Genomic DNA, 57,671 nt, shown 5'->3' with positions numbered 1-57,671 from the left:
GTATGGGAAATAGGGTATATCGTGACGTTCCATCAATAAAAGAAGTATGGAATTGTGCGAGTGAAATAGCAGGGTTCGATGTAAGGACGGTTTGTTTAAAAGGGCCCATGAATAAATTGGTACAAACCTGTTATCAGCAAGTGGCGTTAACAACTATCAATATTGCTTCTCTTTATTTACTGCGTGAGCATTGTTGTGTGAATGAGGCGGGTTATTCAGGGCACAGCGCTGGAGAATATTCAGCGTTATTTGCGGCGAACGTACTGGAACTTGAATCTGTCTTTAAGTTAATTAGTTATCGCGCATCTATCATGCAACAGCTCGCTAAGAATAACAAAGGGGTAATGTATGTTGTTAAAAATTGCTCTTATCAGACGTTATCAACATTGATCGACCAGCAAGATCTCGCCACAAAGGTGAATATTTGCTGTGATAACAGTGAACTTCACCAAGTTATTGGGGGGGAGTATGCAAGTGTACGTAAGGTTGTTAATCAATTAGCTAATATGAAAATAGAAACGAATAAATTAGCCGTTAATGGTGCTTGGCACACTGAATTGATGAGCGAAGGGAAAAATTTACTTGCTCACTTTTTACAGACAATCCCTTTTTCAATCCCAGATAAACCCCTAGTGATGAATGTTTCTGCTGAGATTGTTAGCGATATTGAGACAATTAAACAGAATTTAGTTAATCAACTCACAGAAACCGTAAGATGGACAGCAACTATGGCGCTATGGTGTCATTTAGGCTATCACAATTTTATTGAACTTGGTGATAGCAAGTCATTGTATTATTTAGCGAAAAATTCACATACGCTAAAAGATAAAAATATATTGCATGTTAATGATTATATTTAATTATCTTATATAGGAGCAATTATGTTGCCTAATTATCATTATTATATGCAAGCGCATCATCATACTATGCTAACACCTATTTATATCGCCTCGATAGTATTAAGTTTATGCTTTATTAATAATTATAATGAGTTAAGTTTTTGGTTATTATTTATGGGTAACTTTGCTATTTTTATTGTCATCTTACTCAGTGCAGTGATGAATGAGCGAATATATTGGCGATACTGTCTCTTTTCTGAAAAGTTTTATTTAAAAAATAATAATAAAAGCGATATAAAAAGGACGATAATATCACGTTATTTTACTGTTTTTTCGTTAAGCTATATAATTGGGGTTATAATAATATTTCTTGTTACCTCTTATTTAATCGAGATTGTTTTTGATAGCCAAATATATATTATTATTTTTCTTGGTTTTTTCTTGTCACCATTAATGATATGGTTTTTTATGTATTTTTTGATCAAGTTTTATGTCAGTTGTTCAATTCATTATTTGAATAACTTTTCTTTATATAGCCGTGAGAAGAAAAAATTTAACATATCCTATCTTATTGTTAATGAGGTTTTTTTAAGTTTACTTGTTAATTTTCCTATTGTTTTTCCGCTCCAGAACAGTGCTACTTTCTCGTTAGAGCAAGGTTATCTTAATATTGAGTTTATTGTTGCATTAATCATTCTTTTATATAGTGTTCTGTTTGTTATGCTTTTTTTATCGAAGGCGAGTAAAATTAATTACCTAATGGGGATGATTATCTGTTATAGCTTTGAAGAAGATTTTGCTGAGGTAAAAAAAAGAGGCCTGTTTTGCCGTGTATTATGGTTTCTGATTTTGATCCCTTTAGGTACATTGTTACTCTGTTTATTATTCTATTTGCTGAATATAAAAGAGAATTTCTTTTTAATTTATTCGGTGAGTTTATCTTTAGTTATTTATCTTTATTTTATTGAGCGGAGAAATAAACTCTATCAGGAATTTATATTAGCATTTGATATGATCTTACGTTTAAAAGCACTAAAAAATTTTAAGGAGTAAGACATTGTGATGGTTATTATTTAATCCCCTAATCAATATTATTAGGGGATGAATAAGTTAAATAATTTTTTCACTCAGTGAAGGCTTTTTATTAGGGATAACATATTGCCAAAAAGAGCGTTTTTCTTTTTGGGTGGTAAATAATTTCCCCACTCGGTTGGCAATTAACTCTAATGAAAAACAGAGCACAAAGTAAATAAAGGCAACAAATAAAAAAACTTCCATCGGGTACACCATGCTGCGATTATTAACTTGTGTTGCTAAGAATGAGAGTTCACCGACACCTACAACATAAGCGAGGGAAGTATCTTTAATTAAGGCTATCCATTGATTGATAAAAGAGGGCACCATCATACGTAATGCTTGTGGTAACACGATATACCAAAGCGTCTGCCAGCGATTAAATCCTAATGATAAACCTGCTTGCCATTGCCCTTTGCCAATAGCGAGAATACCGGCTTTAACACCATGAGCGATATAAGAGGAGGTAATAAGTGCTAGAGCACAGATCACAGTGGTTATCTCAGGAATTTCCATTCCTAATACCACGGGTAATAGAAAATAGAGCCAAAAAATCAGCATAATGACCGGAATAGCACGGAAAAAACCTAAAAAAGCGGCAAATAAGTTAACCCATACCCCTTTAAGCATGGCGAGAGCGATCCCCCCAAGCGTCCCTAATATAATAGATACAATACCGGCGATCACACTAATAAATATAGTTAAAGCCGCACCTTCTAATGGCCCATCAGGATACGCGCCAAAAAGTAGATACTGCCAATTATCAGCAATAACAGTAAAGTCCATATCAATATCCTTGCGCTAATTTTCGTTGCTGATGCCATTGCCCCCAAGCTTCCATTAATGCAATGGCAGCGATATACAGTATGGTGGCGACGCCGAACGCTTCAAAAGTACGCAATGATTCAGTTTCAACTTGCCTTGAAGCATAAGAAAGCTCTGCGACACCTATGGCCATAGTGAGAGAGGAGTTTTTGATAATATTCATATATTGACCCAACAATGGCGGAAGGGCGATACGAAAAGCTTGCGGTAAAATGACATAACGCATGGATTGCCAGTGGGTTAATCCTAACGCTAAAGCTGCATATTTTTGGCCTTGTCTGACTCCCTGTATTCCTGCTCTTAGCTCTTGGGCAATAAAAGGTACAGAGTAAAAGGTAAGCCCAATAATACCGGCTAAAAATTCAAAAGAGGGCCAAGAGAGCGTTAAGCCAAATAAAGAAAGTTCATGTGGGGTGTTAAGCCATATCATGGCCGTTTGTGGCAATAGTTCACCAGAAGCAAAATACCAAAAGAAGAGCTGAACCAATAATGGGGTATTACGAAAGAGTGAAGTATAAATGGCCGCACACCAACGTAATGGCGCGATATGGCTATCATAGGCAGCACTGAGAAGAAAACCTAGTAATGTGGCAATAATGATAGTCCAGAAAGAGATAAGCAAGGTGATTAAAAAACCTTGCCACAGCCAACTTAAGTAGTGAGGCTCAAGAAGATAGTGAGAAAGAAACTGCGCAAACATAATTATTACCTATTGCAGACGCCAAACCCCGCAGTAGCGGGGTTGGTGTTTTATCAATAAATCATCGCGATGAATTAAATCGTTATTTGCTCTACCATTAGGATTGAGGCGCTTGCTCAGAAAGTGGGGCAAACTTAAAGTCACCACGAGGTTGAGCGGACTTAGTATCTGGGCCAAACCAACGATTATAAATTTCGTCTGCTTTGCCTTCTTTCTCTAATCTTAATAGCGTGTTATTAATCTCGTTAATTAAACGCTGTTCACCTTTAGCTGCGGCAACGGCTTGATATTCTCGTGTAATACTAAAGGGCGATATTTCAAAATCAGCTTTGATTTTCTCAGGTAAATTAGCTAATAACCCTACTAATTTAGCATCATCTTGGGTTATCGCTTGTACATTGCCATTGCGTAATGCGGCAAACGCAAGAGGGGTATCGTCATAGGAGATGACTTTAGTTTCAGGATAGCGTTCACGTAAGGTAATTTCCTGTACGGTGCCTTTGTCAGCCCCAATGCGTAATGACGCAATTTGCTCAGGGCTGGTTAATACGCCTTTGCGCGCGATAAATTTCTGTCCAGTAGCAAAATAAGGTACAGAGAAATCGACTTGTTTTGCTCGCTCTTCGGTAATGGTGAAGTTGGCGGCAATTAAATCGACTTTTTTGGCGCTAAGTAGTGGAATACGGTTAGCTGGGTTAGTTGGACGTAATTCCAATTTTACCCCGAGATCTTTGGCAATTTCATTCGCAATATCTGCATCATAACCTGCCAATTTTTTGGTTTGTGGATCGATAAAACCAAACGGTGGGTTACTATCAAAAATAGCAATGCGTACCACACCTGCCTGTTTTATATCGTCTAATTTATCGGCTTTTGCCAGACCAGAAAAAAGCACTGAGCCAGCAATTAATGCCGTTGCCAAAACACGTAATTTCATTATTCACCCCAAAAAAAGTATTCTCATTGTTATGTTGGCTATCACGCTATCAAGTTGTTCTAAGTTCATAAAATAATAAAAAATGATATGGATATGCTTTTATAGAATAAGTTAAGGAGAGATAGTGACTTTATAAACATAAATAAAAAAACAGAGGCAAATAATGCCTCTGTTTCAGAGCGTAAAGAGAGTGAATAAATTATTTAATTAGCAGAATGACTATCATCATTTTTTGTCAGCATTCTTTCTACTTGGTCACCCCCTAAATGACGGAAGTCATGACCCTTAACGTAGTAGAAGATAAACTCACAGATATTTTGGCAACGATCGCCAATACGTTCGATAGAACGAGCACAGAATAATGCCGTCAGTACGCTCGGGATAGTGCGAGGATCTTCCATCATATAAGTCATTAATTGACGAACAATACCTTCATATTCGTTATCAATTTTTGCATCTTCACGATAGACTCGAATAGCTTCTTCTAAGTCCATACGAGCGAAAGCATCAAGAACATCATGGAGCATTTGTATCGCATGTTGGCCTAAGGACTCTAAACTTACTAGCAGTGGTTGATGTTGATGTGAAAATTTCTCAAGGGCCGTTTTACAGATTTTTTCTGCCACATCACCAATACGCTCTAATTCGGCGATAGTTTTAGAAATCGCCATAATAAGGCGTAAATCACTGGCGGTGGGCTGACGTTTGGCAATGATACGCATACAGGCATCATCAATGGCAACCTCCATCATATTGACTTTTTGATCACCTTCAATCACTTCATTGGCTAATGCTTGGTCTTGGTTATGCATTGCGGTAATGGCTTTTTTTAATTGCTCTTCAACTAAGCCACCCATGACCATCAGTTCTGTACGGATATGCTCTAACTCAGCGTTAAATTGACCAGAAATATGTTTATTGTGGTTTAAATTATCCATGATTTGCCTCGTTATCAGCCATAACGCCCAGTGATGTAATCTTCAGTTTGCTTCTTCGCTGGACGAGTAAATAATGTATCCGTATCACTGAACTCGATTAATTCACCCAAATACATAAATGCAGTGTAATCAGAACAACGTGCAGCTTGCTGCATATTGTGGGTGACGATCACCACGGTATATTCGGATTTTAGTTCACTGATAAGCTCTTCAATACGACCTGTAGAGATAGGATCGAGTGCAGAGCATGGCTCATCCAGTAATAATACTTCAGGACGGATAGCAATACCGCGTGCGATACATAAACGTTGCTGCTGTCCCCCAGAAAGACTATAGCCACTTTGATGTAATTTATCTTTGGTTTCATTCCATAATGCGGCTTTGGTCAGCGCCCACTGAACGCGTTCGTCCATTTCAGCGCGAGACAGTTTTTCAAATAAGCGTACACCAAAAGCGATATTGTCATAAATCGACATTGGAAATGGTGTAGGTTTTTGGAATACCATGCCTACTTTTGCGCGTAATAGCGCAATATCTTGCTTATCTGTCAGAATATTGTTGCCATCTAACAAGATTTCACCTTCAGCACGCTGTTCGCCATAAAGCTCATACATTTTATTAAAAGTACGCAGTAAAGTGGATTTACCACAGCCAGAAGGGCCGATAAATGCCGTTACTTTATTTTTGGCAATATCTAATGAGATATTTTTCAGCGCATGGAACTTACCATAGTAGAAGTTCAAGTCACGAACTTGGATTTTGTTTCCAGCGTTATCATTAGCCATAGTCATTCAACGTTCTCTCTTGCTTAACTTTCTGCGTTAGCCATGCTTATTTTTAGCAAACAGCACGCGCGCGATAATATTGATAAATAGAACACAGAGGGTGATCAGTAATACGCCAGCCCAAGCAAGCTCTTGCCATTGTGAGAAAGGGCTCATGGCGAATTTAAAGATAGTCACAGGTAAGTTGGCTATCGGTTCGTTTAGATCTGTGCTCCAGAATTGGTTAGATAGTGAAGTAAATAGCAGTGGTGCTGTTTCACCCGCAATACGCGCAATCGCTAATAATACGCCCGTGATAATACCTGATACGGAGGCTTTTAACGTGATTTTAGCGATCATCTTCCACTTGGGCGTCCCTAATGCATAAGCTGCTTCCCGTAAGCTATCAGGGACTAACTTCAACATATTTTCCGTGGTGCGAATAACAATAGGTATTTGTAATAACGCTAATGCCACAATACCCGCCCAACCAGAAAAGTGCTGCATTTGTGCCACCACAATGGTATACACAAACAGTCCAACAACAATCGATGGGGCTGATAATAAAATATCGTTGATAAAGCGTATGACTTCCGCTAACCATGAACGACGTCCATACTCAGCAAGGTAGATACCCGCTAAGATCCCCAAAGGAGTACCAATGACCGTCGCCCATAAAATAAGTAGACCACTACCCACAATGGCGTTAGCTAATCCGCCACCATCGGTGTTAGGGGGTGGCGTCATTTCTGTGAATAAGGCCCAAGACATGCCATCAAAGCCTTTGGTTACTGTAGAAAACAAGATCCACATTAACCAGAACAGACCAAATGCCATGGTAGAGACAGATAAAAACAGTGCGATACGGTTTTTTTGACGACGCCAAAGTTGGCGTTTATGGCGTATATGCAGTTCTTTTTCTGTTTGAACTTGTAATGAAGAAGAGGATGTTTTAGCCATCTTAACGTGCTCCTTCATTCTTAGATAAACGTAGTGTCATAAACTTAGAAATCGCAAGGACGATAAAGGTAATGACAAATAAAATCAGACCTAATTCCATTAATGCAGCGGTATGAAGACCTGTTTCTGCTTCGGCAAATTCGTTGGCTAATGCAGAGGTAATACTATTGCCCGGCATAAAGAGTGATGCAGAGTCTAACTGGTAGGTGTTACCAATAATAAAGGTCACAGCCATAGTTTCCCCGAGCGCACGACCTAATCCAAGCATCACACCACCTATCACACCGTTTCGGGTATAAGGTAAAACGATATTCCAAATCACTTCCCATGTGGTACAGCCGATACCGTAAGCGGATTCTTTCATCATCACCGGGGTCTGTTCAAATACATCACGCATTACAGACGCGATATAAGGGATGATCATAATTGCGAGGATAACCCCTGCTGCTAATATACCGATACCAAACGCAGGACCAGAGAATAACTCACCGACAATAGGGACTGATGAGAGCACATTGCCAACAGGCTCTTGGAAGTATGTGGCAAAGAGCGGCGCAAAGATAAAGAGTCCCCACATACCATAAACGATACTTGGAATAGCGGCTAATAACTCAATAGCGATACCTAATGGGCGCTTTAGCCAATTGGGTGCCAGTTCTGTTAAAAAGAGTGCAATACCAAAACTCACCGGAACCGCAATGATCAGGGCAATAATTGAGGTAACGACAGTACCGTAAATTGGTACTAAAGCACCGAATTCCTGTGCGGGTGGATCCCACTCTTTCGTCCACAAGAATGACAGACCAAATTGTTGAATACTTGGCCATGAGGCGAAAATCAGTGAAACAATGATACCTGCTAAAAGCAAAAGTGTAATTAACGCAGCTAGTCGAACTAGTGCGCTAAAAATAACGTCCCCTCGTTTACTCGGGGCCTTTATTACCGTTGTATGCTCGGCCATAAAGCCTCTTTAATTTATTACCCCCTGTGTTGCAGGGGGTGAACGTTAATCTATTTTTTAATGGTAACCCTTTGGTTAGTAAATTGGTTTACCATTACTGTCTTTGATGCTTGTTTTCCAAGCGGCACGAATTTGTTCTACCACTTCTTTTGGCAATACGGCGTAATCAAGATTTTTCGCTTCATCATTGCCTTTTTCATATGCCCAGTTAAAGAAATTCAGTACTTCTTTTCCTTTAGCCGCATCTTTTTGCGTTTGATGCACTAAAATGAAGGTAGTAGAAGTAATTGGCCAGGCATTTTCGCCTTTTTGATTCGTTAGGTCTTGTGCAAAGCTCTTACTCCAATCAATTTTTCTCGCTGCTGCGCTAAAACTATCGGCAGTAGGAGGAATAACTTCGCCATCTGCAGTGACTAATTGAGTATATGCAAGATTGTTTTGTTTTGCGTAAGCGTATTCAACATAACCAATTGAGCCTGGTAGACGTTGAACAAAGGCTGCGATGCCATCATTTCCCTTACCACCTAAGCCTGTAGGCCATTTAACGGTAGAGCCTGCGCCTACTTCATCTTTCCATGCGCTATTTACTTTAGATAAGTAGCTAGTAAAAACGAATGATGTGCCTGAACCATCAGCACGACGAACAACAGCAATGTTTTGGTCAGGTAGATTGAGTTTTGGATTTAGTTTAGCTATAGCAGGATCATTCCATTTTTGGATCTTGCCTAAGTAGATATTCCCGATAGTCTCACCGTCTAAGACAAGCTCACCGGATTTAATACCTGAGATATTGACTGCCATCACCACACCACCGATGACAGTTGGAAATTGGAATAAACCGTCAGCCTTGAGTTTTTCATCAGCTAATGGTGCATCAGAAGCACCAAAATCGACAGTATTAGCAATGATCTGTTTTACACCACCAGAAGAGCCTATGCCTTGGTAGTTAACTTTGTTGCCAGTTTCTTTTTGATAGCTATCTGCCCATTTTGCATAAACTGGAGCAGGGAACGTTGCGCCAGCACCAGTCAGTGAGGTCGTTGCCTGTGCAGAAAGAGCCGTCATTGAAAGTGCAGCGGCAATGACACTGGTCAGGGTGGTACGCATCAGTTTCATAATCCCTCCTGTGGGATAGGTAGAATAACTTTTCGACATCTATCAACTTCGGTTACGGTACGCACAGACAATAGGTCAGTTAGATGACAATTAAATGTCTTAATTGTGACAGTTTTATGACAAAGCAGAAAAAGAGTGAAAATAATGCATAAAAATAGGTGAGAAAAAATAAGAAGGGCGTTAACGTTAAAAAGTGAGGATATTAATCATCTTCGTCTTCTTGCACTTTTAACGGAAAGTTGGCACGGATCAGTAACCCGCCTTTCGTGCTATCGCCGAGTTCGACAAAGCCACCATGGGCATCCATGATCCGACGAATAATAGATAGACCTAAACCCGCACCGGTTGAACTTCGTGCTTGTTCCCCTTGAACAAAGGGTTGGAATAAACGTTGTCTATCTTCTTTGGCAATGCCTGGACCATCGTCTTCAACTTGAAACCAAGCATATTCTTCATTTTGATTACTTGTGATGCTTATCCAACCATGTCCGTAGCGTGTGGCATTAACAATCATATTGGTAAGCGCCCGTTTGACGGCAATTGGGTTTGCTGTGATATTGATAGGATAAGGGTATAAATGCTCTTCGCTGACTTTACCTGAGTTAGATTCAGCGCAGATCACTTCTCGCAATAGACCATTCATATCACATAATTCTAAAGACATCTCTTTGCCTGTGCGCATATAGTCTAAAAATTGACCGATAATGGCATCGCAATCTTCAATATCTTTATTGATAGAATCAGCAAGATAACTATCTTCAGGACTCATCATTTCTGTAGCAAGACGAATACGCGTTAACGGAGTGCGTAAATCATGGCTTACCCCGGCCATCACCAGTGTTCTATCATTATCTAATGAACGAATATCTGATGACATTTGATTAAATGCTCGAATAATTGAACGCATTTCAGCAGTGCCTGATTCAGGTATTGGTGGAGGGATCACCCCTTTACCAATGCGTCGTGCTGCATATTCAACTTCATGCAATGGACGATTTTGAAAACGGTTATATAACCAGAAAAATGCCACTACGATGATGATAAAAATAATGGCTTGCCGATAAACGGGTAATAAGAAATTTTGCCCTAATTCGGTAAGTGGTACGCGTATCCATAGCGTGGGTGAGAGTTGGGTATTAATCCATAAAATAGGATACTCTAGGGGGTTTTCTAGCCAAATCGTCGTATCACTATTGAGATAATCCGTCATCTGCTGGCTAAGTTCTAAATCTTCTCTTGCCCATTCTAAACCAGCTTTTAAAGCGGCGTCTTTATCAAAGAATGAGATACCTAACTCGTTGTAAATTTTATTACGTAGAGCGGGAGAAATTTTAAGTGGGGTGCCATCGACTAAGATCAGTTCTTCCGGTACTAGCGTACGAATTTCATACGCTAATACCTTATTAAATTGCTGGAGGCTTGGCCCGACAATAAGTTGCTGTACAACAACATAACTGGCTATCAAGCTAAAAAAAAGTAATGAGATAACCAGAAATAGAGAGCGAGTGAGCTTATTGTGGGGTGAAAGCCTCAGCCTTCTCATTATGATACGCTCGTTCCATCAGGTACAAAGACATAACCCAGTCCCCAAACCGTTTGAATATAGCGAGGATGGGTGGGATCTTCTTCAATCATGCGACGTAAACGAGAAATTTGCACATCAATAGAACGCTCCATCGCACTATATTCACGACCTCGCGCCAGACTCATTAATTTATCACGTGATAATGGCTCTCGGGGATGTGAAACAAGGACTTTTAATACGGCAAATTCACCACTGGTCAAAGGCATATGTTGATCTTCGTGGAACATTTCCCGCGTACCGAGGTTAAGCTTAAATTTACCAAATGAGACAATCGCATTATCTTGTGAAGGTGCTCCCGGTAGTTCGTTGGCTTGGCGACGAAGCACCGCACGAATACGGGCTAATAGCTCTCTTGGGTTAAATGGTTTTGAGATATAATCATCAGCACCAATTTCAAGTCCGACAATTCTGTCAACTTCTTCCCCTTTGGCAGTCACCATAATAATAGGGATAGGATTGTTTTGGCTTCTCAAGCGACGACAAATAGATAAGCCATCTTCGCCAGGAAGCATTAAGTCGAGGACAATAAGATGGATAGATTCGCGAGTAAGTAAACGATCCATTTGATCGGAGTTTGCCGCGGTGCGGATTTGAAAACCCTGCTCTGTCAAATAGCGCTCTAATAGTGAACGTAGACGTAAATCATCATCCACAATCAGCACTTTATAACTGTCTTGCATCTTTAAGCTCCCGAAGTGCAAATGCTTTTATTAGCGAATTCTATCATTGATAAGAATATTAAACCAAAAACAAAGAATAAATATTAATGATTTATAGGCAAAACTTGTTCTGACTTTGTATCTTAGAATATCACACTATTTATTTATCTTATTCCGAATAATATTTGATAGATAATACGCAGTAATTAACGATGCCACCTGGCGTTTGCACGCTAACTTCATCATCCACTTTTTTACCGATCAGCGCTCTCGCGACAGGGGAATCAATAGAAATCCACTGTTTTGCTGGGTCAAATTCATCAGGGCCGACTAGTCTAAATGTCTTAATGTTCTCATCATCGTCTTCAAGGGTTACCCAAGCGCCAAAATACACTTTTCCTTCTTGACGAGGATCTGGGTCAACAATTTTTAATTCATCAAGACGTTTGGATAAAAAACGAACTCGTCGGTCTATTTCACGTAATCTTTTTTTACCATAGATATATTCAGCATTTTCCGAACGGTCACCTTGAGCCGCTGCTTCAGAGACCGATTGAGTGACGCGAGGACGCTCTTCTTTCCAAAGATATTTTAGCTCTTTATCCAAGGCATGCCAGCCATCACGAGTAATATAGTTACTTTTTGCCATTACCAATAAATACGATCATCAACATTGAATTTCATACAGATACTATAGCGCGAATCACAGAATAATCTGTTATTTTCCTCATAAATGTCATGCTTGGCCTATAATAAGCGGAATTTTTTTCTTATTGCGCGTGTATAATAGCCATCTTTTTTAACCACTCCTCTCGGTAGGTAAATATATTATGAATGAATCATTAAGCCGAATTATTGCACAAGAGCTATCAGTAAAGCCCCAGCAAGTACTTTCGGCCATTACGTTACTGGATGAAGGGAATACGGTGCCTTTTGTGGCCCGTTACCGAAAAGAGGTAACTGGTGGGTTAGATGATACTCAGCTTCGTCAATTGGAAACCCGCCTGAGTTACTTACGGGAACTCAATGATCGTCGCCAAACTATTTTAAAATCAATTGAAGAGCAGGGGAAACTCACAGAAGAATTACGCTCTTCGATTAATGAGACGCAAAGTAAAACAGAACTTGAAGATCTCTACCTTCCTTATAAACCGAAACGTCGTACTCGTGGGCAAATTGCAATTGAAAATGGCTTAGAGCCATTAGCTGATTTGTTATGGAATGAACCACAACATACTCCTGAAGACGCAGCAAGTGCATATATCAACCCTGAAAAAGGAATAGATGATAGTAAAGCAGCCTTAGATGGGGCTCGCTATATCTTAATGGAACGTTTTGCAGAAGATGCTGGATTATTAGCTAAAGTTCGCCAATATTTATGGAAAAATGCGCATCTTGTTAGCAAAGTTGTTGACGGAAAAGAAGCAGAAGGCGCTAAATTTAGCGATTATTTTGATACTCATGAGCCGATTGCTCATGTACCTTCTCACCGTGCATTAGCGATGTTTCGTGGTCGTAATGAAGGTATTTTGCAGTTATCACTTAATCCTGATCCACAATTCGAAGAAGCCCCCAAAGAGAGCTATGGCGAACAGTTGATTACGGAGCATTTAGGTTTACGTCTTAATAATCAACCTGCGGACAGTTGGCGTAAAGCCGTTGTCAGTTGGACTTGGCGTATAAAAGTGTTAATGCATCTTGAAACTGAGTTAATGGGTCAGTTACGTGAGAAAGCGGAAGATGAAGCCATTAATGTGTTTGCACGTAACCTAAAAGATCTCTTAATGGCCGCACCTGCAGGTATGCGAGCTACGATGGGGCTAGATCCTGGTTTACGTACTGGGGTTAAAGTCGCGGTGGTGGATAGTACCGGTAAGCTGATTGCGACAGATACTATTTATCCTCATACCGGACAAGCGGATAAAGCCGCTGCTAGTGTAGCGGCATTATGTATTAAGCATAATGTAGAATTAGTGGCGATTGGTAACGGTACTGCATCACGTGAAACAGAGCGCTTTTTTGCTGATACAGTAAAACGCTACCCAGAAGTTAAAGCACAAAAAGTGATCGTGAGCGAAGCCGGGGCATCGGTTTATTCGGCATCAGAGCTGGCAGCGAAAGAATTTCCGGATCTGGATGTTTCTCTTCGTGGCGCTGTTTCTATCGCTCGTCGCTTACAAGATCCATTGGCGGAATTGGTAAAAATTGACCCTAAATCTATCGGGGTGGGTCAATATCAGCATGATGTGAGCCAAACATTATTGGCAAAAAAATTAGATACTGTTGTTGAAGACTGTGTAAATGGTGTCGGTGTTGATTTAAATACAGCCTCTGTACCGCTATTGACGCGAGTGGCGGGGCTTAGCCAATCTATTGCTCAAAATATTATTGCTTGGCGTGATGAAAATGGCCGTTTTGTGGATAGAAAACAGTTACTCAAAGTGGCGCGCTTAGGGCCTAAAGCGTTTGAGCAGTGTGCGGGATTTTTACGTATTCGTGATGGTAAAAATCCACTTGATGCCTCAACGGTTCACCCTGAAGCCTATCCTATTGTTGAAAATATCTTGCAATCAATACATCAAAAAATTGATCAAGTCATGGGCAATAGTGCATTACTTTCACAAATCAATGCCAGAGAATTTGTCACCGAGCAGTTCGGTTTACCTACCATTAATGACATCTTAAAGGAGCTTGCTAAACCGGGGCGTGATCCTCGACCTGAGTTTAAAACAGCCACCTTTGCCGAAGGTGTTGAAACAATGAATGATTTAGTCAGTGGTATGATATTGGAAGGTACTGTAACTAATGTGACTAATTTTGGTGCCTTTGTAGATATTGGGGTACACCAAGATGGATTAGTGCATATTTCATCACTGTCGGATAGATTTGTTGAAGATCCCCATACTGTGGTAAAAACCGGCGATATTGTGAAGGTAAAAGTCCTTGAAGTCGATTTACCGCGTAAACGTATTGCGTTAACCATGCGTTTAGATGAAGTGGCTGCTGATAGTGATCATAAACGCCAGTCAGTGACTAAGGATAATGCTTCTAAACATAGTCGCGGGCAAAAACCGACCAGAAACCGCCAATCAAATACGGGTAACAATGCAGGTAATAGTGCGATGAGTGATGCATTGGCCGCAGCATTTGGTAAAAAACGCTAATATCTTATAGGCAGCCATCAATCTCAACGTGAAGTAATAAATTGTATTACTTCACGTTTCATAACTATTCACTCAATCTATGGTTTGATGAATAAAAAGCCAAAAGTAATCAGCAATTAAATTATTTTGTTAATATAAAATATACTTTTAGTCTTTTGTCTGAGTCTGCTTTTATCTAACTTAAGGTATATTGCTAATATAATAGATAGAATATGACGTATTTTATCTTTATATTCATTTGTTGTTTCTTTTATCAACATTTTTCTATTTTCCCTATGGGTGATTAATTTTATATTAAAAATAAGTTGATCCCATTATTAACCTTACTACTGTTATGGTTTAATGGCGGGTAAAATAGAAACGTAAATTAAAATTTATCTTATTTTATTGTTCGTCATAGGATTTGCACAACAAAAATCAATGACGATAGGTTTATTTCACCGATATTGGATGATGAAAATGACATTTAATAAATTATCATTAGGGGTAGTTTTACTTTCTGCTTCATTACTAGCAGGTTGTGCCTCAGAATCTTCTCGCTCTTTAGAGGTTGCTAAAGTGGCTACCTATAATACGACTTACTCAGGACCTAAGAGTGCCATTGCTATTGGTAAGTTTGATAACCGTTCTAATTACATGAATGGTATTTTTTCTGATGGTGTGGATAGATTGGGTAATCAATCTAAAACGATTTTAATTACACATTTACAACAAACAGGCCGTTTTAATGTTTTAGATCGCGCTAACTTAACGGAGTTAACACAAGAAGCGAAGATTAAAGGCCAAAGTCAGCAATTAAAAGGCGCAACTTACGTTATTACTGGTGATGTGACAGAGTTTGGTCGCAAAGAAGTAGGTGATCGCCAACTATTTGGTATCTTAGGACGTGGAAAAACCCAAGTTGCTTATGCCAAAGTGAACTTAAATGTTGTGAATGTGAATACCTCTGAAGTGGTGTTCTCTACGCAAGGTGCGGGGGAATACGAGCTTTCTAATCGTGAGATTGTTGGTTTTGGTGGCACAGCAAGTTATGACTCAACACTTAATGGTAAAGTGCTTGATTTAGCCATTCGTGAAGCGGTGAATAATTTAGTTGTAGGGATTGAAAGCCATGCTTGGCAGCCTGAGCAGTAACCCCAATTTTATAAGGATATAAAAATGTCAAAATCATTGCTGGGGTTGCTATTTGCCTCGTTGTTATTGGTTGGGTGCCAAGCGCCAAAGCCTCTTTATAACTGGGATAGTTATCAAACGGTGGTATATCAATATTATCAACAAAGTGAAAGTGATCCTCATGCGCAAATCGATGCATTGAAAAAAAGCATCGAGGTTGCCCGAGCAAAATCATTAGGCGTTCCACCGGGGTTACATGCACATTTGGGCATGTTATATGTGACCACTGGCGCATTAGACTTAGCCATGAGTGAGTTTGATCAGGAGAAAACTCTTTATCCTGAATCAGCAAAGTTTATGGATTTTCTGATGAAAAATAAGGGAGCACAAAAATGAATCGCATTTTAACGTTAGTTTTTGTGGCATTTGCTTTTGTGTTATCAGGATGTGCAGAGCCAGTCAAAACAGACTATACCGCCTTTAAAGCAAGTAAACCAAAAAGCATTTTAGTGCTGTTACCTAAAAATCAGACTCCAGAAGTAGAAGCTGCCCATAGCTTTTTATCTCAAGTGACTTATCCTTTGGCGGAAGCTGGCTATTATGTTTTTCCTGTCGCGGTTGTTGAAGAGACCTTTAAACAAAATGGTTTGTCAACGGGAAGCGATATCCAAGCGGTGAGTCCTAGTAAGTTACGTGAGATTTTTGGTGCGGATTCTGTGCTCTATTTGGATGTCACCCAATATGGTACTTCTTATCAAGTGATCGCCAGTGAGACGCGTGTCAGTGCCAGTGCTAAATTGGTTGATTTACGTAATGGTGCCTTACTGTGGAGTGGACATGCCAGTGCATCGAGTGCAGAAGGGGATACAGCATCGAATGGTTTGGTGGGCATGTTAGTTTCTGCAGTAGTGACTCAAATTGTTGATACTATTGCAGATAAAAGTCACGAAATTGCAGGAGTAGCAAGTGTGCGTTTACTCTCTGCTGGACATGCCAATGGGATCTTATATGGTCCTCGCTCTCCCCACTATGAAAAAGAGGGACAATAACAGTTTGTTATAGTGATTACTCTTTTAAAAGACGCGGTTTATATTGTAAATATAAGCCGCGTTTTTATTTATCTATTATAAATAATAATTATTCTTATTTATATTGGGTGATTTTATCTGCATTTTATATAAACAGCGTGCGACTACTGATTTGAGAGTGAAACATTAAGGGGGGGAAATGATATATCGCAGAGAACTAACCATCCTTGGTTGATTGTCCATTTCCTTCCGTGGCGCATAATCCTTAATTCGGAATATATAAAGAGACGATTAAATAAGAGAAATATCAGAATGAATGCGAAAAGGTAATGGGGAGTGCTATCTTTCCTTGTAATATAGCGACCTTTATTCTTTTACTGAGCCTCAAATTTAAATCAAAACACGACTTAATTGGATATTAATCAATGTTTAAATATAGAGTATGTAATATTATAAATTAGGTAAAGGGCTAATTATCATTATAATTATAACTATCGAATTATGAGAGAATAAAAATATAATAAAATTAATAAAACGATATATTTATTTATTTTAAAGTGTATTTTGAGTAATATATTTTTTTTAATGTGTTATAAAAATAATCGAAAAAAGATGTGTCATTAAAATGTGCTACTAACATATTGAATAAACTTAAATTATTCATAAATAAATTTTAACAGTAATACTATTTCCGTTTAATGTGATCTATATCATATTTTTTACTTGAGTGATTATTTACAGATAGAGTGAAAAGATCAAAAACAGGATCTTTTTTTCTCTCGTGTTCAGTTAAGCATTTATTGGTTACACTATTATTTCTGGTGGTCATAATGTCTGTTGGCTGGTATGGCACATCGGCGGTTCACTTTTGGAAGGTAGAAGCATGTCAGAACAAACAATTATTTGGGATCTTGACCTGATCCATAAGTATAACTATTCAGGTCCGCGCTACACATCATACCCAACGGCATTGGAATTTAATCAGCAATATAGTGATGCGGATTTCGAACAAGCAACAAAGCGTTATCCCGAACGACCTCTGTCACTGTATATTCACATTCCTTTCTGCCATAAGTTATGTTATTTCTGCGGTTGTAATAAAATTATCACGCGCCATAAACATAAAGCTGATGAATATCTTGATGTTTTAGAAAAAGAAATTATTAATCGCGCTCGCTATTTTAAAAATAGAAAAGTGACCCAAATGCATTGGGGGGGCGGTACTCCCACTTTTCTTGATAAACAGCAAATTAGTCGCTTAGTCGCCTTATTAAGACAACATTTTCATTTTGTGGAAAATGCTGAGCTCTCTATTGAAATTGATCCCCGTGAGATTGAGTTAGATGTTATTGATCATTTACACAATGAGGGATTTAACCGCCTAAGTATGGGGGTGCAAGATTTTAATAAAGAGGTGCAACAAAAAGTTAATCGTGAACAAGATGAAGCATTTATCTTTTCATTAGTAGCAAGAGCGCGTGAAGTGGGCTTTCATTCTACCAGTATTGATTTGATCTATGGGCTACCTAAACAGACTAAAGAAAGTTTTGCTTTTACGTTAAAAAAAGTGATTGAATTGTCCCCTGATCGCTTAAGTGTGTTCAATTATGCACATTTACCTAATTTATTTGCCGCACAACGTAAAATTAAAGATGAAGATTTACCACTTGCAGAAGAAAAGTTAGAGATCTTGCAAGAGACTATCACCACACTCACCACAAATGGTTATCAGTTTATTGGTATGGATCACTTTGCTAAGCCTGATGATGAATTAGCGGTTGCACAACGCCAAGGTATTCTACATCGTAATTTCCAAGGATATACCACTCATGAAGAGTGTGACTTATTGGGAATGGGCGTTTCAGCTATCAGTATGCTGGGTGATCACTATGCGCAGAACGAAAAAGTGCTAAAAGAGTATTATGCTCGCGTAAATAGCGAAGGGCATGCGTTGTGGCGTGGACTCTCTCTAACTCATGATGATTGTATTCGTCGCGATGTTATTAAGACCTTGATTTGTAATTTCCATCTTAACTTTACTGAGATTGAAAATCTATATCAGCTTGATTTCCAAGATTATTTTAAAGAAGACTTAGCATTGCTTGCACCAATGGCAGAAGATGGATTGGTGGAGATCAGCGCAGAAAAAATTCAGGTCACTCCAAGAGGACGTTTATTGATCCGTAATATTTGTATGTGTTTTGATACTTATTTACGTAATCAAATGCGCCAACGCCAATTCTCTCGAGTGATTTAGTGGGCAAAAATAAAAGGGAGGGGAGTGACTTAAAACTCCTCTATACCTAACTCTTTTAATTTACGTGTCAGCGTATTTCTTCCCCATCCTAATAAACGTGCAGCATCTTGTTTATGGCCTTTTGTATAGGAAAGCGCACTGAGTAGTAAGGTGCGCTCAAATTGCGGTAGAGCATCATTAAGAATATTTTCTTTGCCTTCACTGAATACCTCATCCGCCCATAATGAAAGATGTTGTGACCAATGTTGAGAGGAGACTCGAGGTATCGATTTGCTCTTCTCATCTGATTGGCGGATCTCTTGAGGTAAATCTTGCGGCATAATCTCTTGGCTAGCGGTCATAACCGTTAACCAACGACATACGTTTTCTAATTGTCTGACGTTACCTGACCAGTGGTATTCCATCATGCAATGTAAACTTTGCTGGTGGAGCACTTTGGTTTCAACACCAAGCTCTCGAGCGGTTTTTTGGAGAAAATAACGCGCTAAGCTTGGAATATCTTCTGTTCTATCACGCAGTGGAGGTAATTGAATACGTATTACATTGAGTCGATGGTAGAGATCTTCACGAAAATCACCTTCCATTACACGTTTTTCTAAGTCTTGATGAGTCGCGGCAATAATACGTACATCGACTTTTACAGGGGCATAACCGCCAACACGATAAAATTGACCTTCAGCCAAGACGCGTAATAAGCGGGTTTGAATATCCAGTGGCATATCGCCAATTTCATCAAGAAAGAGGGAACCGCCATTTGCTTGTTCAAAACGACCTTGGCGTACTTGAGATGCACCAGTAAATGCCCCTTTTTCATGACCAAAAAGTTCTGATTCAATTAAGTCTTTGGGAATAGCCGCCATATTGAGTGCAATAAAAGGGGCTTGTGCTCTCGGACTATGGCGATGAAGAGCATGTGCAACTAATTCTTTACCAGTACCCGACTCGCCATTGATAAGCACACTAATTGATGAGCGAGAAAGGCGACCAATAATGCGATAAACCTCTTGCATCGCAGGGGCTTCGCCAATCATGTCAGAGACAGATTGAAGGTTATTTTCTGTTGTATTAGGTTGTTTTTGCTCTCGATAGTGCGTAATAGCACGATGAATGAGTGCAAGTGTATCATCAATATCAAAAGGCTTGGGGAGATAATCAAATGCCCCTTGCTGATAAGCATTTACCGCGGCATCAAGATCAGAATGCGCTGTCATGATAATAACCGGCAACGTAGGGTGTTGCTCTTTAACGCTTTTTAATAGAGATAAACCATCAATATCAGGCATACGAATATCTGATAATAATACATCGGGAAGTTCACTATTGAGTGCACTGAGGACGTCATTAGCGTGTTCGAAGGTTTTACATGTAAGGCCTTCTCGTGTAATAGCTCGCTCAAGCACCCAGCGAATAGAGCTATCATCATCGACAACCCATATATTTCCTTTTTGCATTGGTTATCTCCTATTTTATTGGCAAGTAAATAGAAAACTCGGTATTTCCCGGCCAACTGGTAAACTCAATTTTACCGGCGTGTTGGTCGACTAAGCTACGTGCAATGGATAAACCAAGGCCATTTCCGCCTTCTCTGCCACTGACCATCGGGTAAAAAAGCGTGTCTTGTAGATGAGGAGGAATACCCGCGCCAGTATCAATCACATCAATGCGAGCCACTAGTCGATGACGTTCACCCTGCAGTGTGACTTGGAACGCTGTTCGGGTTCGCAAAATAATAGTTCCCCCAGTTTTCTCCACTGCCTGTAATGCATTGCGGGTAATATTTAACAATACCTGCTCAATCTGATCCGGATAGTGTGAAAGCTCAGGTAGACTAGGATCGTAATCTTTGAGTAAGGTGACATTTTCAGGGCATTCTAATGTGATAAGTTGTGCAACACGCTCTACAACATGATGAATACTCTGAAAGGTTTTGGTGCCGGGATGTTGTGGGCCGAGTAACCTATCCACAAGCGCTCTTAGGCGATCGGCTTGTTCAATAATGACTTGGGTATACTCAGTCAGCGCAGGATCAGGTAATGATTTTGCTAATAATTGAGCCGCCCCTCGTAATCCACCGAGTGGATTTTTAATTTCATGTGCCAGTCCCCTAACCAATTCCCTAGCCGCCATTTGTTGTGCTTGTTGTATCTGCTCTTGGCTTAACCGGCGTTGACTATCCATAGGCGCCAGCTCCAACAAAATGTGTTGCTCGGAAATAGGCTGGGCACTGAGCGACATAGTGTGTGATTGGTTATTAATAACCAAAATCACTTCGTTATCAGTGAAGCTTTGCCCATTTGCTAATGTTTCACGCATTAACTGTTCATCAAAAGAGGAATAACTAAACAGTGCGCTAAAAGGGGTTTCAAATAATTTGCGACGACTTTGAGCCAGTAATTGCAATGCAGCATGGTTTGCATAGCAAATAATAAACTCTTGGTTGATAACCAATACTGAGTGGATTAATGAATCCAAAATAAGTGTGTTATCAGGTAAATCCGCCGTTTCCATATTGAATACTCCCATTGCACCATTTTAGTGCATCTTACCTTTTTTTTCATAAATGAACAGATGCGTAATTTATTAACAGATGCCTCATTAGAGAGAAAAGAGCCCATCCGAAGATGGGCAAAATAGCTTCACGGCAACAAAAAAATCATAAGCAAAGTAAGTACTTTAACTATTGTGCGTTACGCACTGTAATACATTTCAAATTCAAGTGGATGTGGTGCCATACGAACACGCTGCACATCAGTACGTAATAGCTCAAGATAAGCGTCTAAAGCATCATCAGTGAATACACCGCCACGGGTTAAGAATTCACGGTCATTATCAAGGGCATTGAGCGCCTCTTCTAATGAACCTGCCACTGTTGGGATCTCTTTAGCTTCTTCTGGGGGTAAGTCATAGAGGTTTTTATCCATGGCATCACCTGGGTGAATTTTATTGATAATACCATCAAGACCTGCCATTAATTGAGCTGCAAATGCAAGGTAAGGGTTAGCTAAAGGATCTGGGAAACGCACTTCGATACGGCGTGCTTTCATGCTAGCGACTACCGGAATACGAATGGATGCTGAGCGGTTACGGGCAGAATAAGCCAGCATAACAGGGGCTTCAAATCCCGGCACTAAGCGTTTATATGAGTTAGTGGTTGGGTTAGTAAATGCGTTTAATGCACGAGCATGTTTGATAATACCACCGATGTAATACAGCGCCATTTCAGATAATCCGCCATATTTATCACCAGCAAATAAATTGACACCATTTTTAGACAGTGACATGTGGCAGTGCATACCTGAGCCATTATCACCCACTAAAGGTTTTGGCATAAAGGTCGCGGTTTTACCAAATACGTTAGCGACGTTTTGTACTACGTATTTATAAATTTGAGTTTCATCTGCTTTTTTGGTCATGGTATTAAAGCGGGTTGCCACTTCATTTTGACCTGCAGTTGCGACTTCGTGGTGGTGTGCTTCAACCACTAAGCCCATCTCTTCCATGATATTACACATGGTCGAGCGAATATCTTGTGAGGAATCAACCGGAGGGAGAGGGAAGTAACCTCCTTTTACCATTGGGCGATGACCTTTGTTACCTTCTTCATATTGTGTATTGGTATTCCATGCTGCTTCAATATCATTGATGGCATAAGAAGCACCAGAGATATCATTTTTAAAACGAATATCATCAAAAAGGAAGAATTCAGGTTCAGGGCCAAATAGGACGGTGTCAGCGATACCACTTGATTTTAAGTAGTCTTCTGCACGTTTTGAGATAGAGCGCGGGTCACGATCGTAACCTTGCATAGTGCCTGGCTCTAAAACATCACAACGAATAATTAATGTTGGATCTTGGAAAAATGGGTCAAGCATCGCTGTTGTAGCATCAGGCATTAGCACCATATCTGATTCATTAATGCCTTTCCAACCACCAATAGAGGAGCCGTCGAACATTTTTCCTTCTTCAAAGAAATCATCGTTAACTTGATGCGCCGGAATAGTAATATGTTGTTCTTTACCGCGGGTATCAGTGAAACGTAAGTCAATATATCTAACTTTATGTTCTTCAATCATGGATAACACATGTTCAAGGGACATAGTAACTCTCCTGGCGAATGGTTTTATTAAGTGCAGTGGCCTTACACATTTTTCGGTGAATTTTTTGCTCACCTAAACTCTATTGCGAAAAGCATGCCAACTTATCTAAAAAGGGATATATACTGTATTGATGAAGTTTAGTGTAGAATATCCCCCGTGATTTTTTAATTATTGCACAAATTTGGTGCAAATTAAGTCTGAATAGTTGCACAATTTTGGTGCAATCGGTTCAAGACGACTTATTTCTGAGGCGTGAAAAGGATCACAATTCAATTAATTGCATATTGTTAAGCAATCATTATTGTGATCTTGTTTAGTCTCTCGTCTAAAGCGTGTACAATAACACGCTTATTTCTACAATGCCTGAGGCAAATTTTGTGATCGAAAACTTGCGTAATATCGCCATCATCGCCCACGTTGACCATGGTAAAACTACTATTGTCGATAAATTACTACAGCAATCTGGCACGTTCGGTGAACGTGAAACCGTTGCTGAGCGCGTGATGGACTCTAATGATCTCGAAAGAGAGCGCGGAATTACTATTCTTGCGAAAAATACAGCGATTAAATGGAATGACTATCGTATTAATATCGTAGATACCCCAGGACACGCCGACTTCGGTGGTGAGGTAGAACGCGTTATGTCTATGGTAGACAGCGTTCTATTGCTGGTTGACGCGATGGATGGCCCAATGCCACAAACTCGCTTTGTGACACAAAAAGCGTTTGCTAACAACTTAAAACCTATCGTTGTTATCAACAAAGTTGACCGTCCAGGTGCACGCCCTGATTGGGTTGTTGATCAGGTCTTTGATCTGTTTGTTAACTTAGGTGCGACTGACGAACAACTGGATTTCCCAATTATCTATGCATCAGCATTAAATGGTATTGCGGGAACAGATTATAATGACATGGCTGATGATATGACTCCATTATATGAAGCTATCGTCAAATATGTAGAGCCGCCAAAAGTCGATCTGGAGGGGACCTTCCAGATGCAGATTTCTCAGTTAGATTATAATAACTATCTGGGTGTTATCGGTATTGGCCGTATTAAGCGCGGTAAAGTAAAACCTAATCAACAAGTGACTATCATCGATAGCGAAGGTAATACCCGCAACGGTAAAGTAGGTAAAGTATTAGGTCATTTAGGCTTAGAGCGTATCGATGTTGACGTTGCAGAAGCTGGCGACATCATTGCGATTACAGGTTTAGGTGAATTAAATATTTCTGATACGATTTGCGAAGTAGGTGCTGTGGAAGCATTACCTGCATTAGCCGTTGATGAGCCTACTGTTAGCATGTATTTCTGTGTTAATACATCACCATTCTGTGGTCGTGAAGGTAAGTTTGTTACTTCTCGTCAGATCTTAGATCGTCTGAAAAAAGAGTTAGTTCATAACGTAGCACTGCGTGTTGAAGAGACTGAAGATCCAGATGCATTCCGTGTATCAGGTCGTGGTGAATTACACCTATCAGTACTGATTGAAAATATGCGCCGTGAAGGTTACGAATTAGCCGTATCTCGTCCGAAAGTTATCTTCCGCGAGATTGATGGTCGTAAACAAGAGCCTTTCGAACAAGTCACTATCGATATTGAAGAGCAGCACCAAGGTGATGTGATGCAAGCGATGGGTGAGCGTAAAGGTGAAATGCGCGACATGCAACCAGATGGTAAAGGACGTGTACGTTTAGACTACATTATCCCTAGCCGTGGTTTAATTGGCTTCCGTACTGAGTTTATGACGATGACATCAGGTACTGGTTTACTGTACGCAACATTCAGTCATTATGACGATGTGCGCCCAGGTGAAATCGGTCGTCGTAATAATGGTGTGATGATCTCTAATGGTCAGGGTAAAGCTGTTGCTTACGCGCTGTATAGCTTACAAGATCGTGGTAAGTTATTTGTTACTCATGGTGCAGAAGTTTATGAAGGCCAAGTTATTGGTATTCATACTCGCTCTAATGACTTAACAGTAAACTGCTTAACAGGTAAAAAACTGACAAATATGCGTGCTTCTGGTACGGATGAAGCGACAACGCTGACGCCACATATCAAGCAAACATTAGAACAAGCATTAGAGTTTATTGATGATGATGAATTAGTGGAAGTGACTCCACAATCTATTCGTTTACGTAAACGTCATCTTTCAGAAAACGATCGTCGTCGTGCTTATCGTAGCAAAGACTAATTTGTTATTCTGATAATATAATTCTTAGGGCGCGTTAAGCGCCCTGAGTTTATAAAACCCCCGTCACTTCTGTGAAGTGATCCCAGCTCTACCCTTGCGGTATCGAAAAATTACAGTGCGTACCTGATAAGAGCACCAATCAACGGACTAGAGATTTTTCGATTGCACCATCGAAAGAAGCCCAACCTAACCAGAAGTATCCAACTTAGCTAGTTGCACGAGCTAAGGCACAATAACCGATCATGGAGAAAAGCAAAGACAAGAAGATGTTGTCGCTTCGCTCTGTTTTGATTAGTACCACATTGAGGCATTAGGTTTTTATGCTAAATGCTATAAGTCTTTCATGTGACGTTTTATCGCCTCTTCACTTTCAGTAAGCCAGGCATCTCGTGGTTCTTGGTCTTCTTGCTCCTTTTTCCATAGTTCTATTTGCGCCGGACTAAACCGATTTTTCCTTTTGACCATTTGGTTGAGCCTTTTTCATTTGTGCATCTCAGTCTCGGGTTTTACTTTTTTCGCTTTCATCCGATATCTCATAATCTCATAAATCATTGGCTACTTTTAAAAACGTTAACCGTATTTTTAGGTTTAAAAAAAAGATGTTAAAAATGCCATTGAATAGCACAGAAACCGTTCTAAACTGTTAGGATGGTTTTTGGTTCGAGTCTTAAAATTGCTTTGAAGAACTTTGATGGGGATGAACGGGTGGTTTTCGCTAACTAATTCGCCCGTTTAACATAATGGGTCTTATCTGAAACTAAAATGTAATAACAAAAGATGTGTGATAATGACAAAAAGATCAGATATTGATGGAGGCAGAGTTATCTACACCAAATAAATTGGATGGATAGATAAAGGTCATGCAAAAGGTGAAGATGCATCCACTTTAATGGGTGTTCTAACTGCAGGAGACTATGTTAGTGACGTAGACCCAATGACATATTTAACAGTATTAAGTAAAGAAGAGGCTTATCGTCGCTGGGATTCTTATGGCTCTATTGGTAAATATAAAAATAAGCTTTTCAAACCGTTAATTTTTCCTGATCTTACTATTTATCTAAATAATTCAATACATTACTTCGTTTCATTACCATGCTATTTGGATCGCGTAAAACCGATAGAAGATATTAGAAATAATAGTATTTTAATTCATGTAAAAGATACAACAGGAATAAACATTGGAGCTGAAAGTGAATGGATTAAAATTGAATAAATTTTTTGTTTTTCCAATATTATTGGTTTTATCTTTAATGACGACCATCATTTTACTGATGTTTCCTGGTGACAGAGAATATACCAAGCTAAATTTTGTTTATTATTACTTATACACTTTTGATGAGGTCAAAAAAATAGATTTTATATCAGATGAATATATCATTATCTATAGACCCATCGATGGAAATTCAAATGAGTCCAATGATGTTATTTTTTTTAATATAAAACCTGAAAAGAACATAGCTCTTATTGATAATCTATCTAAAAATGGATTCACCTCTACATATGATGATTTCTATAAAGAAGAGCTATGGGTTAAAGATAATATACATATAAAAATATCTATTGATGAAAAATCAAGAACCACATCACTTTTTGTTGAGAAATCTTAAATGTTTTGACTAATACTATCACCTGACATTCCTGCACAAATGTGATCCCAAGATATACCCTCATATCTAATAGTAATATCTTCATATGGTTGTGCATTAGCATGGATAAGTGAGTTCGGATAATACGCTGATATACCTATAATGCTAGCTTATTAAGAGTATTAGAAGGACTAGATTTAGAGTTATCAATTAAGGCTAAAAATTCTAATATAAACCCTATGATTGCAAGTACTGTGATAGCGAATAAAAGCGAAATTGATTTGAAAGATGATGGGGATGATCTCGACTTTTGGTTTAAAACAGAGGAATAAGGTATGAATAAACAAATCGAGAAAGTGGAAGGCCTTAATATTCAGCTACATGACATTTTAAATGCTTGATGAGCATAAAGAGAAATTAGTATTACATTGGGCACAGTTGCATGATGATTTTAAAATCATAGGAAAATAAATGGGGAGAGAGTACCTTATCATCACATGGCAATTCCTTTATAGATAAGGATGCTTCTCGTCTTATTTTTCGTCTCTTCCCCTTCTGGTTTTATGTTTTTCAAAAAATTAGGTGTGAATATGGTATTTTTTATCGTTTAAGCCTATTCACTCAAGCAATTTATGATTAAAGTAAAACGAGTTTTCTATTATGGAGAGAATTTATGCTTTATATCTTTGATATGGGTAATGTGATTATCGATATTGATTTCAATCGTGTTTTTGCCGTGTGGAGTAAACTCAGTGGGGTTCCATTAGCCAGTATAAAAGATAATTTTACGACTGGGGAAACCTTTAAATTACACGAACGAGGCAATATTACGGATATAGAATTTGCAGAAGCTGTCTGTGCTGAGCTTGGTATTGGACTGAGTTTTGAACAGTTTGCGGAAGGATGGCAGGCTATTTTTATCGCTGTTCGCCCAGAAGTCATAGATATAATGAATAAGCTAAGAGAGCAAGGTCATCGTGTGGTGGTATTGTCAAATACTAATCGATTACATCAAGATTATTGGCCTCAGCACTATCCTGAAATCGCCGCTTCAGCGGACTTTCTCTATTTATCCCAAGATATCGGTATGAGAAAGCCAGATCCTGAAGTGTATAAATATGTGCTACAGTCCGAAGGCGTTGAAGCACAAGATGCTGTCTTCTTTGACGATTTACAAACCAATGTCGATGCAGCCATTGCGTTAGGTATTCAAGGTGTTCATGTCGTAGATAAAAATACGGTTGTTGAATACTTTAAAGATCATGATTTTACTCTCCCAGTAACAGAATAACGTTGTAATAGGATAACAATTAATTGAATTTGTTATCCTTTTTTTATAAACACATATTCGGTGTTAATCAGGAATACAGTATGATTGCGTTAATCCAAAGAGTGACACAAGCGAAAGTCGATATTGCCGGTGTGACTGTTGGCGCCATTAATCACGGCTTACTCGTGCTATTAGGAGTAGAAAAAGACGATAACCAACAGAAAGCAAAAAGATTATGTGAAAAAGTGTGTGGTTATCGTATTTTCAGTGATGAAAATGACAAAATGAATCTGAATGTACAACAAGCAGGTGGTAGCCTATTAGTCGTATCGCAATTTACACTCGCTGCCGAAACCCAAAAAGGGATGAGACCGGGTTTTTCTAACGGAGCGCCTCCTGAAATGGCTGAAAATTTATATCACTATTTTGTTGAGCAGTGTAAGCAACAAGGTTTAGAAACCCAAACAGGGCAATTTGCTGCTGATATGCAGGTCACCCTGACTAATGATGGCCCAGTGACATTCTGGTTGCAGGTCTAGTTGAATTATAATAGGAGCTTACTATGTATCATTTACGAACCCCTAAGACGCAAGCAGAATTAGCAGCTTATTATACTTTTCGTTGGGAAATGCTTCGTAAACCGTTACATCAGCCCGAAGGCTCCGAAAAAGATGGTTATGATACCTTAGCGCATCACCAGATGGTGGTTGATGACAGTGGGCAACCCGTTGCTATTGGTCGTCTCTATATAAATGCCGATAATGAAGGTGCAATCCGCTTTATGGCGGTACGTGAGGATGCTCAAGGTAAAGGATTAGGCTCTTTAGTTGCCATGGCGTTAGAGTCTTTAGCTCGCCAAGAAGGGGTAAAGCGTATTGTTTGTAGCGCCAGAGAAGAGTCTGTTCGTTTCTTTGAAAAATTAGGTTATGAGAATTGTGGTTTAGTCACAGGCCCTCAAACTACCCCGATCAAACATTACTTTATGAAAAAAAGTATTGAATCATTAGATGATATTCTCCATCGTCCTGATTGGTGCGCGGAGTTGCAAAAACAGTGGCATCAGCATATCCCCCTAAGTGAAAAAATGGGGTTACGTATTACGCAATATACGGGCACCCGTTTTTATACCACGATCCCTGAATCCGGTAATCAAAACCCACACCATACTATTTTTGCCGGTAGCCAGTTTTCTTTAGCAACACTGACCGGTTGGGGGCTGATTTGGTTGTTAATGCAAGAGCATAAACTGCAAGGCGATATTGTGCTGGTGGATGCGCATATTCGTTATCGAAAACCAGTCTCAGGTCGGCCGTCAGCCGTTGCTGATATGGAAAATTTAAGTGGTGATTTAGGACGATTAGCGAAAGGAAGCAAAGCACGTATTAAGTTAGATGTTGATATTTGTGGTGATGAAGGTACGGGAGCGGTTTTTAGCGGCACTTACATTGTGTTACCCTCACAAAATAAACAGTACTAAATAATAAATCTCTATTTAATTGAAAATTAAGTTATTTATTGTTTTTATCTCTCTTTTTTTCTACCTTTTTCTTATCATGGAAATGAGGAGTGAGAAATCTCTGCTTTAGTGTCTACCTAATAGTGTTTCTATCGTCACTTAATTGAGGTATATTCCGCAGTTTACGGAGGGAAGCATGGACACCAATTTATCTACTCGTCTTAATAAATATATCAGTGAAAGCGGTATCTGTTCACGTCGTGAAGCCGACCGTTATATCGAGCAAGGTCTGGTTCTTATCAATGGTAAGCGCGCAGGCATTGGCGATCGCGTAACGGCGGGCGATGAAGTGAAAGTGAATGGACGATTAATTGAAGCGCAAGATAATTCTGAGCTGGTGTTGATCGCACTGAATAAACCTGTAGGTATCGTCAGTACCACAGATGAAGGTGAGAAAGATAATATTGTTGATTATGTTAACCATAGCACCCGTATTTTCCCAATTGGTCGTTTAGATAAAGATTCTCAGGGACTGATTTTTTTGACTAACCATGGTGATCTGGTCAATAAAATCTTACGGGCGGGTAACTCCCATGAAAAAGAGTATTTGGTCACGGTTGATAAACCCATTACTGATGAATTTATTCGCGGTATGGGGGCGGGTGTTCCTATTCTGGGACAAAAAACCAAGAAATGTAAGGTGAAAAAAGAAGCCGCAATGGTATTTCGTATCACCTTAGTACAAGGTCTAAACCGTCAAATTCGTCGTATGTGTGAATATTTTGGTTATGAAGTCACCAAGCTTGAACGTATCCGTATTATGAATGTTAGTTTGGCGGGATTACCTGTCGGGGAATGGCGTGACTTAACGGATGATGAGCTGATAAAGCTATTTGATGCTATTGAAGCATCAAGCTCTGAAGCCCCTAAACAGAAGCAAAATAAACCTAAGAAACAGATAAGTAGTAATGCGAAAGCGTTAGGGATCCATATTCCGAAAACAAAAGCCAAAGAGACGGAAAATAATACGCGTAAACGCTTTGCACAACCAGGACGTAAAAAGAAAAAACGTTAGTTTGTTTCTTTTATAATTCTGAGTTAAATAAGCGCCTATAGCGGGAGAAATTAGCGCTTATCCCGCTTTATTCCTCACTGTAATCAATCACTCTAAATCCAGTTCATCGAGTTTCTTTTGGCGACGTTCAAGTACAATGGCGGCTAATTCTGCATCCATAATACGCCCCATTAGCGTGTCATAATCCTGTTTTGATAGGCAATAAAATAACGGAGTTTGGTTATTATCACACACTTCGACACTACTACTATTTTCAAGTGCGGTTAAGGGTGCTTGCTGAAATTCATCAAGAGTGATTATTGGCAGGGAAAAATTGTCATCAGACATGAAAACTCCGCAATAAGAAAATAGAAAGAGTCTGCATTGTAACGCTTTTTGCAGCAGGCGCAATCTATGCGCCTGCTAAACCATCAACATCAAAAGGATAAATTATTTATTATTTCGCCGTCTTGCATCCTGTCATCGATAGGCGTTTGGTCATCTTTTTTACCTATTAATGTACCATTTAAGGTCGGTATAACAGCGTCAGCGGCTAAGTTGCCTTTAAGCTTTAAGGTAAATTGTCCTGTTTCATCGGTAGGTTGCGATAATTTCCAACCCATATTATTAGGCAAAGAGAGGGGCACATTCAGCCCATTGACGATAAGAGAAAATAGTCTTTGGTTATTGTTTTGTTCTAATGCAGCAGAGCCACGCACGATGCCTTTATCTACGAAAGCAGAAAACTGTGGAATAATGGCAGTATCTTGTTGTGTCATTAATGTTAGGTCAGGGCGGCGAAGCTCTACGCCATTTAATGTACCACTATCAGCACTTAACGTCGCGGTGCCTTGCCATAATCCCCATTGCCCATCTTTGGCGATGATTAAATTTTTCAGTTGGCCTGTTAGGCCGGTAAATTGAAAAGAAAAGAGGGGATTAATATCAATGAGGATAGATTGGTTTAATGATAACTGCTTAATATTGATACTCTTCACATCTTGCTCAATAGGTTTAGCAAAGAAGGAGAGCCATTGCTCAGGTAGGGTATATAAAATACCTGAGAGTGTTGCATCTTCAATATTTAAAGTCTTTGTCTCGCTGTTCCATTGTCCTGCTAGTTTTATTAGCCCTTTTTCATAGCGTAAGCTTAAATTATCTATGTTAAATAAATTATCTTGCTGATTTAACTTAGCGATCACATCAGTGACATGTTGATTTTTATACACAATATCATCGGTGTTTAGCTCACCGGATGTCAGTGATAGGCTATTATTCCACGCAATTTGAGAAAACTGCCCAGCCAATCCACTTATTGCCCACTGTTTCCCTTCGGCAGTAAAATCAACAATGTTCAATTGCTTGATAGTCATTACTGGAGATTGACTTAATGATTGTTGTAACTCTTCTAAGGTTTTTGTGGATTGCCAACGCAGTCCGGTTAAGTAAACATCATTAAGTTGCCATTGGTTATCTTGATATTGGCCTGATAAAGAGAGTGAGCCATTAAGGAACTGGGTGGCTAATTTTTCAATCAAAATACGATTTGGTTGATATTCGCCAGCAACAATAAAATTATTAAAGCTATTTTTTCCTATCATGCCATCAGCAATGGAAAACTGAAAATGCCCCGCACCAATAGGATCGGTCGATGTAGGTTTCCAAGGTGTGATACCTCCCGTTATTTTGTTAGCGCTAAAGGTGAATGTTGTGCTAGATGTTGGCATGCTATCTAACTGCATATTTTTAAACTGGAGAATATCTGCACTAACAGGAAGGGGAGCTATTTTATTAGCTAAAATAATTTTACCATTCTCTAAAGTAATTTTTTGCAGATGGGACGGCATAGTAAAAAATTGCCAGTTAAATCTAAGTTGTGCTGATTGGGCTAATACGGCGGTTTTATCTTGTTTGGGGTTAATGGACAGATCATAAACAACAATTTGTTCTGGTTGAGTTAAATCATGTTCAATACCGGAAAAGCGAATGTCATAATCACTATACTGTGTTAACCATTCACTGGTTTTTTGCGCACCCCATTGTGTTTGAAGAAAGGCATAAATCACAATAATAAATAAAATAACGATAAGTATCAGAGATACCAAACTTTTTATCAGCCAGCGCATAACCTTTCTCCTGTTTTATACTCCATCAAAACATCATACAGTTATGCCTGAAAATTGACTTTTGCTCAAGTATTCATCAATAAAAGAGTAGTTATGGCATTCTCTTTTATCTAGCCGATATTCTTGCCTAAAAGTAAATAATAATTTTGTTGCCTTAAGTAATAATTAAATCATGTTATTAATCAATTTATTAAATGCGCTATTCCGATTAAAGAGTGAAATAGCGCCGGATTGTGTTTCAGCTATTATTTTTCGGGTGGAAAAATCAGGTTTAAAATAATAGCGGTTAGACCGCCTGCAGCAATACCGGATGACAGTAATGTTTTTAGCCAATCAGGTGCAAACTGTAATATTTGAGGTTGCTGTGATACCCCAAGTCCTACGGCCAAAGAGATGGCGAGGATCATAATAGCACGACGATTTAGTGCCTCTTTAGAGACGATACGCACCCCAGATGCAGCGATAGTACCAAACATAACAAGCGTTGCCCCCCTAGTACAGGTTCAGGAATTCGTTGTACAAATTCTGCCACAGAGGGAAATAACCCTAAAATAATCAACATGGCTGCTACGACATAGCCCACATAGCGACTTGCCACACCTGTTAATTGAATAACGCCGTTATTTTGCCCAAAACAGGAGTTTGGAAAGGTATTAAAAAACGCAGAAACCATAGAGTTCAATCCATTTGCTAATACGCCCCCTTTAATGCGCTTCATATAAAGTGGCCCACTGACGGGTTGTTCTGAAACATCTGAGGTGGCAGTAATATCACCAATGGTTTCTAATGAGGTGATCATAAACACCAGCATTAGTGGGATAAGCAAATGCCAATCAAATGAGAGGCCATAATAGAAAGGTTCTGGTACGGTGATAATCGGTGTTTCTTGTTGTTCAGGCGGTGTAGGTAGCATATCTAGCCACCATGCCAAAATATAACCGACAGCCATAGCAATCACTAAAGAAGCGACACGTAAATAAGGGTTTCTTTGGCGGTTAAGTAAAATAATAACCACTAATACCGAACCCGCTAATAAAAGGTTTTTAGGTGAGCCAAAGGTGTTACTTTCAATAGCGGCGTAACCACCACCAATAGAAGTAAGCCCAACTTGAATTAAAGAAAGGCCGATAATCATCACCACAATTCCTGATACCAATGGTGTGATAATCCGGCGAGCTAAATGTAAAAAACGCGATAATAGCACTTCGGTAAGTGAAGCAACCATTAAAGTGCCAAATAGAGCCGCCATCATTGTTGGAATATCCGCGCCACCATTTTTTAATGCCAATCCCCCCATAATCAGAGGAGCCACAAAATTAAAACTGGTGCCTTGAATTGATAATAAACCTGAACCTACGGGACCCCAAGCTCGAATTTGGATCAGTGATGCAATACCTGAGGCGAATAATGACATACTGATAATGCGTTGAGTGTCATGTGCAGGTAACCCTAATGCTTGGCAAATTAAGATAGCAGGGGTTATTACGGCGACAAACATGGCTAATAGATGCTGACAAGCCGCAAATAGTGTTTGTGGTAATGGGGGCTTTTCTTCTAAAGCGAATAGAAGCTCACTCGTTTTTTGGGGCGAAATCTGACTACTTTGTGACAAATTACGATTTTCTGAAGTAACCATGATGTGAATTTCTTATCTGGCAAAAAGCGTATTTTAATGATCTGCGCCACAAAAGCAATCGTTTGCGTAAAATTGATGTTATCAAAATGCATAAGAGGCGCTCACATTTTTATATGTTTTAACTTGTGTTTATCGTCGTTTTTTTTTCTAATCGGGGTATACCTGCTTTTGGCGTTGTTCATGGATGAACTTAGCGTCGTAGTTTTTTTATACAAAATTAACAAATAAGACGGGGTACATAAATGTATCATCTCGATGTTTATGGCACGCTAGTCGCGGCCACTTTGGTTCTTTTACTCGGACGTAAGTTAGTGAAATCTGTTCCTTTTTTAGAACGGTATACGATCCCAGAACCCGTTGCAGGTGGGTTACTTGTTGCAGCTCTTTTACTTGCATTAAAATCATTTATGGACTGGGAAATTAGCTTTGATCTCTCCTTAAAAGATCCACTGATGCTCGCTTTTTTTGCAACAATTGGTTTAAACGCGAACCTTGCCAGCTTAAAAGCGGGAGGAAAAGCGCTATTTATTTTTGTGTTTGTGGTCGTTGGATTACTTTTAGTTCAAAACACAGTAGGTATTGCATTAGCAGAAATGCTAGGCCTTGATCCTCTTATGGGATTATTAGCCGGTTCTATCACCTTATCAGGTGGTCATGGAACGGGTGCCGCTTGGGGGAAAACATTCGTTGAAAGCTACGGCTTTATGAGTGCCTCTGAAGTGGCTATGGCTTGTGCAACCTTTGGTTTAGTGTTAGGTGGATTAATTGGTGGTCCTGTTGCGCGTTATTTAATTCGTAACATTCCAACCCCTGGCGCAGGCAGTGATGATCATGAAATGCCTACAGCCTTTGAGAAACCCGCTACGGGGAGAATGATCACTTCAATGGTGTTATTGGAAACCATTGCGATGATTTCTATCTGTTTAATGGCAGGGACTTTCTTATCTCAGTTACTAGAAGGTACGGCTTTCTCATTACCTACCTTTGTGTGTGTACTGTTCATTGGCGTTATTTTAAGTAATAGCCTATCAATGCTCGGTTTTTATCGTGTATTTGATAGAGCCGTTTCTGTTTTAGGTAACGTTAGCTTATCGTTATTTTTAGCGATGGCGCTGATGAGCTTAAAATTATGGGAGCTGGCATCACTGGCAATACCTATGCTGGTTATTCTCGGTGTTCAAGCGGCAGTAATGGCATTGTATGCAATTTTTGTCACTTTTCGTGTTATGGGTAAAAATTATGATGCGGCAATTTTGGCTGCGGGTCACTGTGGTTTCGGTTTAGGCGCTACGCCAACGGCTATCGCTAATATGCAAGCTGTGACAGATCGTTTTGGTCCTTCTCATCTTGCATTCTTAGTTGTTCCGATGGTCGGTGCATTCTTTATTGATATAGTAAATGCGATAGTGATCAAATTGTATCTGATGCTACCATTCTTTACGCCTATAGCAGGGTGATGACAGTGTTCATCTAGTTCGAATGAGAACGGCACAGATAAGTCTGTGCCGTTTTCTTTTATTACAGTGTTAAGCCCTCAAGTGCGCTCTAAGCCATTTAAAGTGTGTCGTTTAAGCTTGGCTATATTGGGTCTTTGCAGGTAGCCAGCGTTCGATTAACGCTTGCGAATGCTTAGGGTAATGTTGATGTAAATAACGAGCAATACGTTGTACTTCAGGAATAAGCGCCTGATCGCGTAATAAGTCTGCGACTTTAAATTGAGCATTGCCCGTCTGCTTAGTTCCTAATAGTTCACCTGGTCCTCTTATCTCGAGATCTTTTTGTGCAATAACAAAGCCATCATTACTGTCTCTGAGCACTTGTAAACGTAAACGAGCAGTTTGAGTTAACGGCGTTTTATATAATAAGACACAATGGGAAGCCACAGCACCTCGACCAACACGCCCTCGTAGCTGATGTAATTGTGCAAGACCTAATCGTTCAGGGTTATCAATGATCATTAAACTGGCATTAGGTACATCTACCCCGACTTCTATCACGGTCGTTGCGACCAAAAGCTGTAGTTTGTTTTCTTTAAAGTCGGCCATCACCGCCTGTTTTTCTGCCGGCTTCATTCGACCATGAACCAATCCAATCTTGATTTCCGGTAAGGCAATCGTCAGCTCATCATAAATAACTTGTGCTGCTTGTGCTTCAAGGACTTCGGAGTCTTCAATTAACGTACAAACCCAATAGGCTTGGCGATTTTCTTCGCTACAAGCCACCCTGATACGTTCAATGATGTCATTTCGCCGAGTGTCAGGGATAGCCACTGTCGTTACTGGGGTTCTACCAGGAGGTAGCTCATCGATAATGGAGGTATCCATATCCGCGTAAGCGGTCATCGCCAGTGTTCGAGGAATGGGGGTTGCGGTCATCACCAATTGGTGTGGATGAAAGCCTTGCTCTTCGCCTTTTTTCCATAATGCAAGGCGTTGATGTACTCCAAAGCGATGTTGCTCATCGATAATGACTAATGCGAGAGAGTGAAACTTAACTTGCTCTTGAAAAATGGCGTGAGTGCCAATAATGATGGAAACCTCGCCATTAGCTATTGCATTTTGTTGTGCTTCTCGCGCTTTACCTTTTTGTTTGCCAGCCAACCACCCCACTTGAATACCAAAAGGCTCAAACCATTTTCTAAAGGTGAGGGCATGTTGCTCCGCTAGTAACTCAGTGGGTGCCATTAAAGCCACTTGTTTACCATTGGCTATCGCTCTTAATGCACTTAGTGCAGCAACTAAGGTTTTACCTGAGCCAACATCCCCTTGAATTAGGCGCATCATAGGATAATTTTTTTCTAGATCTTGCTCTATTTCATTGACGACGCGCTGTTGTGCTGTGGTGGGTGTAAAGGGCAATGTTGCAAGAAATTGTTCACGTAATGTTGAGCCATGTGGCATTAATAAGGGTTCTGCACGATAAGATTGTGCTCCTGCCCGAGCATTAAGCATACCTAAGTTATGCGCCAATAATTCTTCAATAATCAGCCGTTTTTGTGCAGGATGTTGCCCCTTTTCAAGTTCAGCAAACGCAATATCAGGGGGAGGATTATGTAAGGTTCGTAACGCGGTAGCGAGTGGCGGTAAACCATAAATAAATTGATCAGGAAGCAGTTCATTAATGGCACAAGTATCAAGTAAGGTTAAGGCTTGTTCTATTAATTTACGCAACGATGTCTGGCGTAAGCCTTCTGTTGTTGAATAAATAGGGGTAAGCGTTTCTTGTAACTTAACTTCTGAGCCAGCCACTTTAATTTTGTATTCGGGGTGAATAATTTCAGGGCCTCGACTTCCTCGTTTTATTTCACCATAAGCGATAACTTGCTTACCCTGAGCAAGGTTATTTTTCATGGCTGCCGTGAAGTTAAAGAAGCGTAAGGTTAAAATACCTGAACCATCAGAAATTTGGCAGGTCATCATTTTTCGACGACCAAAATTTACTTCGGTTCTTAAGATTTCACCGGAAACAGTAGCTGGAATACCAGGAAGTAGATCGCTGATGGCATATAGATGGGTTTGATCTTCATAGCGTAAAGGAAGATGAAGCAATAAGTCTTCCACAGTGACTAACCCTATTTTGGCCAGTTTATCTGCCTGACTTGCACCTACGCCGTGAAGAGTGGTTAAGGGGATTGCATCAAGCAGTTTTCCTTTCATGGGAAAGTTACTCCGTCAGTTTAAATTTCCTAAGTTGTTTTTGTGTCATTTGCATTTCTGCCCACCATGAGTCCGGTGCTTCAATTTCACCACGATCATTAATATAAGGGCGAGGCAGTCCTTTACGACGAGAAACTTCAGCAAGTACTGGATAGCCACCTTCAAAGAGTAAAATTTGTTGCTCTTCTGCAGTTAATGCACTTTCGGTTCGATTATACATGCCCGCCGCCTGACGTTGGCGTTGTGCTTCATATAAAATTAATGCACTCGCCACAGAAACATTCAAAGATTGCACCATACCCATCATCGGTACAATGATATCTTGATCCGCCAGCGCGATAGCTTCTGGTGATATACCGGTTTTTTCTTGCCCCATAATAATACAGGTTGGTTGTGTGTAATCAATCTCACGAAAATCAACCGCTTTATCTGAGAGATGGGTCGCAAGAACTTGCATGCCCTGTGCACGAAAAGTGTTGATGGCGTCGGCAATGGTTGGATGAGTGTTAACATTTACCCAGCTATTACTGCCCGCTGCGGGAGAAACCAGCATACGCATTTTTTCTTCAGGCCAGATAGCATGGATTTTAGGGATCCCCACCGCGTCCGCAGTGCGTATTACAGCAGCAACATTATGAGATTTATGCACTTCTTCAAGGCAAACAGTGAGATCAGGTTGCCGCATCGCCATCATTTGGCAGATGCGGGCATAGCGTGTTGGATTCATAATTAGTTTTTATTACGGCTGACACGTAATACATCAGGCATGATACGAAGTTTACGCATAATATTGGCTAATTGGATGCGATCTTTGGCTGTCAGTCGAATAAATGCACAATAGACGCGTCCATCTTTCTCTTCGGTATTCATGCTCTGAATGCTTGAATTAGCGTCATTAATTGCTGCGGTTAAATTCGCTAATGCACCTTGATGGTTTATCATATCGACTTTGATTTCGGTAATAAAATCACCATCAATATCTTTATCCCACTCAACTGGCATGAATTTTTCTGGCTCTTTTTGATAACCGCGAATATTACGACAAGATTCGTGGTGAATAACTAAGCCTTTACCAGGGCTAATGTGCGCAACAATAGGATCACCAGGAATAGGGCGACAACATTTAGCAAATGAGATAAGTACACCATCAGCCCCTTTAATAGGTAATTTAGGTGTTTCGTCATTGGTTATGCTTAGATGTGTGTGTTCTTCTTGTTGTTGTTGGTTGTCAATCAATAAGTTACGCGCCACGACAACACTCATCGCATTACCTAAACCTATCTCAGCCATAATATCGTCCATTGAGTGAAGCTTCATGCGCTTCAACTCTCGTTCAATATTTTCTAGCGGAATATCTGCCACTTTATGATGGCCTAAAGCGTGATTAAGTAGACGACGACCTAAATTAATAGAGTCTTCACGTTTTAGATTTTTGAGCAACTGTCTTATCTTTGAACGAGCTCTTGAACTGACGACAAAGTTTAACCAAGCCGCATTCGGTCTTGCACCCGGCGCAGTAATGATTTCAACGGTCTGTCCGGTACGTAAGGATTGTGAGAGTGGATAAGGTTGTCTATCAACCCTTGCACCGACACAAGCATGACCAATATCAGTATGAACGGCGTAAGCAAAATCAACCGGAGTCGCACCCGTTGGTAATTCAACAATGCGACCTTCTGGGGTGAAAACGTAAATTTCATCAGGAAAAAGGTCTGATTTCACGTTTTCGATAAATTCAAAAGAGCTACCTGCACTTTGTTGCAATTCAAGTAAACTTTGCATCCAACGTTGTGCTCTGACTTGGGCTGTTGTCCCCGGCTGCTCACCTTGCTCTTTATAAGCCCAATGGGCCGCAACGCCCATTTCAGCCATTTGATCCATATCTTCGGTGCGAATTTGTACTTCAACAGGGACACCATGAGGACCAATGAGCGAAGTGTGAAGGGATTGATAACCATTAGCTTTGGGGATAGCAATATAGTCTTTAACGCGGCCAGGGCGAGGTTTATAAAGGCTATGCATTTGGCCTAACACGCGATAGCAGGTATCGACATCTTTAACGATGACGCGAAAGGCATAAATATCCATAATTGAGTGAAAACGTTGCTCTTTTAGCAACATTTTACGATAAATGGAATAAAGGTGTTTTTCGCGACCGTTAACTTTGCATTGAATACTCGCTTCTGTAAGGCGCCCTTCAATTTCAGAGAGGATTTTATTAATCATCTCTTTACGGTTACCACGAGCTGCCTTAACAACTTCTTTAATCACGCGGTAGCGATTAGGATGCAGAGCCTCAAAGCCTAATTCTTCTAGCTCAGTTTTAATATGGTGTATACCTAAACGGTGAGCAAGAGGACTATAAATTTCCAGCGTTTCGCGTGCAATACGGCGACGTTTATCTGGGCGTAGTGAACCCAGCGTGCGCATATTGTGAGTTCGGTCTGCCAATTTGATCAAAATAACGCGAATGTCTTTTACCATCGCCATGATCATTTTGCGAAAGTTTTCAGCCTGAGCCTCTTTTTTATCTCGAAACTTTAATTTATCCAGTTTTGAGACGCCTTCAACCAGATCTGCCACCGTACTGCCAAACAGAGTTTCGATATCTTTAAATGTCGCAGGTGTATCTTCAATGACATCATGCAACAATGCCGCCATTAGCGTTTGATGATCTAATCGCATATCGGCAAGAATACAGGCAACCGCCACAGGGTGAGTAATATAAGGCTCACCACTTGAACGAGTCTGTCCCTCGTGGGCATCTCTGGCGACGATAAAGGCTTTTTTGAGTTGTTCAACTTGCTCAGGTGGCAAGTATTTTTGAACGATTTGATTCAGGCTTTCAAACAGGTACAAGGCAGACCTACCCCTATTTTATGAGACGATTAACGACGACCTTCCGCAATCGCTGAAACCGCTTGTAATTCTGCGGCTTCTTGCTCTTGCTGCTCTTGACGTTCACGAGCATCAAGAATTTTACCGTTAATCAAACCTTCTTCGATTTCGCGTAGTGCGATAACCGTCATTTTATCATTTTCTTCTGGTACTAAAGGATCTTTAGCGCCAACTTGTAACTGGCGCGCACGACGTGCTGCGACCAGAACGAGGTCAAAACGGTTACCAATTTTCTCTACAGCGTCTTGAACGGTTACGCGTGCCATATTTGTGTTACTCCACCATTAACGAAATGACTGGGCATAATACTGAAACTTATCTCAGTCTGCCAATAATTTGCTGATTAAATCACCATGTCGTAGTGTTTGACGATCAAGGCGTAATTTTTCTGAGCGAATGATTGATTGTAAATCAGCAAGCGCAGTATTGAAATCATCATTGATGAGCAAATAGTCATACTCATTAAAATGTTCCATTTCAGACACAGCTTGTGACATACGTTTAGCAATCACTTCTTCACTATCTTGCCCACGCCCGCGAAGTCGGCGGTAAAGCTCTTCTTTAGACGGTGGCAGAATAAAAATACTGCGAGCTTCAGGCATCTTTTTACGTACCTGCTGCGCACCTTGCCAATCGATATCTAAAAAGACATCAACGCCACTGGCTAAGATCTGTTTGATAACTTTACCCGATGTACCGTAATAGTTACCAAACACACAAGCGTGTTCGATAAAATCTCCACTTGCTATCATACTTTTAAATTCTTCTTCAGTGACAAAGAAGTAATGCTCACCATGGTTTTCTCCTGGTCTCATTGGGCGGGTAGTATGAGAGACAGAAACCTGTGTGTCATATAAAGGCTGTGTTTTTAATAAAGCCTGAATAAGACTTGATTTACCCGCACCGCTTGGAGCGGAAACAATATAAAGTGTTCCTTGGATCATGATGACTTTCTGAATTTGACTGGAGAATTAATATAAATGTATGTCTAGGGAGCAAATCCCCCTATAGTATACACATACCTCGAAGCACATACAGTGCCCTTGTTTAATACAGGGCTATTTTTTTCTTAATTCAGCTATTTTTTTGTTTTGAAATAAGAGAAAAATTGAGTAAGCCCAATATTAACATACAAATAACGTCTCAGTGATAGGAATTGCCTTTTATCATCATCGAGAAAAGAGATGATACTTTGAGATACCCCACAGAATCTACAATAATTGCTGTTGTTATTACTCCGTTTCGCTAATCTTGATTTTCATAATTAAATACGGGTAAGCCAAGCTTATAGCGGATAGCGAGTAGCCGAGCCGTGAGTCCGGCAACAAGCGTAATAATAATCACGACATCTTTAGGGAGTGGCGTGTAAAACAGTAATCCCATGTAGAGCCAAGCGGCACCAAATGCGACACCCGCATAGATCTCTTTTTGGAAGACGAGGGGAATGGTATTACACAGCATATCACGTAAAACGCCACCAAAAGCGCCGGTGATCACGGCTGCAATGGCAGCAATAATAGGACCATATTCCATATCGAGTGCAATTTGGGCACCGATAATAGAAAAAACCATCAATCCGATGGAGTCTAAAATGAGAAATAATCGTCGTAGGTGTTTCATCATGGGGGCGACCCAAATAGTGATCACCGCAGCACAAGCTACTGTGACAATATACTCAGGGTGTTTGACCCAACCTAAAGGGTAGTGACCAAGAAGAATATCTCTTACTGAACCACCACCAATAGCAGTGGCTGATGCAATGATGATAACGCCAAAAACATCCATTTTACGGCGACCAGCGGCAAGAGCCCCTGTCATGGCTTCTGCGGTAATACCAATAATATAAAGAACACTAAGTAACATGATTTTTTAATTTTTTGACTGTTTAGTGAGGGTAGAGTAATCACCTTGCGAAAAAGTCTCGACTGAGTTTTTTTAGTGCCAGGTAAAATCAATTAGTTTTTATAATGTGGAAATTTATTTCCCGATAAGGATAACTATGTCTTTTCAGGAACAACAGATTACATTTGATAGTCGTCATCATCAGTTAACCAATATAAATGTTTGGACACCAGATAGCCAGTGGTTAGTTTATGATGTACGTCCCAATGGTGGATCTTTTACAGGATTAACCATAGAAAAAATTCATGCGAAAACAAAACAGCAACAGATAATTTACACCGCCACTCAAGGCGCTCATGTTGGGGTTGCCACAATCAGCCCTGTGGCACCGGTACGTTATGCTTTTATTCATGGCCCAGAAAATCCCGATGATTTATGGCATTATGATTTTCATCACCGTCGCGGTGTGATTGTTAATGAGCAGGAAGATCTTGGTGCAGTTAATATCGATGCTTGTTCCCTGACATCGCCTTATCAAGCTGGCGCGTTACGTGGTGGAACCCATGTGCATGTGTTTAGCCCTGATGGTACACGTTTAAGCTTTACTTATAATGATCACATAATGCATGAGTTAGGGCGCGAGTTCGATCAACGTAATGTTGCAATCGCAGTGCCACTCAAAGCCGTTAAAGTTGCGAAAAAGCACCCCCGTGAGTATGACGGTGAATATTTCTGTACCCTAATAAGCCAAACAGTCGCTTATCCACAAAAGGGCAGTGATGAAATTAATAAAGCCTATGAAGAGTGTTGGATAGGTAAACAAGGTTATACCAAAGCTGATGGCTCACAACAGCGTTGGGCTATTGCTTTTATTGGTGATACGGTCAGTGAAAGTGGTGAGAAGGTCGCTGATATCTTCTTAGTTGATTTGCCAGATGATGATCATGCTTTCAGTCTAGAAGGTGATAAACCTCTGGCAGGAACAGAGACGACGATGCCAGCTCCTGCACAAGGGATTGAACAAATTCGCTTGACGAATACCCACCATAGAAAATATCCCGGTGTTTTAAATCAACCTCGTCATTGGTTAAGAAGTTCACCGCAAGGAGATGCGATTGCTTTTCTGATGAAAGATGATGATGGTGTTGTCCAGCTATATACCGTTTCGCCAACTACCAAAGCGATTAGACAGGTCACTTTACAGCAATGGGATATTCAATCTGCATTCACTTGGAGCCATAGCGGAGAATATCTCACCTTTATTTGTGATAATAGTGTGATGTTATGTAATGCTAAAACAGGTGAATTAACGCGATTAACTGATAAAACAGCACAAGCACCAAGTGGTGACGCAGTCGTATTTTCACCTAATGATCAGTATATTGCTTTTATGCGTGATATTGATGGTTATCGGCAAATATTTACGGTAGAAAGTGGGTTATAACGTTTTTTTATTGTGAAAGGTAACTGATTTTGATGTTACCTTTTCTATTATTAATATACATATTATTCAAATAAAAATTAAAATATTTATTTGTCTTGATTCATTTTATTGGTTTTTATAAAGCTAATTATCATGTTAAAGTTAACTTATTGTTTTAATAATAGTTATTAGTGATTAAAAATTAAATATATTTTAATGGATATAAAATATAACAATGGAATTAAATTTATGCTGGTGGAATATAGGAATATCTCCACCGACAAAATCAAAACAGAACGTCAAGACTGAAAAAGTTGGCTTAGCGAAAAAATATCTTGAAGAACTTATCATTAAAAAAACACTTGATATCATTGCGTTGAGTGAGGTTTCTGAAAATGAAGGCTACGCTTTTAAGCAGTTGGCAACTCAATTAAAAATGGGTTATATCGATCTCTCAGGGAAAATAGGACGAATTATTATTGATATATCATTAATATATCAAATGAATAAACTAGAGTTTATTTCAAGTAAGTTTTTAACTAAACTCCAGCCTGATAATAGAATGGTAAGGGTAGGCGTTGCTGTTGTATTTAAAGAAATCGAACATCAAAAAATAATCACCCTTTTTTTATCACATTGGCCATCAATATTAAGTGCTAATGATACAACTCGAGAAGTGGCAGCTGCAGGATTAAGAAGTAGTATTAATAAACTCTTTGAAAATAATGGAGATGATGTTCAGTTTATTTGTATGGGGGATTATAATACAGAGCCTTATTCTAATGCGATGCTTAATATATTGTATGCGACAAGAGATTATCATTTAATAAAAAAGAAAAGAAAACTATTATTTAACCCATTTTGGTATCTCTTATCTGATAAGAAGACTAATAATTTAGGTACATATTATTATAATTCCGCATCTATTAATCGTTGGTATGTGTTTGATCAAATGATTTTTTCTTCATCATTTTTATATGGAAAAGAAGATTGTTTTAAATTAGATCTTGAACAGCTTGATTTTTATCGCGTCCTAAATGATGATAATCACTGCCTTGATGATATCTTTTTTAAAAAATTTGATCATTACCCCATATTTTGTAGGATCTTCCATGAATGATGAACATAAGATATTCGAAAAAATAAAAGCTTCACTCAATAGAGCATCTTTTATTATTGATCTACGAAGTAAGATAGAAGATAAAATCAGTGCAGTGGTCAAAAAGCTAGAAGTGATCACCAATAATAAAGTTAAGGTATCATTTGAAGATAATAATAAAAGTAATATTCATTTTATAAATAGTGAGCGCCTTGTTTATATTAATAATGCTGATTTAAGTAAAGAGGGTGGTTTTATACTATTTGGTTATAGCTTTAGTAAAATAAATGGCTTTCCTATTGAGATAGAAACGGAAATAGAATCTTTTCACGCAGAAGATATTGAAAATTTATTACATATTATTGTTAATATTATTGATAATGAGTCTATCAGGATCATCGAACTTACTCATCATACTATTTATAATAAATTGATTAATCACCAATAAAAAACCGGCACTGCTTTCGCAATGCCGGTTTTTATTCTTTTGAGGAAACTAGATGAATAATATTTTTTTATCTATTAAATGCAGAAGTCGTAGTGCTGCACCATTGGGCTTAATTTCGTTTCTTTCCCACTTAGAAACGCTTTCTTTAGTCATATTCAATATCAAAGCAAGGGAAGATTGAGAGATATTATTTTGCTCACGGATCCTTTTTATATCTTCACCTGTCATAGGGGTAGGATGTTTATACTTAGCTTGTAATTCTTTCGCTTTTATTCTGGCGGCAATTCGTTTAGTTGTACTGCCATCAGTGACTCCTGCATCTTCCATTTCTTGTGCAAATTTTAGCATTTCTTTCATTTTATCAGTCATATTTAACCTCTGTTAAAAGGCCTAGTGCAATCATTTTATCTATTTTATTTTGATTTGCATTGAAGAGATCTTTTGCTAGATCTTTATAGGACTCAAGTTCATCATCTGTGATCTCTTTGGTTTTTTTAGAGCTTAAACTCGATTTTTTCCAACCATCAGCAAAGAATAAATTATTCCCTTGCTTATAAAATATAATTGTTCTAATTCCGCTACTTTTACCTTTTCCTTGGATACAGGCACGTTTCTTGATAACACCACCACCTAGATCTGCCTCAAATTGTCCTGCAAGGACTTCGGTAGCGATAGCGATTAGTTCTGCATTCGTAAGCGTTATTTTTTTGAAACTATTTTTGAACATCTTTGTTTTATAAATAACCATCACGTCCTCTGTGGTAGTTTTTACTATAGTAAATTTTATCACTCAATCATAGAATGTAAATGGGTATTTTTTAATCGTTTTTTATTTTAATTTTAAGTAAAAAAACCGGCACTGCTTTCGCAATGCCGGTTTTATGTTGTTGTATGGCTAAGTTTTATAACTTATTGTAAAACAGAAATATCAGCGACTTTTAAGAACAACTCGCGTAATTCATGTAGCATGGTTAAACGGTTGACACGAATTTCTTCGTCTTTATCCATTACCATCACTTTATCAAAGAAGTTATTCACAACATCGCGTAAAGAGGCGAGTTCAACTAATGCTTCTTGGTATTTACGTTCAGCAAATAGAGGGGCTAGCTTATCTTGTAGCACAGAAAGATTAGCCGCTAGCTGAACTTCTTCAGGCGCTTTTAGCACCGAGGCTAATACTTTATCGTTGAGCTTAACATCTGCTGATTTTGCTAAGATATTAGAAACACGTTTATTGGCTTCGGCTAATGCAGCTGCTTCTTCTAAGGTTCGGAAGTAAGTAACGGCTTTTACACGAGCGTTAAAGTCAGCAGGTTGTGTTGGGCGGCGCGCTAATACCGCTTGAATAGTATCAATACTATAACCCAGCTCTTGATACCAAGCACGGAAACGACCTAGCATAAACTCTACGACATCACTGACGACATTTTTGTTCGTCAGTTTGTCACCATATAGGCGAGCCGCTTCTTGGGTTAATTCTTCAATATCTAATGGTAAATCTTGTTCAACAATAATACGTAGCACACCAAGGGCAGCACGACGTAAAGCGAAAGGATCTTTATCCCCTTTAGGATGTTGACCAATACCAAAGATACCTGCCAGCGTATCCATTTTTTCTGCTATAGCGACAGCACTTGCTACTGGATTAGATGGTAGTGCATCACCTGCAAAACGTGGTTGATATTGCTCTTTTAATGCGACAGCAACTTCTTCATCTTCACCATCATGGCGAGCATAATGCATCCCCATAACCCCTTGGGTATCGGTGAATTCAAACACCATATTGGTCATTAAGTCACATTTTGATAATAAACCAGCACGTGTTGCTTTATTGACATCAGCACCCATTTTCTCAGCAATAAAACCGGCGAGAGCTTGAATACGGTCTGTTTTGTCGCGTAGAGAGCCTAAATCTTTTTGGAAAAGAACAGTTTCAAGGCGTGGTAAGTTATCTTCTAAACGCTGTTTTCGGTCAGTTTTAAAGAAGAATTCCGCATCCGCTAAACGAGGGCGAACCACTTTTTCGTTACCACTGATTATCTGTTGAGGATCAGAGGATTCAATGTTAGAAACGAAAATAAAGTGAGGTAATAGCGCACCTTGTTTATCGTAAACAGGAAAATATTTCTGATCGCCTTTCATGGTGTAAACCAATGCTTCAGCCGGAACTTCAAGGAATTTTTCCTCAAATTTTGCCGTTAACACCACAGGCCATTCAACTAATGAAGTGACTTCTTCAACTAGGCTGTCACTTAAATCAGCGACACCACCTAGTTTTTCAGCCGCAAGACGTGCATCATGAAGAATGATGGATTTACGGTTTTCGTAATCGGCAATGACCTTACCACGTTCATAAAGGATTTCAGGGTACTGGTCTGCATTATCGATAGTAAATTCAGCTTCACCCATAAAACGGTGGCCACGAATAATACGAGCGCTTTGTACACCTAAGATTTCACCGTCAATGAGGGTATCACCCAATAATAAAGTAACAGTATGCACTGGACGCACAAAATGCGTTTCTTTATCACCCCAACGCATTAATTTAGGGATAGGCAGTTTTGCCAGTGCATTGCTTACCATACCAGCCAGTAGTTGGTTAACGGCTTCGCCTTTAACTTCAGCACGATAAAAGAGCCATTCACCTTTATCCGTTGATAAACGTTCCGCTTGGTCAACAGTGATGCCGTTACCTCTAGCCCAACCTTCTGCGGCTTTAGTTGGCTTACCTTCAGCATCAAATGCTTGCGCTATAGCAGGGCCTCGTTTTTCAACGATCCTATCTGCTTGAGATTTCGCCATATTCGCCACTTTGATGGCTAAACGACGAGGAGCGGCAAACCAAGATACATCACCATGAGTAATATTGGCGTTATCCAGTTCAGCCGTAAAATGGGTCGCAAAAGATTCGGCTAAAGAACGAAGCGCTTTCGGCGGTAACTCTTCTGTGCCGATTTCCACAAGGAAAGTCTCAGTTGTCATAATAGCCTCTTACTTTTTACACATAGGGAAACCAAGCGCCTCACGGGAAGCATAATAAGCTTCAGCGACGGCTTTGGTTAAAGTACGGATACGTAAAATATAGCGTTGACGCTCTGTAACAGAAATCGCTTTACGTGCATCCAATAAGTTAAAAGTGTGACCTGCTTTTAAGATACGTTCGTAAGCAGGTAAAGGCAGAGGTTTTTCTAACTCTAACAACTCACGAGCTTCTTTTTCATATTGTTCGAAACAAGAGAATAAGAAGTCAACATCTGCATATTCAAAGTTATAAGTTGATTGTTCCACTTCATTTTGGTGATAAATATCGCCGTAGGTGGTTTTACCTAGTGGGCCATCACACCAAACTAAGTCATAAACGCTATCAACGCCTTGAATGTACATTGCCAGACGCTCTAAACCGTAAGTAATTTCGCCAGTGACGGGTTTACACTCTAATCCGCCAACTTGTTGGAAATAGGTAAATTGCGTCACTTCCATGCCGTTGAGCCAAACTTCCCAGCCTAATCCCCAAGCACCTAATGTTGGGTTTTCCCAGTTATCTTCAACAAAACGAATATCATGGATAGTAGGATCTAATCCTAATTCTCTTAAAGAGCCAAGATAAAGCTCTTGGATGTTATCCGGTGATGGCTTGATGATAACTTGGAATTGGTAATAGTGCTGTAGACGGTTAGGGTTTTCACCGTAACGTCCGTCAGTTGGACGGCGTGATGGTTGAACATAAGCCGCTGCAATAGGCTCTGGACCTAATGCTCGTAAACAGGTCATTGGGTGTGAGGTACCTGCTCCTACTTCCATATCTAATGGTTGAACAATGGTACAGCCCTGACGAGCCCAATAATCCTGTAATGTCAGGATCAGCCCCTGAAAGGTTTTGGTATCAAACTTTTGCATGTTATATCCGCATGGCGATACATAGAATAAAAAGAAAGGTTTCAGTATACCTTCTAGACGAAAGATATACAGCAAGGAATACGGGCAATTTTCTCTTGATCAAAAAAATAGTGCCTTAATCGTTGTTATGACTATGCTCAAATAGCCAGAATGATTTTTTCTTAGTCTATTTACATGTGTTTTTATACAGTATATAAAGAGCGATATCAATTGTATGAATAACACCTATAAAGAACAAGGAATGTAGCAAATGAATAAACAACGTTGTGATTGGGTAACTCAAGATCCTGAATATCTCGCATACCATGATAATGAATGGGGAAAACCACAGCGAGATAAATACAAACTTTTTGAGATGATCTGCCTTGAAGGACAACAGGCAGGTTTGTCGTGGTATACCGTATTAAAGAAAAGAGCGGGATTTCGTCGTTGCTTTTTTGATTTTCGTCCTGAAAAAATAGCACTAATGACTGAAAAAGATGTGGAAACACTACTACAAGATCCGTCTATTATTCGTCATCGTGGCAAAATTAACGCCATTATCAATAATGCGCGTGCCTTTTTAGCGATGGAAGCTCAGGGTGAAGATTTCAGTGAATTTATTTGGCAATTTGTTGATGGAAAACCCATTGATAACCAGTGGCAGACTATTTCACAGGTTCCTGCTTTTACTGAAATTTCAGATGATATGGCTAAGGCGTTAAAGAAAAAAGGGTTTAAATTTGTTGGTACTACCACCTGTTATGCATTTATGCAAGCAGTAGGCATGGTTAACGATCATATACTCTGTTGTTTTTGCCGGCAATCTCAGCCGGAAAGTAGTATTAAATAGAAGAATACTAGTTTAGTTATCTTTAATTGGATTTAAAACTGAATTTATATTTCAATATTGGTTTTAAGGTTGGTGTTGATATTTAAGTATACATCTGTTAACGGTTGATGCTGAGTCCGGCTCACGGTATGGTGTTTATCTAATGAAAAACGACAAAGAAGATCCTGCAAAGATGACTCAACTATCACGATTTGGGCAAAAATTTGCTCGCCACTCAGGTATTTCTCGCTTGATGCAAGACTTAAATGAAGGAATACGTACACCAGAAGCGGTGATGTTAGGAGGAGGAAATCCTGCCCATATTCCTGAGATGGACAGCTATTTTCACCAATTATTACAAGAGATGGTGAATAATGGCTCATTAAGTGATGCCGTATGTAATTACGATGGGCCACAAGGTAAAGATGCGATGCTCAACGCCTTGGCTATTTGTTTAAAAGAAAAATTAGGATGGAATATTTCCGCTAAAAATATTGCGCTTACTAACGGCAGTCAAAGTGCTTTCTTTTATCTTTTTAATTTACTCGGTGGCCAATCTGCTGAGGGTAAAAAGCGCAAAATTCTTTTTCCCATCGCTCCGGAATATATTGGATATGCCGATGCCGGATTAGAAGAAGATTTGTTTGTTGCGAATAAACCCACTATTGAAATGCTACCTGATGGACAATTTAAATATCATGTAGATTTTGAACATTTAACGATAGGTGATGATATTGGTGCTATTTGTGTTTCTAGACCAACAAATCCAACAGGTAATGTGATCACTGATGATGAAGTAAAAAAGCTGGATGCCTTAGCGAAAAAACATGATATCCCACTGATTATTGATAATGCTTACGGCGTGCCCTTTCCGGGGATTATTTTTTCCCAAGCAACTCCCCACTGGAATGACAACACCATTCTTTGTATGAGCCTCTCTAAGCTAGGATTACCGGGGGCTCGTTGTGGCATTATTATCGCTAATGAAGAGCTTATTACTGCAATCACGAATGTGAATGGCATTATTAGTCTTGCCCCTGGAGGTATTGGCCCTGCGATGGCATTAGAAATGCTCAAACGTGATGATTTAATGCGATTATCCCAAGAGATAATTAGATCTTTTTATCATCAACGAGTACTTGAAACTATTGATATTATTCGTCGCTATCTACCTAAAGAGCGTTGCCTTATCCATAAACCGGAAGGGGCTATTTTCTTGTGGCTTTGGTTTAAAGATTTACCAATCTCAAGTGAAGAACTCTATCGGCGTTTAAAAAAACGTGGTGTATTGATGGTTCCTGGTCACTATTTCTTTCCAGGCTTAGAAGAGTCGTGGCAACATGCACATCAATGTATGCGAATGAATTATGTACCAGAGCCTGCATTAATTGAAAAAGGAATAAAGATCCTATCGGAAGAGATAGAACGATGCTTATCGCCAGAATAAATAAGTAATAAAAATGCCCCTTCAGCGAGAAGAAGGGGCAAAGACAATAACGAGGACTTTTGAGCATAAGTTTGACGGAAAGAAATTGATTACTAAAAGTTAGCAATCCGTCTCAATCTAAATTTCTTAGCACGAGCGCTATTAAAACAGATAATAATAAAATCGATGGCTTAAATAAGCCCCTTTTAAGCCCTTTATTATCCTTCTGTAAAGTGAAATTAAGCATTTGATAACAAATTGACTGCAACCATTTAATATATCTATTAAATTCGCTACAAAGCCCAAATAATCAGTGCCATTAGTTGTGGCGTGATGATACGTAAAAACATAGCTAAAGGATAAACCGTGGCATAAGAAAGTGCGGCAGCACCGCTATTTTGATGAATAGAATTAGCGAATGCTAGAGCGGGAGGATCAGTCATCGAGCCTGCAAGTACGCCACATAGGGTAAGGTAATTTAACTTAAAAACGAGACGAGCCATTATACCGACTATCAATAATGGGAGTAGTGTGATCGCGATACCATAGCCAATCCAACTTAACCCTTGTCCATATATTAAGGTATCAATAAACTCGCCACCGGAATTAAGGCCAACCACAGCTAAAAACATGACGATCCCGAGTTCACGTAGTGCAAGATTAGCACTTGGGGGCATAAACCAATAGAGTTTCCCGAAAGTACCAATACGGCCTAAAATCAAGGCCACGATCAGCGGCCCGCCAGCAAGGCCTAATTTTAGTGCAACAGGGATCCCCGGAATAAAAATAGGGATAGAGCCTAATAAAACCCCTAAACCAATGCCAATAAAAACAGGCAACATCTGTACTTGTTCTAATTTTTGTCGTGCATTACCCAAAAGTACCGTAATTGCTTCTATGGCCCCAGGTCTACCCACAACATTTAAAATATCGCCAAACTGTAGCATACTGTTATTACTAGGAATTAATTCAATTCCAGCTCGATTTAATCGTGTGATAACAACATCATATTTTCTTTTTAAATCGAGATCTTTTAATCGTTTACTCAATACTGCGTCATTCGTGACAACAATGCGCACAGATTGTAATTGATGGGTTGAGGTAGAAAGTGAAGCATCTACTTCTTCGCCTAAAATAAGGCGAACCTTATTGAGATCTTCTCTTGAGCCGACAATATGCAGTAAATCGCCTAACTGAATAATAGTGGAAGGCATCGGAACCATAATATCGTCGCCACGTTTCAAACGTGAACAGACAAGGGCATCTTCATTGAGTAGTGGGATATCTTGCATTAATAAGCCATCTAAATTGGGATTGCGAATGGCAATGTTAATGGTATGCAGTGTCTCTTTAGTGCTGTTTTGCTGATGGTTAAAGTGTTTTGCTTCTCGCTCTATATTGATTTTAAATAGCACGCGAATAAACCACATGACCAAAAGAATGCCACAAATTCCCATGGGGTAAGCCATAGCATATCCCATTCCCATTTGACTGATTATGGCTGGATCAATATTAAGGTCGGTGAGGATTTGTTGCCCTGCACCTAATGAAGGCGTGTTCGTTACCGCACCAGAAAAAATGCCAAGAATAATGGGGAGTGGCACATTAAATAAGTGATAAATAAAGGCTGTTACTAGTGAACCAAGTAAAATAATCAAAATGGCAAAGGCATTGAGCTTAAGCCCAGATACACGTAAAGAAGAGAAAAAACCGGGGCCGACTTGGATACCAATGGTATATACAAAGAGGATAAGGCCGAATTCTTGAATAAAATGGAGTATCTGTGTGTTGAGCACCAGTCCATAACGTTGAGCTAAATGGCCGACAATAATCCCTCCAAACAGCACTCCGCCAATTCCTAAACTGACCCGATAGATTTTAACGTTACCTATCCAAAGTCCTAAGGCGCCTGCTAATGACAACATCACCATTGTTAATGCAATATCACTCATAAAACAGATCCTATGCCAAGTGAAATAGCCAAGTAACTTACTAGCTAAAACGATACATCTAGTTTGCCAAAAAGATAAAAAAACGCTGTGTCTTATTGCACAAATTCAGCATATATAACGATCAAAAAAATAAAAAAGATAAATATTCAGTTAAAATATTTATTTAAAATGAATAGGGTTGAATTTTAATATCAGTGAAACATAATAATTTATAACATCAGAATTATTATATAAAATGAGTTTATTTTTAGATTAAATTAATTACCTGTGTTATTAAAAATAAACCCCTTAGATCTTCTTTTTCTTGTCCTAACAAGGAAAACAGGTTTAACTATGTAATAAAGGTGTTTAACCCTAACGGCTTTTTATAGGTGCTCTATGAGATCCATAATCATTAACAAGTTAATACTAGCGACGTTTATGCTATCACTGACAGGGTGCTCAAGTGTTATGACGCATGCAGGCCCTAATAACGAGCTTTATTCAGGAACAAAAAATAACGTTAATATGCTTTCTGATGATGAAACAGGGTGGGCAATGAAACCGTTAGTTATTCTTGATCTTCCTTTTAGTGCGTTATTAGATACTTTATTGCTTCCTTATGATTATTATACACAACATGATGACAACAGTGATAATTCACCTAAAGAAAGGATAAAAAAATTAGGTAGCACTAATGATACACTTAATACTGGAAATAAAACCTAATTATTATAAATAAGACTAAATATAATCACTTATTTATTATTTAGTCATTATTTATATTTATTTTTTTGCTGTAGCTTCTTTTGGACCAAACATCTTGTTAAGGTTATCAAGCTCTTGCATTCCTTTTTCACAAATTGCTTTTTGCTCTTTTAGGGTGGAAGAACTGATCAACTTTTTATTTTGTTCAAAATTACCTTTTATTTCAGGCATGTTCTGTTTTAAGTCATCTCTAGTAGCAATATATTGTAAGAATTTATCGGCTTCTTTAAAGTAAACCCGACAAGTTTGTGATGTAGCCGCTTGGACTGAAAATGTGGTGACGAATAAAAGTAATGTGCTAATGCCCCAACGTGATTTCATGCTCTAAATTTACCTAACTGATTTGACATAGGGTAATTATATAAAAAGTGCATGAAATAAACGATAACAATAAAGAATAAATTTGTCATTTTTCATGATGTTTTCTGATAACTGTAAAGAAAAATAGCTGTTTCATATAACTTAAGTAAAAGTAGGGTTTATGATGCGGTTAATTTCAGCAATAGTGCTAATAAAAAGTTAAAAATCAGTCGTTTTGGTTGAAAACCATACGAACAGTTGGGAGATAAGAAAAAAGTATTGACGCTTTGGCTTTCTGGCAGTAAGATGCACCTCGTTTTCGGCGAGTAGCGCAGCCTGGTAGCGCAACTGGTTTGGGACCAGTGGGTCGGAGGTTCGAATCCTCTCTCGCCGACCATATTTAGAAACCCCGCTTTTTTAAAGCGGGGTTTTGTCGTTTTAAGGCATCTCTTTATAAATAATCGCTTATGATTTTTTACTCTCTGATCTGATAAGTCGACATAGTTGCATTATTGGTAACTGTGTAGGTAAGTCAGAGTAAAAAGACGGTTTTTATAAATCTTTTTTGTTTCTCTTTACATATACATAGCACTCCTATTTCCGGTGATAAGAGTGTAAATTGAATGCGTATTGAGTTGTCTATTTTAATCTATTGTATTTTATGGTGTTGTGCTTTTTTTCTGTAGCGAATGAAAGTCATATCGATCCCCCTGTACCAGTAGATTTACCGACAGAAACACAACTTAGAGATCAATTACTACAACAAAATGACAATGTCTCTTTAGTGAACTTAGCACCACAAAATAAAAGGGAATTTATCACACCTTCTGTGCATTGTTTTTCAATCAAACAGGTAAAACTCCATCATCTCGATGAGTTTTCTTCCCCATCACTGCAACGCCAAGTGGCAAAATGGCAAGCTGAATTAGTTGGGCATTGTCAGTCACAGGCATTGTTAGAACAAGATATCAATATTCTGAATGCGCTGCTTTATGATGCAGGTTATGTGACCAGTGAGGTGGGTAAAGTTGATCTTTATGCCGATGACGAGGTATTGGATATCACATTAAATGTCGGGAGAGTGCAAGACATTGTTTCCGAAGCCCCGACAGATAAACGCTATTTGATTTCACAGGCAGTGCCTGTCAAAAAAGGTGATGTTTTAAACGTTAAAGATATTGAACAGGGGGCTGACAATTTCAGATCCCGTCCTAATAGTAATGTCAAAATTCAGATAGAACCCTCGTCAAAAGAACATGAGTCAATTATTTCTCTTTCTCAAGTGGGAAAAAGGACAATGGCAGGCTCGGTATCGATTGATAATAAGGAGCAGAAAATTTACGGAGATCTATTTGGTACTACAAGGCTAAGCTTTGGTAATCTAGCGCAACTTAATGATACTTTAATGGTTATTCTTTCAAGTCAACTCGATACCTTAAAATCAAGAGGCATCAAAAAGCAGATCTTTTTATGGCAAGTACCTTATCATTATTGGCGTGCGACATTATTTGGTTATGATATTGGTTCAAAAATGAGAGTCTCTGAAGTGACAAAAGAGTTACAAAAAACGCGTCAACAGCTTCTTTCTTTTGAGATCCAGCGCCAATTTAGACCTTCAACACAGCGTACGGTGACTTTAAGTGGTGGAATACAATATTACACTTATCGCAATGAAGTGTCAGGCTATCGCTTATCAGTCCATGAGCGTCGCAGTCCTTATGTTAATGCGGGTATTGAGCAAAATTATCGCTTTATGAGAGGGGGTTACCTTAATGCTAAACTTCATTATAAGCAGAGTGTTTTTATTCCTGGCGCAAGACTATCACCGATAGATTCCCTTAATGGTGTACCCATTTTTAATCTTAATTTTGATGCATTAATTCCTTTTAAAATCACTTCACAGCAATTTTTTTATCAACCAGAAATGATATTTCAACTGACTCGCTCAGATATTGATGGATTACTTGATAAAGCAACCATTGGTGGTCTGTATAGCGTGTATGGTTTTGAGTCCGGCAAAGGTTATTCTGATGCCAATCAGTTTGTTTCCCGACATAAAGTTACTTGGCTTACACCCTTGAATAACCAAATGCTATTTTCCGCCATAGATTATGGTTCCGTTTCAGAAGATAGAAAAAAAATTTTTTATAATAAAAATAAATATTTAGTTGGTGCGGCAATAGGATTAGAAGGTAGCTTTAAGAAACTAAGTTATCAGTTAGTATGGAGCATACCGTTATCAGCCCCTTCTAGTCGAGAAGCAACAGGATCGCAGTTTAATTTTAATACCCAATTTAACTTCTGATTATGGTGATTTATTTTATATTTTTTACTACTGTTTTTATAAATTATTTAATAAATAACTATAGATTATTGGCTTATATAGCATACTAGTAGTCAAAGAGAGAAAAAGGTATTTTTCTCTCTTTGGATTAACGGAGTATTGCGCTGATTATCTTCTATATACTGGTGTTATTCTTCGCTACTAACAGAATAAACCACCCACTTCTTTGTTTCATTTCAATATATTCGTTTAATATTTAAGCGTTCAATCACAAAATATCGTTTTTTTTAAATAGTCATTTAACTTAAGACTTACTTAATGTGTGGTTTAATTCTCTACCATTAAATCAATTTGTCCAATTTTTATCCTGTAATTGTTTGGTATTTGTTTCGTTTATGTTTGCAACTTGTTCATTTTGGCGTAAAGCCCCTTATTGACGGAAACGAATACAGTTGGTTAATTGAACAATGACAAAATAAAAAGGTATTCCGTTTTTAAACAGGAAACCAAAAAACACAACAGAATAATGACGGAGAATAATGATGAGA

50 protein-coding genes, 1 tRNA gene and 1 pseudogene (1 of these 52 running past the window's edge) are annotated in these 57,671 nt (G+C 39.1%); 23 read left to right on the top strand and 29 right to left on the bottom strand.

Annotated elements, in window-relative coordinates:
* Window positions 1-860: the 3' portion of an ACP S-malonyltransferase gene (locus ACYUCW_RS00260; RefSeq protein ID WP_012368540.1), read on the top strand. 79 nt of this gene lie to the left of the window's left edge; 860 of the gene's 939 nt are visible here — the last part of the coding sequence; its start codon lies beyond the left edge, outside the window; its stop codon occupies window positions 858-860.
* Between the two features lie 21 nt (window positions 861-881).
* Entirely contained in the window at window positions 882-1,892 is a 1,011-nt protein-coding gene (locus tag ACYUCW_RS00255) for a hypothetical protein (RefSeq protein WP_163748114.1), read from the top strand.
* A 57-nt stretch (window positions 1,893-1,949) separates the two neighbouring features.
* Here the strand turns inward: ACYUCW_RS00255 and ACYUCW_RS00250 are convergent, their stop codons facing one another.
* From ACYUCW_RS00250 to greB, 11 genes are all read right to left on the bottom strand, one after another.
* Complete coding sequence (locus ACYUCW_RS00250) at window positions 1,950-2,699, bottom strand: amino acid ABC transporter permease (RefSeq protein ID WP_004249073.1); 750 nt, start codon at window positions 2,697-2,699, stop codon at window positions 1,950-1,952.
* Between the two features lies 1 nt (window position 2,700).
* On the bottom strand, window positions 2,701-3,438 hold the full coding sequence (locus tag ACYUCW_RS00245; RefSeq protein ID WP_004246784.1) for an amino acid ABC transporter permease: 738 nt from the start codon (window positions 3,436-3,438) through the stop codon (window positions 2,701-2,703).
* A 97-nt stretch (window positions 3,439-3,535) separates the two neighbouring features.
* The gene (locus ACYUCW_RS00240; RefSeq protein ID WP_004249074.1) at window positions 3,536-4,375 is read right to left on the bottom strand and encodes an ABC transporter substrate-binding protein; all 840 of its coding nucleotides are present in this window, start codon (window positions 4,373-4,375) and stop codon (window positions 3,536-3,538) included.
* A 203-nt stretch (window positions 4,376-4,578) separates the two neighbouring features.
* Window positions 4,579-5,313: a phosphate signaling complex protein PhoU gene (gene phoU / locus ACYUCW_RS00235; protein ID WP_004246786.1), complete on the bottom strand. Its 735-nt coding sequence runs from the start codon at window positions 5,311-5,313 to the stop codon at window positions 4,579-4,581.
* Window positions 5,314-5,327: 14 nt separating this feature from the next.
* A complete protein-coding gene (gene pstB / locus ACYUCW_RS00230) occupies window positions 5,328-6,104 on the bottom strand; it encodes a phosphate ABC transporter ATP-binding protein PstB (protein WP_004246787.1) in 777 nt (258 codons plus the stop codon).
* 30 nt (window positions 6,105-6,134) lie between these two features.
* Window positions 6,135-7,037, bottom strand: coding sequence for a phosphate ABC transporter permease PstA (pstA, locus tag ACYUCW_RS00225; protein ID WP_004249075.1), 903 nt, complete (start codon window positions 7,035-7,037; stop codon window positions 6,135-6,137).
* A 1-nt stretch (window position 7,038) separates the two neighbouring features.
* Window positions 7,039-7,998, bottom strand: coding sequence for a phosphate ABC transporter permease PstC (pstC, locus tag ACYUCW_RS00220; RefSeq protein WP_004246789.1), 960 nt, complete (start codon window positions 7,996-7,998; stop codon window positions 7,039-7,041).
* 75 nt (window positions 7,999-8,073) lie between these two features.
* Window positions 8,074-9,114 (bottom strand): phosphate ABC transporter substrate-binding protein PstS, encoded by a 1,041-nt coding sequence (pstS, locus tag ACYUCW_RS00215; protein ID WP_004246790.1) that lies wholly within the window; start codon window positions 9,112-9,114, stop codon window positions 8,074-8,076.
* A gap of 202 nt (window positions 9,115-9,316) precedes the next feature.
* Entirely contained in the window at window positions 9,317-10,657 is a 1,341-nt protein-coding gene (envZ, locus tag ACYUCW_RS00210) for a two-component system sensor histidine kinase EnvZ (RefSeq protein ID WP_460408021.1), read from the bottom strand.
* Window positions 10,657-11,379 carry an osmolarity response regulator transcription factor OmpR gene (gene ompR / locus ACYUCW_RS00205; RefSeq protein ID WP_004246792.1) on the bottom strand — a complete coding sequence of 241 codons (723 nt, stop codon included), beginning with the start codon at window positions 11,377-11,379 and terminating at the stop codon, window positions 10,657-10,659. Before ompR ends, envZ begins: the two co-directional genes overlap by 1 nt.
* Before the next feature lie 148 nt (window positions 11,380-11,527).
* Window positions 11,528-12,007 (bottom strand): transcription elongation factor GreB, encoded by a 480-nt coding sequence (gene greB, locus ACYUCW_RS00200; protein ID WP_004246793.1) that lies wholly within the window; start codon window positions 12,005-12,007, stop codon window positions 11,528-11,530.
* Window positions 12,008-12,188: 181 nt separating this feature from the next.
* Between greB and ACYUCW_RS00195 the strand changes: the two genes are divergently transcribed.
* From ACYUCW_RS00195 to hemN, 5 genes are all read left to right on the top strand, one after another.
* A complete protein-coding gene (locus ACYUCW_RS00195) occupies window positions 12,189-14,522 on the top strand; it encodes a Tex family protein (RefSeq protein ID WP_004250050.1) in 2,334 nt (777 codons plus the stop codon).
* Window positions 14,523-14,975: 453 nt separating this feature from the next.
* Window positions 14,976-15,656: a CsgG/HfaB family protein gene (locus tag ACYUCW_RS00190; protein ID WP_370685671.1), complete on the top strand. Its 681-nt coding sequence runs from the start codon at window positions 14,976-14,978 to the stop codon at window positions 15,654-15,656.
* A gap of 24 nt (window positions 15,657-15,680) precedes the next feature.
* Complete coding sequence (locus ACYUCW_RS00185; RefSeq protein WP_004246796.1) at window positions 15,681-16,031, top strand: DUF4810 domain-containing protein; 351 nt, start codon at window positions 15,681-15,683, stop codon at window positions 16,029-16,031.
* A complete protein-coding gene (locus ACYUCW_RS00180; RefSeq protein WP_004246797.1) occupies window positions 16,028-16,684 on the top strand; it encodes a DUF799 domain-containing protein in 657 nt (218 codons plus the stop codon). Before ACYUCW_RS00185 ends, ACYUCW_RS00180 begins: the two co-directional genes overlap by 4 nt.
* Window positions 16,685-17,546: 862 nt before the next feature.
* Window positions 17,547-18,920 (top strand): oxygen-independent coproporphyrinogen III oxidase, encoded by a 1,374-nt coding sequence (gene hemN, locus ACYUCW_RS00175; RefSeq protein ID WP_004246798.1) that lies wholly within the window; start codon window positions 17,547-17,549, stop codon window positions 18,918-18,920.
* Window positions 18,921-18,949: 29 nt separating this feature from the next.
* Here hemN and glnG read toward each other — a convergent pair whose 3' ends face one another.
* The 3 genes from glnG to glnA all read right to left on the bottom strand — a co-directional run bounded on the left by glnG (window position 18,950) and on the right by glnA (window position 23,017).
* Complete coding sequence (glnG, locus tag ACYUCW_RS00170; protein WP_196557344.1) at window positions 18,950-20,371, bottom strand: nitrogen regulation protein NR(I); 1,422 nt, start codon at window positions 20,369-20,371, stop codon at window positions 18,950-18,952.
* 10 nt (window positions 20,372-20,381) lie between these two features.
* Window positions 20,382-21,428, bottom strand: coding sequence for a nitrogen regulation protein NR(II) (gene glnL, locus ACYUCW_RS00165; RefSeq protein WP_004249083.1), 1,047 nt, complete (start codon window positions 21,426-21,428; stop codon window positions 20,382-20,384).
* A gap of 179 nt (window positions 21,429-21,607) precedes the next feature.
* Window positions 21,608-23,017 carry a glutamate--ammonia ligase gene (gene glnA / locus ACYUCW_RS00160; RefSeq protein ID WP_004246801.1) on the bottom strand — a complete coding sequence of 470 codons (1,410 nt, stop codon included), beginning with the start codon at window positions 23,015-23,017 and terminating at the stop codon, window positions 21,608-21,610.
* Window positions 23,018-23,376: 359 nt separating this feature from the next.
* On the opposite strand from glnA, the gene typA reads away from it, so the two are divergent.
* From typA to rluF, 7 genes are all read left to right on the top strand, one after another.
* Window positions 23,377-25,212 (top strand): ribosome-dependent GTPase TypA, encoded by a 1,836-nt coding sequence (gene typA / locus ACYUCW_RS00155; RefSeq protein ID WP_004246802.1) that lies wholly within the window; start codon window positions 23,377-23,379, stop codon window positions 25,210-25,212.
* A gap of 889 nt (window positions 25,213-26,101) precedes the next feature.
* The gene (locus ACYUCW_RS00150) at window positions 26,102-26,425 is read left to right on the top strand and encodes a hypothetical protein (protein WP_049199770.1); all 324 of its coding nucleotides are present in this window, start codon (window positions 26,102-26,104) and stop codon (window positions 26,423-26,425) included.
* Window positions 26,403-26,819 (top strand): hypothetical protein, encoded by a 417-nt coding sequence (locus ACYUCW_RS00145; protein WP_163748112.1) that lies wholly within the window; start codon window positions 26,403-26,405, stop codon window positions 26,817-26,819. The genes ACYUCW_RS00150 and ACYUCW_RS00145 overlap by 23 nt, the downstream gene beginning before the upstream one ends.
* Before the next feature lie 652 nt (window positions 26,820-27,471).
* Window positions 27,472-28,089 (top strand): glucose-1-phosphatase, encoded by a 618-nt coding sequence (gene yihX / locus ACYUCW_RS00140; protein WP_004246809.1) that lies wholly within the window; start codon window positions 27,472-27,474, stop codon window positions 28,087-28,089.
* Between the two features lie 80 nt (window positions 28,090-28,169).
* Entirely contained in the window at window positions 28,170-28,607 is a 438-nt protein-coding gene (gene dtd, locus ACYUCW_RS00135; protein WP_004246810.1) for a D-aminoacyl-tRNA deacylase, read from the top strand.
* Between the two features lie 23 nt (window positions 28,608-28,630).
* On the top strand, window positions 28,631-29,545 hold the full coding sequence (gene fabY / locus ACYUCW_RS00130) for a fatty acid biosynthesis protein FabY (RefSeq protein ID WP_004249085.1): 915 nt from the start codon (window positions 28,631-28,633) through the stop codon (window positions 29,543-29,545).
* 175 nt (window positions 29,546-29,720) lie between these two features.
* Window positions 29,721-30,599: a 23S rRNA pseudouridine(2604) synthase RluF gene (gene rluF, locus ACYUCW_RS00125; RefSeq protein ID WP_017628653.1), complete on the top strand. Its 879-nt coding sequence runs from the start codon at window positions 29,721-29,723 to the stop codon at window positions 30,597-30,599.
* Window positions 30,600-30,686: 87 nt separating this feature from the next.
* Here rluF and ACYUCW_RS00120 read toward each other — a convergent pair whose 3' ends face one another.
* The 3 genes and pseudogenes from ACYUCW_RS00120 to ACYUCW_RS00110 form a co-directional block, all read right to left on the bottom strand.
* Window positions 30,687-30,926 (bottom strand): hypothetical protein, encoded by a 240-nt coding sequence (locus tag ACYUCW_RS00120; RefSeq protein WP_088206988.1) that lies wholly within the window; start codon window positions 30,924-30,926, stop codon window positions 30,687-30,689.
* Between the two features lie 89 nt (window positions 30,927-31,015).
* Window positions 31,016-32,704, bottom strand: a complete 1,689-nt coding sequence (locus ACYUCW_RS00115; protein ID WP_163748111.1) for an AsmA family protein — start codon at window positions 32,702-32,704, stop codon at window positions 31,016-31,018.
* A gap of 245 nt (window positions 32,705-32,949) precedes the next feature.
* Window positions 32,950-34,340, bottom strand: a pseudogene (locus ACYUCW_RS00110) (uracil-xanthine permease family protein).
* Window positions 34,341-34,582: 242 nt separating this feature from the next.
* On the opposite strand from ACYUCW_RS00110, the gene gltS reads away from it, so the two are divergent.
* A complete protein-coding gene (gene gltS / locus ACYUCW_RS00105; RefSeq protein ID WP_004246816.1) occupies window positions 34,583-35,797 on the top strand; it encodes a sodium/glutamate symporter in 1,215 nt (404 codons plus the stop codon).
* A 111-nt stretch (window positions 35,798-35,908) separates the two neighbouring features.
* Here the strand turns inward: gltS and recG are convergent, their stop codons facing one another.
* The 6 genes from recG to ACYUCW_RS00075 form a co-directional block, all read right to left on the bottom strand.
* Window positions 35,909-37,996: an ATP-dependent DNA helicase RecG gene (recG, locus tag ACYUCW_RS00100; RefSeq protein ID WP_012368528.1), complete on the bottom strand. Its 2,088-nt coding sequence runs from the start codon at window positions 37,994-37,996 to the stop codon at window positions 35,909-35,911.
* Between the two features lie 7 nt (window positions 37,997-38,003).
* The gene (gene trmH, locus ACYUCW_RS00095; protein ID WP_004246818.1) at window positions 38,004-38,723 is read right to left on the bottom strand and encodes a tRNA (guanosine(18)-2'-O)-methyltransferase TrmH; all 720 of its coding nucleotides are present in this window, start codon (window positions 38,721-38,723) and stop codon (window positions 38,004-38,006) included.
* A 2-nt stretch (window positions 38,724-38,725) separates the two neighbouring features.
* Entirely contained in the window at window positions 38,726-40,855 is a 2,130-nt protein-coding gene (gene spoT / locus ACYUCW_RS00090) for a bifunctional GTP diphosphokinase/guanosine-3',5'-bis pyrophosphate 3'-pyrophosphohydrolase (protein WP_060555746.1), read from the bottom strand.
* 29 nt (window positions 40,856-40,884) lie between these two features.
* Window positions 40,885-41,160, bottom strand: coding sequence for a DNA-directed RNA polymerase subunit omega (gene rpoZ / locus ACYUCW_RS00085; RefSeq protein ID WP_004246820.1), 276 nt, complete (start codon window positions 41,158-41,160; stop codon window positions 40,885-40,887).
* A 54-nt stretch (window positions 41,161-41,214) separates the two neighbouring features.
* Window positions 41,215-41,838: a guanylate kinase gene (gene gmk / locus ACYUCW_RS00080; protein WP_004246821.1), complete on the bottom strand. Its 624-nt coding sequence runs from the start codon at window positions 41,836-41,838 to the stop codon at window positions 41,215-41,217.
* A 301-nt stretch (window positions 41,839-42,139) separates the two neighbouring features.
* A complete protein-coding gene (locus ACYUCW_RS00075; RefSeq protein WP_004246822.1) occupies window positions 42,140-42,757 on the bottom strand; it encodes a trimeric intracellular cation channel family protein in 618 nt (205 codons plus the stop codon).
* 136 nt (window positions 42,758-42,893) lie between these two features.
* Here ACYUCW_RS00075 and ACYUCW_RS00070 point away from each other — a divergent pair, with 136 nt between their 5' ends.
* The 3 genes from ACYUCW_RS00070 to ACYUCW_RS00060 all read left to right on the top strand — a co-directional run bounded on the left by ACYUCW_RS00070 (window position 42,894) and on the right by ACYUCW_RS00060 (window position 45,706).
* Window positions 42,894-44,180 (top strand): DUF3748 domain-containing protein, encoded by a 1,287-nt coding sequence (locus ACYUCW_RS00070; protein ID WP_004249090.1) that lies wholly within the window; start codon window positions 42,894-42,896, stop codon window positions 44,178-44,180.
* A 214-nt stretch (window positions 44,181-44,394) separates the two neighbouring features.
* On the top strand, window positions 44,395-45,279 hold the full coding sequence (locus tag ACYUCW_RS00065; RefSeq protein ID WP_004249091.1) for an endonuclease/exonuclease/phosphatase family protein: 885 nt from the start codon (window positions 44,395-44,397) through the stop codon (window positions 45,277-45,279).
* On the top strand, window positions 45,272-45,706 hold the full coding sequence (locus ACYUCW_RS00060) for a hypothetical protein (RefSeq protein ID WP_004246827.1): 435 nt from the start codon (window positions 45,272-45,274) through the stop codon (window positions 45,704-45,706). Before ACYUCW_RS00065 ends, ACYUCW_RS00060 begins: the two co-directional genes overlap by 8 nt.
* Before the next feature lie 48 nt (window positions 45,707-45,754).
* Here ACYUCW_RS00060 and ACYUCW_RS00055 read toward each other — a convergent pair whose 3' ends face one another.
* From ACYUCW_RS00055 to glyQ, 4 genes are all read right to left on the bottom strand, one after another.
* A complete protein-coding gene (locus ACYUCW_RS00055) occupies window positions 45,755-46,075 on the bottom strand; it encodes a helix-turn-helix domain-containing protein (RefSeq protein ID WP_004246828.1) in 321 nt (106 codons plus the stop codon).
* Complete coding sequence (locus ACYUCW_RS00050) at window positions 46,068-46,454, bottom strand: type II toxin-antitoxin system RelE/ParE family toxin (protein ID WP_004249093.1); 387 nt, start codon at window positions 46,452-46,454, stop codon at window positions 46,068-46,070. The genes ACYUCW_RS00055 and ACYUCW_RS00050 overlap by 8 nt, the downstream gene beginning before the upstream one ends.
* A 161-nt stretch (window positions 46,455-46,615) precedes the next feature.
* A complete protein-coding gene (glyS, locus tag ACYUCW_RS00045) occupies window positions 46,616-48,688 on the bottom strand; it encodes a glycine--tRNA ligase subunit beta (RefSeq protein WP_004249094.1) in 2,073 nt (690 codons plus the stop codon).
* Window positions 48,689-48,697: 9 nt separating this feature from the next.
* Window positions 48,698-49,603 (bottom strand): glycine--tRNA ligase subunit alpha, encoded by a 906-nt coding sequence (glyQ, locus tag ACYUCW_RS00040; RefSeq protein WP_004246832.1) that lies wholly within the window; start codon window positions 49,601-49,603, stop codon window positions 48,698-48,700.
* Between the two features lie 250 nt (window positions 49,604-49,853).
* Here glyQ and ACYUCW_RS00035 point away from each other — a divergent pair, with 250 nt between their 5' ends.
* Together ACYUCW_RS00035 and ACYUCW_RS00030 are read left to right on the top strand one after the other, a co-directional pair.
* Entirely contained in the window at window positions 49,854-50,435 is a 582-nt protein-coding gene (locus ACYUCW_RS00035) for a DNA-3-methyladenine glycosylase I (RefSeq protein WP_004246833.1), read from the top strand.
* A 172-nt stretch (window positions 50,436-50,607) separates the two neighbouring features.
* Window positions 50,608-51,861, top strand: coding sequence for a valine--pyruvate transaminase (locus ACYUCW_RS00030; protein ID WP_036908872.1), 1,254 nt, complete (start codon window positions 50,608-50,610; stop codon window positions 51,859-51,861).
* Window positions 51,862-52,133: 272 nt separating this feature from the next.
* Here the strand turns inward: ACYUCW_RS00030 and ACYUCW_RS00025 are convergent, their stop codons facing one another.
* The gene (locus ACYUCW_RS00025; RefSeq protein ID WP_004249096.1) at window positions 52,134-53,792 is read right to left on the bottom strand and encodes a putative transporter; all 1,659 of its coding nucleotides are present in this window, start codon (window positions 53,790-53,792) and stop codon (window positions 52,134-52,136) included.
* A gap of 378 nt (window positions 53,793-54,170) precedes the next feature.
* Here ACYUCW_RS00025 and ACYUCW_RS00020 point away from each other — a divergent pair, with 378 nt between their 5' ends.
* Complete coding sequence (locus ACYUCW_RS00020; protein ID WP_004246836.1) at window positions 54,171-54,500, top strand: YceK/YidQ family lipoprotein; 330 nt, start codon at window positions 54,171-54,173, stop codon at window positions 54,498-54,500.
* Window positions 54,501-54,557: 57 nt separating this feature from the next.
* On the opposite strand, the gene ACYUCW_RS00015 is transcribed toward ACYUCW_RS00020, so the two are convergent.
* A complete protein-coding gene (locus ACYUCW_RS00015) occupies window positions 54,558-54,860 on the bottom strand; it encodes a DUF5339 family protein (protein ID WP_004246838.1) in 303 nt (100 codons plus the stop codon).
* A gap of 299 nt (window positions 54,861-55,159) precedes the next feature.
* Here ACYUCW_RS00015 and ACYUCW_RS00010 point away from each other — a divergent pair.
* Together ACYUCW_RS00010 and ACYUCW_RS00005 are read left to right on the top strand one after the other, a co-directional pair.
* Window positions 55,160-55,236 (top strand) — tRNA-Pro (locus tag ACYUCW_RS00010).
* Window positions 55,237-55,500: 264 nt separating this feature from the next.
* Window positions 55,501-57,144 carry a ShlB/FhaC/HecB family hemolysin secretion/activation protein gene (locus ACYUCW_RS00005; protein ID WP_460408012.1) on the top strand — a complete coding sequence of 548 codons (1,644 nt, stop codon included), beginning with the start codon at window positions 55,501-55,503 and terminating at the stop codon, window positions 57,142-57,144.
* Window positions 57,145-57,671: the final 527 nt, after the last annotated feature.

This window comes from Proteus sp. MB838, from assembly GCF_054767435.1.
This window is presented reverse-complemented; position numbering and strand designations above follow the sequence as displayed.

Coding starts and splice junctions, on each gene's coding strand:
- ACYUCW_RS00255 (WP_163748114.1), top strand. CDS start 882: ATGTTGCCTAATTATCATTATTATATGCAAGCGCATCATCATACTATG.
- ACYUCW_RS00250 (WP_004249073.1), bottom strand. CDS start 2,699: ATGGACTTTACTGTTATTGCTGATAATTGGCAGTATCTACTTTTTGGC.
- ACYUCW_RS00245 (WP_004246784.1), bottom strand. CDS start 3,438: ATGTTTGCGCAGTTTCTTTCTCACTATCTTCTTGAGCCTCACTACTTA.
- ACYUCW_RS00240 (WP_004249074.1), bottom strand. CDS start 4,375: ATGAAATTACGTGTTTTGGCAACGGCATTAATTGCTGGCTCAGTGCTT.
- phoU (WP_004246786.1), bottom strand. CDS start 5,313: ATGGATAATTTAAACCACAATAAACATATTTCTGGTCAATTTAACGCT.
- pstB (WP_004246787.1), bottom strand. CDS start 6,104: ATGACTATGGCTAATGATAACGCTGGAAACAAAATCCAAGTTCGTGAC.
- pstA (WP_004249075.1), bottom strand. CDS start 7,037: ATGGCTAAAACATCCTCTTCTTCATTACAAGTTCAAACAGAAAAAGAA.
- pstC (WP_004246789.1), bottom strand. CDS start 7,998: ATGGCCGAGCATACAACGGTAATAAAGGCCCCGAGTAAACGAGGGGAC.
- pstS (WP_004246790.1), bottom strand. CDS start 9,114: ATGAAACTGATGCGTACCACCCTGACCAGTGTCATTGCCGCTGCACTT.
- envZ (WP_460408021.1), bottom strand. CDS start 10,657: ATGAGAAGGCTGAGGCTTTCACCCCACAATAAGCTCACTCGCTCTCTA.
- ompR (WP_004246792.1), bottom strand. CDS start 11,379: ATGCAAGACAGTTATAAAGTGCTGATTGTGGATGATGATTTACGTCTA.
- greB (WP_004246793.1), bottom strand. CDS start 12,007: ATGGCAAAAAGTAACTATATTACTCGTGATGGCTGGCATGCCTTGGAT.
- ACYUCW_RS00195 (WP_004250050.1), top strand. CDS start 12,189: ATGAATGAATCATTAAGCCGAATTATTGCACAAGAGCTATCAGTAAAG.
- ACYUCW_RS00190 (WP_370685671.1), top strand. CDS start 14,976: ATGAAAATGACATTTAATAAATTATCATTAGGGGTAGTTTTACTTTCT.
- ACYUCW_RS00185 (WP_004246796.1), top strand. CDS start 15,681: ATGTCAAAATCATTGCTGGGGTTGCTATTTGCCTCGTTGTTATTGGTT.
- ACYUCW_RS00180 (WP_004246797.1), top strand. CDS start 16,028: ATGAATCGCATTTTAACGTTAGTTTTTGTGGCATTTGCTTTTGTGTTA.
- hemN (WP_004246798.1), top strand. CDS start 17,547: ATGTCAGAACAAACAATTATTTGGGATCTTGACCTGATCCATAAGTAT.
- glnG (WP_196557344.1), bottom strand. CDS start 20,371: ATGCAAAAAGGAAATATATGGGTTGTCGATGATGATAGCTCTATTCGC.
- glnL (WP_004249083.1), bottom strand. CDS start 21,428: ATGGAAACGGCGGATTTACCTGATAACACACTTATTTTGGATTCATTA.
- glnA (WP_004246801.1), bottom strand. CDS start 23,017: ATGTCCCTTGAACATGTGTTATCCATGATTGAAGAACATAAAGTTAGA.
- typA (WP_004246802.1), top strand. CDS start 23,377: ATGCCTGAGGCAAATTTTGTGATCGAAAACTTGCGTAATATCGCCATC.
- ACYUCW_RS00150 (WP_049199770.1), top strand. CDS start 26,102: ATGGGTGTTCTAACTGCAGGAGACTATGTTAGTGACGTAGACCCAATG.
- yihX (WP_004246809.1), top strand. CDS start 27,472: ATGCTTTATATCTTTGATATGGGTAATGTGATTATCGATATTGATTTC.
- dtd (WP_004246810.1), top strand. CDS start 28,170: ATGATTGCGTTAATCCAAAGAGTGACACAAGCGAAAGTCGATATTGCC.
- fabY (WP_004249085.1), top strand. CDS start 28,631: ATGTATCATTTACGAACCCCTAAGACGCAAGCAGAATTAGCAGCTTAT.
- rluF (WP_017628653.1), top strand. CDS start 29,721: ATGGACACCAATTTATCTACTCGTCTTAATAAATATATCAGTGAAAGC.
- ACYUCW_RS00120 (WP_088206988.1), bottom strand. CDS start 30,926: ATGTCTGATGACAATTTTTCCCTGCCAATAATCACTCTTGATGAATTT.
- ACYUCW_RS00115 (WP_163748111.1), bottom strand. CDS start 32,704: ATGCGCTGGCTGATAAAAAGTTTGGTATCTCTGATACTTATCGTTATT.
- gltS (WP_004246816.1), top strand. CDS start 34,583: ATGTATCATCTCGATGTTTATGGCACGCTAGTCGCGGCCACTTTGGTT.
- recG (WP_012368528.1), bottom strand. CDS start 37,996: ATGAAAGGAAAACTGCTTGATGCAATCCCCTTAACCACTCTTCACGGC.
- trmH (WP_004246818.1), bottom strand. CDS start 38,723: ATGAATCCAACACGCTATGCCCGCATCTGCCAAATGATGGCGATGCGG.
- rpoZ (WP_004246820.1), bottom strand. CDS start 41,160: ATGGCACGCGTAACCGTTCAAGACGCTGTAGAGAAAATTGGTAACCGT.
- gmk (WP_004246821.1), bottom strand. CDS start 41,838: ATGATCCAAGGAACACTTTATATTGTTTCCGCTCCAAGCGGTGCGGGT.
- ACYUCW_RS00075 (WP_004246822.1), bottom strand. CDS start 42,757: ATGTTACTTAGTGTTCTTTATATTATTGGTATTACCGCAGAAGCCATG.
- ACYUCW_RS00070 (WP_004249090.1), top strand. CDS start 42,894: ATGTCTTTTCAGGAACAACAGATTACATTTGATAGTCGTCATCATCAG.
- ACYUCW_RS00065 (WP_004249091.1), top strand. CDS start 44,395: ATGGAATTAAATTTATGCTGGTGGAATATAGGAATATCTCCACCGACA.
- ACYUCW_RS00060 (WP_004246827.1), top strand. CDS start 45,272: ATGAATGATGAACATAAGATATTCGAAAAAATAAAAGCTTCACTCAAT.
- ACYUCW_RS00055 (WP_004246828.1), bottom strand. CDS start 46,075: ATGACTGATAAAATGAAAGAAATGCTAAAATTTGCACAAGAAATGGAA.
- ACYUCW_RS00050 (WP_004249093.1), bottom strand. CDS start 46,454: ATGGTTATTTATAAAACAAAGATGTTCAAAAATAGTTTCAAAAAAATA.
- glyS (WP_004249094.1), bottom strand. CDS start 48,688: ATGACAACTGAGACTTTCCTTGTGGAAATCGGCACAGAAGAGTTACCG.
- glyQ (WP_004246832.1), bottom strand. CDS start 49,603: ATGCAAAAGTTTGATACCAAAACCTTTCAGGGGCTGATCCTGACATTA.
- ACYUCW_RS00035 (WP_004246833.1), top strand. CDS start 49,854: ATGAATAAACAACGTTGTGATTGGGTAACTCAAGATCCTGAATATCTC.
- ACYUCW_RS00030 (WP_036908872.1), top strand. CDS start 50,608: ATGACTCAACTATCACGATTTGGGCAAAAATTTGCTCGCCACTCAGGT.
- ACYUCW_RS00025 (WP_004249096.1), bottom strand. CDS start 53,792: ATGAGTGATATTGCATTAACAATGGTGATGTTGTCATTAGCAGGCGCC.
- ACYUCW_RS00020 (WP_004246836.1), top strand. CDS start 54,171: ATGAGATCCATAATCATTAACAAGTTAATACTAGCGACGTTTATGCTA.
- ACYUCW_RS00015 (WP_004246838.1), bottom strand. CDS start 54,860: ATGAAATCACGTTGGGGCATTAGCACATTACTTTTATTCGTCACCACA.
- ACYUCW_RS00005 (WP_460408012.1), top strand. CDS start 55,501: ATGGTGTTGTGCTTTTTTTCTGTAGCGAATGAAAGTCATATCGATCCC.